37 protein-coding genes and 1 pseudogene (1 of these 38 only partly in view) are annotated in these 57671 nt (G+C 61.6%); 18 read left to right on the top strand and 20 right to left on the bottom strand.

The window, feature by feature from the left end:
• Together P3S72_RS13715 and P3S72_RS13710 are read right to left on the bottom strand one after the other, a co-directional pair.
• Positions 1-9879 carry the 5' portion of a non-ribosomal peptide synthetase gene (locus P3S72_RS13715; protein ID WP_276197739.1) on the bottom strand. The gene continues 3735 nt to the left of window position 1, outside the view, so only the first 9879 of its 13614 coding nucleotides appear in the window; the start codon lies at positions 9877-9879; the stop codon falls past the left edge of the window.
• A 3-nt stretch (positions 9880-9882) separates the two neighbouring features.
• On the bottom strand, positions 9883-20817 hold the full coding sequence (locus tag P3S72_RS13710) for a non-ribosomal peptide synthase/polyketide synthase (RefSeq protein ID WP_276197738.1): 10935 nt from the start codon (positions 20815-20817) through the stop codon (positions 9883-9885).
• 255 nt (positions 20818-21072) lie between these two features.
• Between P3S72_RS13710 and P3S72_RS13705 the strand changes: the two genes are divergently transcribed.
• Both P3S72_RS13705 and P3S72_RS13700 read left to right on the top strand, forming a co-directional pair.
• Complete coding sequence (locus P3S72_RS13705) at positions 21073-21279, top strand: type II toxin-antitoxin system HicA family toxin (RefSeq protein WP_276197737.1); 207 nt, start codon at positions 21073-21075, stop codon at positions 21277-21279.
• Positions 21276-21641 carry a type II toxin-antitoxin system HicB family antitoxin gene (locus tag P3S72_RS13700; RefSeq protein WP_276197736.1) on the top strand — a complete coding sequence of 122 codons (366 nt, stop codon included), beginning with the start codon at positions 21276-21278 and terminating at the stop codon, positions 21639-21641. Before P3S72_RS13705 ends, P3S72_RS13700 begins: the two co-directional genes overlap by 4 nt.
• On the opposite strand, the gene P3S72_RS13695 is transcribed toward P3S72_RS13700, so the two are convergent.
• From P3S72_RS13695 to urtA, 10 genes are all read right to left on the bottom strand, one after another.
• Positions 21642-22814, bottom strand: coding sequence for an MFS transporter (locus tag P3S72_RS13695; RefSeq protein WP_276197735.1), 1173 nt, complete (start codon positions 22812-22814; stop codon positions 21642-21644).
• 40 nt (positions 22815-22854) lie between these two features.
• The gene (locus tag P3S72_RS13690; RefSeq protein ID WP_276197734.1) at positions 22855-24210 is read right to left on the bottom strand and encodes an MATE family efflux transporter; all 1356 of its coding nucleotides are present in this window, start codon (positions 24208-24210) and stop codon (positions 22855-22857) included.
• 25 nt (positions 24211-24235) lie between these two features.
• On the bottom strand, positions 24236-24808 hold the full coding sequence (locus P3S72_RS13685) for a DUF2239 family protein (protein ID WP_276197733.1): 573 nt from the start codon (positions 24806-24808) through the stop codon (positions 24236-24238).
• A 143-nt stretch (positions 24809-24951) separates the two neighbouring features.
• On the bottom strand, positions 24952-25299 hold the full coding sequence (locus P3S72_RS13680; RefSeq protein WP_253396519.1) for a zinc ribbon domain-containing protein: 348 nt from the start codon (positions 25297-25299) through the stop codon (positions 24952-24954).
• 2 nt (positions 25300-25301) lie between these two features.
• Entirely contained in the window at positions 25302-26531 is a 1230-nt protein-coding gene (fmdA, locus tag P3S72_RS13675; protein WP_276197732.1) for a formamidase, read from the bottom strand.
• A 217-nt stretch (positions 26532-26748) separates the two neighbouring features.
• The gene (gene urtE, locus P3S72_RS13670) at positions 26749-27438 is read right to left on the bottom strand and encodes an urea ABC transporter ATP-binding subunit UrtE (RefSeq protein ID WP_046383753.1); all 690 of its coding nucleotides are present in this window, start codon (positions 27436-27438) and stop codon (positions 26749-26751) included.
• Between the two features lie 10 nt (positions 27439-27448).
• The gene (urtD, locus tag P3S72_RS13665) at positions 27449-28207 is read right to left on the bottom strand and encodes an urea ABC transporter ATP-binding protein UrtD (RefSeq protein WP_247399797.1); all 759 of its coding nucleotides are present in this window, start codon (positions 28205-28207) and stop codon (positions 27449-27451) included.
• Entirely contained in the window at positions 28204-29364 is a 1161-nt protein-coding gene (gene urtC / locus P3S72_RS13660) for an urea ABC transporter permease subunit UrtC (protein ID WP_276197731.1), read from the bottom strand. Before urtC ends, urtD begins: the two co-directional genes overlap by 4 nt.
• A gap of 10 nt (positions 29365-29374) precedes the next feature.
• Positions 29375-30292: an urea ABC transporter permease subunit UrtB gene (gene urtB, locus P3S72_RS13655; protein ID WP_010564283.1), complete on the bottom strand. Its 918-nt coding sequence runs from the start codon at positions 30290-30292 to the stop codon at positions 29375-29377.
• A 159-nt stretch (positions 30293-30451) separates the two neighbouring features.
• The gene (urtA, locus tag P3S72_RS13650; RefSeq protein WP_247399793.1) at positions 30452-31660 is read right to left on the bottom strand and encodes an urea ABC transporter substrate-binding protein; all 1209 of its coding nucleotides are present in this window, start codon (positions 31658-31660) and stop codon (positions 30452-30454) included.
• A gap of 312 nt (positions 31661-31972) precedes the next feature.
• On the opposite strand from urtA, the gene P3S72_RS13645 reads away from it, so the two are divergent.
• Together P3S72_RS13645 and P3S72_RS13640 are read left to right on the top strand one after the other, a co-directional pair.
• Complete coding sequence (locus P3S72_RS13645) at positions 31973-35350, top strand: ATP-binding protein (RefSeq protein ID WP_276197730.1); 3378 nt, start codon at positions 31973-31975, stop codon at positions 35348-35350.
• A complete protein-coding gene (locus P3S72_RS13640) occupies positions 35331-36029 on the top strand; it encodes a response regulator (RefSeq protein WP_276197729.1) in 699 nt (232 codons plus the stop codon). The genes P3S72_RS13645 and P3S72_RS13640 overlap by 20 nt, the downstream gene beginning before the upstream one ends.
• Here P3S72_RS13640 and P3S72_RS13635 read toward each other — a convergent pair.
• The 3 genes from P3S72_RS13635 to P3S72_RS13625 all read right to left on the bottom strand — a co-directional run bounded on the left by P3S72_RS13635 (position 36026) and on the right by P3S72_RS13625 (position 41111).
• The gene (locus tag P3S72_RS13635; protein WP_247399789.1) at positions 36026-37138 is read right to left on the bottom strand and encodes an HD domain-containing phosphohydrolase; all 1113 of its coding nucleotides are present in this window, start codon (positions 37136-37138) and stop codon (positions 36026-36028) included. The genes P3S72_RS13640 and P3S72_RS13635 overlap by 4 nt on opposite strands.
• Positions 37128-39932 carry an ATP-binding protein gene (locus tag P3S72_RS13630; protein ID WP_276197728.1) on the bottom strand — a complete coding sequence of 935 codons (2805 nt, stop codon included), beginning with the start codon at positions 39930-39932 and terminating at the stop codon, positions 37128-37130. Before P3S72_RS13630 ends, P3S72_RS13635 begins: the two co-directional genes overlap by 11 nt.
• 201 nt (positions 39933-40133) lie before the next feature.
• Complete coding sequence (locus P3S72_RS13625) at positions 40134-41111, bottom strand: IS5 family transposase (protein ID WP_250690870.1); 978 nt, start codon at positions 41109-41111, stop codon at positions 40134-40136.
• A gap of 413 nt (positions 41112-41524) precedes the next feature.
• On the opposite strand from P3S72_RS13625, the gene P3S72_RS13620 reads away from it, so the two are divergent.
• Positions 41525-42403, top strand: a complete 879-nt coding sequence (locus tag P3S72_RS13620) for a GGDEF domain-containing protein (RefSeq protein ID WP_247399785.1) — start codon at positions 41525-41527, stop codon at positions 42401-42403.
• A 103-nt stretch (positions 42404-42506) separates the two neighbouring features.
• Entirely contained in the window at positions 42507-42830 is a 324-nt protein-coding gene (locus tag P3S72_RS13615; protein WP_276197933.1) for a DCC1-like thiol-disulfide oxidoreductase family protein, read from the top strand.
• Here the strand turns inward: P3S72_RS13615 and P3S72_RS13610 are convergent.
• A complete protein-coding gene (locus P3S72_RS13610) occupies positions 42810-43640 on the bottom strand; it encodes an IclR family transcriptional regulator (RefSeq protein WP_247399775.1) in 831 nt (276 codons plus the stop codon). The two genes, P3S72_RS13615 and P3S72_RS13610, sit on opposite strands and share 21 nt — an antisense overlap.
• A 242-nt stretch (positions 43641-43882) precedes the next feature.
• On the opposite strand from P3S72_RS13610, the gene P3S72_RS13605 reads away from it, so the two are divergent.
• From P3S72_RS13605 to P3S72_RS13575, 7 genes are read left to right on the top strand one after another with little or no spacing between them, the layout of a single operon-like run.
• Positions 43883-44911 (top strand): ABC transporter ATP-binding protein, encoded by a 1029-nt coding sequence (locus P3S72_RS13605; RefSeq protein WP_276197727.1) that lies wholly within the window; start codon positions 43883-43885, stop codon positions 44909-44911.
• Positions 44908-45753 carry an ABC transporter permease gene (locus P3S72_RS13600; protein WP_276197726.1) on the top strand — a complete coding sequence of 282 codons (846 nt, stop codon included), beginning with the start codon at positions 44908-44910 and terminating at the stop codon, positions 45751-45753. Before P3S72_RS13605 ends, P3S72_RS13600 begins: the two co-directional genes overlap by 4 nt.
• Before the next feature lie 4 nt (positions 45754-45757).
• Positions 45758-46552 (top strand): ABC transporter permease, encoded by a 795-nt coding sequence (locus tag P3S72_RS13595; protein ID WP_276197725.1) that lies wholly within the window; start codon positions 45758-45760, stop codon positions 46550-46552.
• Complete coding sequence (locus P3S72_RS13590) at positions 46552-46842, top strand: (2Fe-2S)-binding protein (protein WP_046383765.1); 291 nt, start codon at positions 46552-46554, stop codon at positions 46840-46842. The genes P3S72_RS13595 and P3S72_RS13590 overlap by 1 nt, the downstream gene beginning before the upstream one ends.
• Positions 46839-48182, top strand: coding sequence for an FAD/NAD(P)-binding oxidoreductase (locus P3S72_RS13585; RefSeq protein ID WP_276197724.1), 1344 nt, complete (start codon positions 46839-46841; stop codon positions 48180-48182). The genes P3S72_RS13590 and P3S72_RS13585 overlap by 4 nt, the downstream gene beginning before the upstream one ends.
• On the top strand, positions 48179-49276 hold the full coding sequence (locus P3S72_RS13580; RefSeq protein ID WP_276197723.1) for an FAD-dependent oxidoreductase: 1098 nt from the start codon (positions 48179-48181) through the stop codon (positions 49274-49276). The genes P3S72_RS13585 and P3S72_RS13580 overlap by 4 nt, the downstream gene beginning before the upstream one ends.
• A gap of 14 nt (positions 49277-49290) precedes the next feature.
• Entirely contained in the window at positions 49291-50322 is a 1032-nt protein-coding gene (locus P3S72_RS13575; protein WP_276197722.1) for an ABC transporter substrate-binding protein, read from the top strand.
• A gap of 399 nt (positions 50323-50721) precedes the next feature.
• Here P3S72_RS13575 and P3S72_RS13570 read toward each other — a convergent pair.
• The 3 genes and pseudogenes from P3S72_RS13570 to P3S72_RS13560 form a co-directional block, all read right to left on the bottom strand.
• Positions 50722-50832 (bottom strand): annotated as a pseudogene (locus P3S72_RS13570) (NAD synthetase); the annotation flags it as partial.
• Positions 50833-50891: 59 nt separating this feature from the next.
• Positions 50892-52262 (bottom strand): heavy metal sensor histidine kinase, encoded by a 1371-nt coding sequence (locus P3S72_RS13565; RefSeq protein ID WP_276197932.1) that lies wholly within the window; start codon positions 52260-52262, stop codon positions 50892-50894.
• On the bottom strand, positions 52259-52930 hold the full coding sequence (locus P3S72_RS13560; protein ID WP_247397599.1) for a heavy metal response regulator transcription factor: 672 nt from the start codon (positions 52928-52930) through the stop codon (positions 52259-52261). The genes P3S72_RS13565 and P3S72_RS13560 overlap by 4 nt, the downstream gene beginning before the upstream one ends.
• Before the next feature lie 146 nt (positions 52931-53076).
• Here P3S72_RS13560 and P3S72_RS13555 point away from each other — a divergent pair, with 146 nt between their 5' ends.
• Both P3S72_RS13555 and uraH read left to right on the top strand, forming a co-directional pair.
• Complete coding sequence (locus tag P3S72_RS13555; RefSeq protein WP_247397597.1) at positions 53077-53580, top strand: heme-binding protein; 504 nt, start codon at positions 53077-53079, stop codon at positions 53578-53580.
• A gap of 10 nt (positions 53581-53590) precedes the next feature.
• Positions 53591-54001, top strand: coding sequence for a hydroxyisourate hydrolase (uraH, locus tag P3S72_RS13550; protein ID WP_247397592.1), 411 nt, complete (start codon positions 53591-53593; stop codon positions 53999-54001).
• A 198-nt stretch (positions 54002-54199) separates the two neighbouring features.
• Here uraH and P3S72_RS13545 read toward each other — a convergent pair whose 3' ends face one another.
• Entirely contained in the window at positions 54200-55141 is a 942-nt protein-coding gene (locus P3S72_RS13545) for an aromatic alcohol reductase (RefSeq protein ID WP_247397591.1), read from the bottom strand.
• Positions 55142-55238: 97 nt separating this feature from the next.
• Here P3S72_RS13545 and P3S72_RS13540 point away from each other — a divergent pair, with 97 nt between their 5' ends.
• The 3 genes from P3S72_RS13540 to P3S72_RS13530 all read left to right on the top strand — a co-directional run bounded on the left by P3S72_RS13540 (position 55239) and on the right by P3S72_RS13530 (position 57349).
• Positions 55239-55697 carry a helix-turn-helix domain-containing protein gene (locus P3S72_RS13540; RefSeq protein ID WP_247397588.1) on the top strand — a complete coding sequence of 153 codons (459 nt, stop codon included), beginning with the start codon at positions 55239-55241 and terminating at the stop codon, positions 55695-55697.
• Positions 55698-55986: 289 nt separating this feature from the next.
• The gene (locus tag P3S72_RS13535) at positions 55987-56283 is read left to right on the top strand and encodes a metalloregulator ArsR/SmtB family transcription factor (RefSeq protein WP_247397610.1); all 297 of its coding nucleotides are present in this window, start codon (positions 55987-55989) and stop codon (positions 56281-56283) included.
• Between the two features lie 55 nt (positions 56284-56338).
• Positions 56339-57349 carry an NAD(P)-dependent alcohol dehydrogenase gene (locus P3S72_RS13530; RefSeq protein WP_247397586.1) on the top strand — a complete coding sequence of 337 codons (1011 nt, stop codon included), beginning with the start codon at positions 56339-56341 and terminating at the stop codon, positions 57347-57349.
• Positions 57350-57671 lie beyond the last annotated feature (322 nt).

The raw sequence follows: 57671 nt of genomic DNA, 5'->3' as shown, positions 1-57671 counted from the left end.
CTGCGCGGCAATCACCTGCACCGCGCCTTCGCCGTCCTGCCGGACATGGGTGCGCAGGCTTTCATGACGGGCGACCAGGCTGTCGAAACTGCGCTGCAGGGCGACGCGGTCCAGTGGGCCTTTGAGACGCAGCGCGCCAGGAATGTGATAGGCGGCGCTGTCCGGGTCTAACTGCCACAGAAACCATTGGCGCTCCTGGGCATAGGACAGCGGCAACGGCTGCTCGCGATCCACCGCGCGCATCGGCGGCGCCAGCGGCTGCGCAGGGGTCGCCTGCGCCAGCACGCTGGCCACAAAACCTTGCAGGCGTGGCTGTTCAAACAGGCTGCGCAGCGGCACTTCGCGCCCCAGTAGATGGCGCAGGCGTGAGATCACCTGCATCGCCAGCAGCGAGTGCCCGCCCATCTCGAAGAAGTGGTCGGTCAGCCCGACGCGCTCGGCGCCGAGGATGTCGGCCCAGACGGCGGCGATTTGCTGCTCAAGCTCGGTGACCGGCGCGACCCAGGTTTGCTGTGTCAGGCTGGCATCTGGTTTGGGCAGCGCCTGGCGGTCCAGTTTGCCGTTGGGGTTGAGCGGCATGCGTTCGAGGAAGATCAGGTGCGCGGGCACCATGTAGTCCGGCAGTTGCTCGCGCAGCGCGGTTTTCAGAGTGTCAGCATCTTGCTCGGCAGAAACCAGATAGGCGATCAGTTGATTATCAGCGGCGAGCACCAGGGCTTCACGCACGCCGTCCTGGGCCAGCAACAGCGCTTCGATCTCCCCCAGTTCGATACGGAACCCACGGATTTTCACCTGATGGTCGACCCGGCCGACGTACTCGATTACACCGTCGGCGCGGTAACGTGCCAGGTCGCCCGTGCGGTACAGCCGCTCGCCGCTAGCGCCGAACGGGTCCGGCACGAAGCGCTCGGCGCTCAGCAACGGCCGGTTCAGATAAGCGCGGGCCAGGCCACATTGACTGCCGATATACAACTCACCCACCGCACCGAAGGGTGCGAGGTTCAGGTCGCGGTCGAGCACGTACAGCGCACGCCCAGGCAGCGAGCGGCCAATCGGGCTGGCAGTAGCGCCGATGGTCTCGTTGCCCGAGGTGCAATCCAACACGCTCGACACCACCGTGGCCTCGGTCGGGCCGTAGGTGTTGAGCAGCCGCACATGACCGAGGCCGGCTTTCAACCATTGCGCCGGGCCGTCCAGCGGCATGGCTTCGCCGCCGATATGCACCTGGCGCAACGCCCCGTAACTGCGCGGCCCCGCCGCCAGGCAATCGAGCAGGAACAGGTGCCAGTAGGCGGTCGGCAAGTCGGCCAGGGTGATGCGTTGGCGGATGATTTCGGCGTACAGGCGGCCGCTGTCCCACAATTCGGCACCGCGCAGGACCACCGTGGCGCCGTGGGTCAAGGCCGGGTAAAGCTGCTCGACGAAGCCGTCGAAGTTCAGGGTGGCGAATTGCAGGACGCGGTCTTCGGCGGTCAGTTGCGAATAGCTGGCGGCGATGCTGGAAAACTCGGTCAGCGCCGCGTGGTTGATCGCCACGCCTTTGGGTTTGCCGGTGGAGCCTGAGGTGTAGATCACATAGGCGAGGTTAAGCGGATCGACCGCCACCTGTGGGTTATGCCGGGCGCACTGCGCCAACGGGCCCGCCACAGAATCAATCGCCAGGCTTTGCACGCCTTCGGGCAGCGGCATGAGCACATGGGATTGGCTCAACACCAGGCGTACACCGCTGTCCTCAAGCATATGCAGCAAGCGCTCGCGCGGGTATTGCGGGTCAAGCGGCACATACGCGCCACCGGCCTTGAGGATCGCCAACAGGCTGACGACCATGGCGAACGAGCGCTGCACCGCGACGCCGACCAAGACCTCCGGGCCCACGCCCAGGCCGATCAGGTAATGGGCCAATTGGTTGGCCTGGCGATTCAATTCGGCATAGGTCAACGCCTGCTCGTCGAGGCACAGCGCAATCGCCTCGGGACGTCGCTGCGCCTGAGCTTCAAACAGCCCATGCACGCCGAGCGGGTGTTCGAAGGCGGCAGCACCGACGTTCCATTGTTGCAGCAGGCGCGCCTGCTCGGTGCCGCTCAGCAACGGCAACTCGCACAGGCGCTGCTGGGCATCGACGGCCACGGCCTGCAGCAGGTGACGCCAGTGCTGCGCCAGGCGCTCGATGGTCGCTTCGCTGAACAGGTCGGTTGCGTAGGTCAGCGTCGCCCACAGGCCATCGGCCGAGGCTTGGGTGTCCAGGCTCAAGTCAAAATGAGCAGGATGACTGTCGGACTCCAACCCTTCCAGTCGCAGGCCAGGCAGTTGTTCGCCACGCTGTACGCGAGCGTCGGATTGATGGTTGAACATCACCTGGAACAGCGGGTTATGGCTCAGGCTGCGCTCGGGCTGCAAGGCTTCCACCAGTTGCTCGAACGGCAAATCCTGGTGCGCCTGGGCTTCCAGGGCGCGGTGCCTGGTCTGTTGCAGCAATTGGGCAAACGTCATCTGCCCGTCGATATCGGCCTTGAGCACCTGGGTGTTGACGAAAAAGCCGATCAAGCGCTCGGTCTCGACCCGGTTGCGGTTGGCAATCGGCACGCCGACGCGGATATCCGCCTGGCCGCTGTAGCGATGCAACAAGGTCTGGAACGCGGCCAGCAACAGCATGAACAGGGTCACGCCTTCGCGTTGCGCCAAGGCCTTGAGCCCGGCGACCAGCCCGGCATCGAGGGCGACCTCCAGGCGCGCGCCCCGGTAGCTCTGCACCGCCGGGCGCGGGTGATCCAGCGGCAGTTCCAGCACGGGCTGCTCGGCGCCCAGCAACTCGCACCAATAGCGCAGCTGGCGTTGCTTTTCACCCGCCTCCATCCAGTCGCGCTGCCACAGGGCGTAGTCGGCGTACTGGATCGGCAACGGCGCCAGTTGGCATTCATTGCCCTGGCTATAGGCGGCATAGAGCTGCATCAGCTCTTGCACCATGACGCCCATCGACCAGCCGTCCGAGACGATATGGTGCTGCACCAGCACCAGCACATGCTCCTGTTCGCTCAGTTGCAACAACGTGACGCGCAGCAGCGGGCCCTGGCGCAAATCGAACGGCCGGGCGATTTCTGCTTCGACCCGCGCGTGTACCTGAGCGGCGTCCGCGCTGTCGAGCACACAGGTGTCGATGGGCAGCGCGGCCGGCGCCAGCACCTGCTGCAAGGTGCGATCAGCGTCGCTGACAAACACCGTGCGCAAGGTTTCATGGCGCGCCAGCAGGCTATCGAAGCTGCGCTGCAAGGCGTCGCGGTCCAGGTGGCCGCTCAGGCGCAAGGCGTTGGGCACGTGATAGGCCGCGCTGTGCGGCTCCAGTTGCCAGAGGAACCACTGGCGCTCCTGGGCGTAGGACAGCGCCGACGGTTGATCGCGCTCGACCGCCACCAGCGGCGGCGCCAGCGGCACATCGCTGACGTCTAGCGCCTGTACCGCGAGGACAAAGCCTTCGAGCTGTGGCTGTTCGAACAACACGCGCAGGGCGACGTCGCGGTCCAGCAGTTGGCGCACGCGTGAGATCACCTGCATGGCCAGCAGGGAATGCCCGCCGAGTTCAAAGAAATGATCGCTCAGGCCAATGCGCTCGACCCCCAGCACATCGGCCCAGATCGCGGCCACTTGCTGTTGCAAAGGGCTGACCGGCGCGACCCACACACCTTGCAGCATTTCCGGCGCGGGCAAGCCCTTGCGGTCGAGCTTGCCGTTGGGGGTCAGTGGCATCTGCGCCAGGCACATGAAGTGCGCCGGCACCATGTAATCCGGCAGGCCGGTTTTCAGGGCACGCCGCAAGGTTTCGCGGAACGCCACCTGCGCCGGGCCGGCCTCGGCCAGCGCCGGATCGGCGGGCACCACGTAGGCCACCAGTTGTTTGCCAGTGGGGCCGTCCTGGGCCACCACCGCGGTTTCGCCGACGCTGTCCTGTTCGCGCAGCCGCGCTTCGATTTCGCCCAGTTCGATGCGAAAGCCACGGATTTTCACTTGATGATCGACGCGTCCGAGGTAGTCGACCACGCCATCCGCACGGCCACGCGTCAGGTCGCCGCTGCGGTACACGCGGCTGCCGGGCTTGCCGAACGGGTCCGGCACAAAACGCTCAGCCGTTAACCCAGGACGGTCGAGATAACCACGAGCAACGCCCTCGCCGCCCAGGTACAACTCACCGGCCACGCCGATCGGTTGCAGGTTGAGTTGCGCGTCCAATACGTAGCCGCTGCGGTTGCCCAGCAGTGTGCCGATGGGCGCGTAAACCGCGCCGCACGGATCGCCTCGGCGGGCCTTCCACAGCAGTGGCGTGACCACGGTTTCGGTCGGGCCGTAGCCGTTGAACAGATAAGTCGGTTTCAGCGCACGCCAAGCCAGGTCGTAGCTAGCCTGCGCCACCGCATCACCGCCGAAGCAATACACGCGCACGGCCGGTGGATTGCCGTCGCGTTCGGCATGTTCGGCCAGTTGTTGCAGGTACACCGGCGGGAACACCGCCATCGTCACGTTGTGGCGATGCATCTGCGCGTAGGTGTACTCCGGCAACCAGAGGCTGTCGTCGCGGATCAGCACGCTGGCGCCGTTGATCAACGGGTGCATCCAGCCTTCGTGGGAACCGTCGAAGGCGAACGACATGAAGTGCAATTCGCAATCGGCCGGGGTGGTTTCGTAGCGTTCGCCGGTGGCGATGATGTGCGCCACCAACGGACCGTGGGCGACGGCCACGCCTTTGGGTAGGCCGGTGGAGCCGGAGGTGTAGATCACGTAGGCGAGGTTATCGCCGTGCAGCGCGACCTCGGGGGCTGAATCACTGTAATCGGCCCATACGTCAGTGCGGTCGATTGCCAGGCTGTCCAGGCCTTCAACCAGCGGCAGTTGCGGCATGACTCGGCTGTGCGTCAACAGCAACTTCGCACGGCTGTCCTGCATCATGTACAGCAGGCGATCACGCGGGTATTCCACATCCAGCGGCACGTACACGCCACCCGCTTTGAGCACGGCAAGGAACGCCACCAAGCTCTCGGCACTGCGCGGCAGGGCAATCGCCACACGCATTTCCGGGCCAATGCCACGGGCGATCAGGGCATGGGCCAGGCGGTTGGCCTGGCGATCCAGCTCGCCATAGGTCAAGTGCTGCGCATCGAACTTCACCGCCACCGCATCAGGGGTTTCCCGTGCACGGTCGGCGACCAATTCGTGCACCAGACGCTGGGCCGAGAAGCCCGAATCGGTGCGATCCCACAGCTGCAAAATGTGCTGCTGCTCATCGCTGTCCAACAGGTTCAACTGGCCGATGCTTTGTTGCTGATCAGCAACCATCGCCTGCAACAGGTTCTGCCAGTGTCGCGCCATGCGTTCGATGGTGGAGGCGTCAAACAGGTCGGTGCTGTACCCCAGGGAAGCCCAGAGACCGTCACGACTATCGTGGGTGTCCAGATCCAGGTCGAAGTGCGCGGTCCGGCGCTCCCAGGCCAGGTTTTCGATACGCAGTTGCGAGAGTGCCGGTGCGGCGACGTTGGGGGCATCAGTCTGGTAGTTGAACATCACCTGGAACAGCGGATTGAGACTCAGGCTGCGCTCCGGCTGCAGGGCTTCGACCAACTGTTCGAACGGCAGGTCCTGGTGCGCCTGGGCTTCCAACGCACGCTGTTTGACCTGGGCCAACAGTTGCTGGACGGTGGTATGCCCGTCGATCTCGGCCTTGAGCACCTGGGTGTTGACGAAGAAGCCAATCAGGCGTTCCGTCTCGACCCGGTTACGGTTGGCAATCGGCACGCCGACGCGGATGTCCTGCTGGCCGCTGTAACGGTGCAACAGGGTCTGGAACGAGGCCAACAGCAACATGAACATCGTCACGCCCTGGGCCTGGGCCAGAGCTTTTAGAGCGGCCGTCAGCGGCGCTGGCAACGGCACGTCCAAACGCGCACCGCGATGGCTCTGCTGGGCCGGGCGCGGGTGATCGAACGGCAGCTCCAATACCGGCTGTTCCCCGCCCAACAGGTCGCGCCAGTAAGCCAACTGCCGGTGTTTTTCGCCGGCTTCCATCCAGTCGCGTTGCCACAGCGCATAGTCGGCGTACTGGATCGACATGGCCGGCAGTTGCACGGTGCGACCCTGGGTGTAACCGGTATACAGCTGCACCAGTTCATCGACCATCACCTGCATCGAGCCGCCGTCGGAGACGATATGGTGCTGCACCAGCACCAGCACATGTTCTTCTGCCGCGAGGCGCAGCAGACTCACGCGCAACAACGGGCCCTGTTGCAGATTGAACGGGCACGCGATGTCGGCAGCAACCCGCGCCTGCAGATCGGCCTCATCGATCTCGGCAAACATCATCGGCAACGGGGCCGGCGCTCGAATGACTTGCACGGCGCCCTCGCCTGCCGGCTGCACATGGGTGCGCAGGCTTTCATGGCGCGCCACCAGGCTGTCGAAACTGCGCTGCAAGGCGTCGCGGTCCAGCGGGCCGTTGAGACGCAAGGCGCTGGGGATATGGTAAGCGGCGCTGTCGGGGTCCAACTGCCAGAGGAACCATTGGCGCTCCTGGGCGTAAGACAGCAGCAACGGTTGAAGACGGCTGAGCGCGACCAGCGGCGGAGCCTGCTCAAGGAGTTGCGCCTCCAGCGCTTGCAAAGCGGCGGCGAAAGCGTCGAGGCGTGGCTGTTCAAACACCAGCTTCAACGGCACTTCACGCGCCAGGGTGTGACGCAGGCGCGAGACCACCTGCATCGCCAGCAGCGAGTGCCCGCCCATCTCGAAGAAGTGGTCGGTCAGCCCGACGCGCTCGGCGCCGAGGATGTCGGCCCAGACGGCGGCGATTTGCTGCTCAAGCTCGGTGACTGGCGCGATCCACGCCTGCTGCGTCAGGCTGGCATCCGGTTTGGGCAGCGCCTGGCGGTCCAGTTTGCCGTTGGGGTTGAGCGGCATGCGTTCGAGGAAGATCAGGTGCGCGGGCACCATGTAGTCCGGCAGTTGCTCGCGCAGCGCGGTTTTCAGAGTTTCAGCATCTTGCTCGGCAGAAACCAGGTAGGCGATCAGTTGATTATCAGCGGCGAGCACCAGGGCTTCACGCACGCCGTCCTGGGCCAGCAACAGCGCTTCGATCTCCCCCAGTTCGATACGGAACCCACGGATTTTCACCTGATGGTCGACCCGGCCGACGTACTCGATTACACCGTCGGCGCGGTAACGTGCCAGGTCGCCCGTGCGATACAGCCGCTCGCCGCTGGCACCGAACGGGTCCGGCACGAAGCGCTCGGCGCTCAGCAACGGCCGGTTCAGGTAGGCGCGGGCCAGGCCGCATTGGCTGCCGATATACAACTCGCCCACCGCACCGAAGGGTGCGAGGTTCAGGTCGCGGTCGAGCACGTACAGCGCACGCCCCGGCAGCGAGCGGCCAATCGGGCTGGCGGTGGCGCCGATGGTTTCTTCGCCCGAGGTGCAATCCAACACGCTCGACACCACCGTGGCCTCGGTCGGGCCGTAGGTGTTGAGCAGCCGCACATGACCGAGGCCGGCTTTCAACCATTGCGCCGGGCCGTCCAACGGCATGGCTTCGCCGCCGATATGCACCTGGCGCAACGCCCCATAACTGCGCGGCCCCGCCGCCAGGCAATCGAGCAGGAACAGGTGCCAGTAGGCGGTCGGCAAGTCGGCCAGGGTGATGCGTTGGCGGATGATTTCGGCGTACAGGCGGCCGCTGTCCCACAGTTCGGCGCCGCGCAGCACCACCGTGGCGCCGTGGGTCAAGGCCGGGTAAAGCTGCTCGACGAAGCCGTCGAAGTTCAGGGTGGCGAATTGCAGGACGCGGTCTTCGGCGGTCAGTTGCGAATAGCTGGCGGCGATGCTGGAAAACTCGGTCAGCGCCGCGTGATTGATCGCCACGCCTTTGGGTTTGCCGGTGGAGCCGGAGGTGTAGATCACATAGGCGAGGTTAAGCGGATCAACCGCCACCTGCGGGTTGTGCTGGGCGCAACCCCGCAACGCTTGATCAGCGCGGTCGATGTCCAGCCGCATGACATCGGCGGGCAACGGCAATGGCTGCGGCGATTGGCACAGCACCAGGCGCACGTGACTGTCTTCGAGCATATGCAGCAAGCGCTCGCGCGGGTATTGCGGGTCCAGCGGCACATACGCGCCACCGGCCTTGAGGATCGCCAACAGGCTAACGACCATGGCGAACGAGCGCTGCACCGCGACGCCGACCATCACTTCCGGCCCGACACCCTGGCCGATCAGGTAATGGGCCAACTGGTTGGCCTGGCGATTCAACTCAGCGTAGGTCAGCACCTGCTCGTCAAGGCACAGCGCGATGGCGTCCGGCCGTTGTTGCGCTTGCGCTTCGAACAGAGCGTGAACCCCGCTCGGGCTGCCGAAGGCGGCGGCGCCGTGGTTCCAGTCGTTGAGCAAATGGCCCTGCTCATCTGCGGCCAGCATCGCCAGTTGCGCAATACCCGTGGCGGCGCCACTGACCACGCTGCGCAGCACGGTGTGCCAATGCTGCGCCATGCGCTCAACGGTGGCGGCTTCGAACAGGTCGGTGGCGTAGGTCCACGAGGCCCATAGCCCCTGCGGGCTTTCCTCGGTATCCAGGCTCAAGTCGAACTGCGCAGTCTGGCCTTGCCACTCCAGCGTTTCCACGTCCAGGCCGGGTAACTGCTGCTCGCCATGGGGCGTGAGCGCTTGCGCCTGATGATTGAACATCACTTGGAACAACGGGTTGTGACTCAGGCTGCGTTCCGGCTGCAGCGCCTCCACCAACTGTTCGAACGGCAGGTCCTGATGACTCTGGGCTTGCAGGGTGCGCTGTTTGACCTGGGCCAGCAGTTGGCTGAAGGTCATCTGGCCGTCAATGTCAGCCTTGAGTACCTGGGTATTGACGAAAAAACCGATCAGGCGTTCGGTCTCGGCGCGGTTGCGGTTGGCGACCGGTACACCGACGCGGATATCCGACTGGCCGCTATAGCGATACAACAGGGTCTGGAACGCGGCCAGCAGCAACATGAACAGGGTCACGCCTTCACGTTGCGCCAAGGCTTTAAGGCCAGCGACCAACGCCGGTTCCAACAGCCCACCCTGGCGCGCGCCACGGTAGGTTTGCCGGGCCGGGCGCGGGTGGTCCAAGGGCAACTCCAGCACCGGCTGAGCGCCGCCGAGGTGTTCGCGCCAATAGCCAAGCTGGCGCTCCTTCTCCCCGGCTTCCATCCATCTGCGCTGCCACAGGGCGTAGTCGGCGTACTGGATCGGCAACGGCGCCAGTTGGCATTCATTGCCCTGGCTATAGGCGGCATATAGCTGCATCAGCTCTTGCACCATGACGCCCATCGACCAGCCGTCCGAGACGATATGGTGCTGCACCAGCACCAACACATGCTCGTCTTCGCTCAGGTTCAGCAGGCATACCCGCAACAAGGCGCCGTGCTGCAAATCGAACGGCTGGGCGATTTCCGCCTGTATGCGCGCCTGCACCTGTTCTTGCGTCACCGCGCTTTCGGTCATGTCGATCGAGGCGTGGGCCAGCACCACCTGCGAGCGGTTTTCGCCCTCCAGGTGCAGGCGTGTGCGCAGGCTTTCGTGGCGGGCCAGCAGGCTGTCAAAGCTGCGCTGCAACGCGCTTTTGTCCAGGCGCCCACGCAGGCGTAAGGCGCTCGGGATGTGGTAGGCGGCACTGTCCGGCTCCAGTTGCCAGAGGAACCATTGGCGCTCCTGGGCGTAAGACAGCGGCAGGCTCTCGCCGTCCTGGCGCGCCGGGGCAATCGGCAATTGGCCGAAGCTCATGCCCCGGCTTTGCAGGCGTTGGTAAAACTGCTGGCGTTGTTCCAGAGGCAGGCGAAGAAAGCGCGACACCAGGTCGATATTGGGGTTGGAAAGCATGGTTCAAATCGCCTCTAGTTCGCTCAAAAAGTCACGAAGGTCATCAAAATCTTGCGCGGTACCGGCGCGGAACGTCGCCGCTGCCTGGGCATAGGCGCGCAATGATTCGGTCTGGAACACGTCCACCAACGGCACCTCCAGGCCCAACTCGGCCTGGACCCGCGAGGTGATCTGGATCGCCAGCAGCGAATGGCCGCCGACTTCGAAGAAGTTGTCGTTGAGACCCACTTGCGGCAGGCGCAGCACATCGGCCCAGATCGCGGCGATCTGCTGCTCCAACTCGGTTTCGGGGGCCACATAGTGCTGCTGCAACTGGCTCGCGTCCGGCGTGGGCAGGCCCTTGCGGTCGAGCTTGCCGTTGGGGGTCAGCGGCATCTGCGCCATGCACATGAAATACGTGGGCAGCATGTAATCCGGCAGACGGGTCTTGAGTGCGCGGCGCAGGGCGTCGCGGAACTCGACTTCGTTGATCAAAGCGGGATCGGCCGGTACGACATAGGCCACCAACTGCTTGCCGGTCGGACCGTCCTGGGCCACCACCACGCTTTCGCTGACGCTGTCCTGTTCGCGCAGCCGCGCTTCGATTTCGCCCAGTTCGATGCGAAAGCCACGGATTTTCACTTGATGGTCGACGCGGCCGAGGTAGTCGACCACGCCATCCGCACGGCCACGGGTCAGGTCGCCGCTGCGGTAGACGCGGCTGCCGGCTTTGCCGAACGGGTCCGGCACAAAGCGCTCAGCCGTTAACGCAGGACGGTCGAGATAACCACGAGCAACGCCCTCGCCGCCCAGGTACAGCTCGCCGGCCACGCCGATCGGTTGCAGGTTGAGTTGCGCGTCCAATACGTAGCCGCTGCGGTTGCCCAGCAGTGTGCCGATGGGCGCGTAAACCGCGCCGCACGGGTCGCCTCGGCGGGCCTTCCACAGCAGTGGCGTGACCACGGTTTCGGTCGGGCCGTAGCCATTGAACAAGTACGTCGGTTTAAGCGCACGCCAAGCCAGGTCGTAGCTAGCCTGCGCCACCGCATCACCGCCGAAGCAATACACGCGCACGGCCGGTGGATTGCCGTCGCGTTCGGCATGTTCGGCCAGTTGTTGCAGGTACACCGGCGGGAACACCGCCATCGTCACGTTGTGGCGATGCATCTGCGCGTAGGTGTGCTCCGGCAACCAGAGGCTGTCGTCGCGGATCAGCACGCTGGCGCCGTTGATCAACGGGTGCATCCAGCCTTCGTGGGAACCGTCGAAGGCGAACGACATGAAGTGCAATTCGCAATCGGCCGGCGTGGTTTCGTAGCGTTCGCCGGTGGCGATGATGTGCGCCACCAACGGGCCGTGGGCGACGGCCACGCCTTTGGGCAGGCCGGTGGAGCCGGAGGTGTAGATCACGTAGGCGAGGTTGTCGCCGTGCAGCGTGACCTCTGGTGCGGTGTCGCTGTAATCGGCCCACGCCTCGCGATTATCAATCGCCAGGGTGTCCAGGCCCTCGGCCAGCGGCAGTTGCTGCATGACTCGGCTGTGCGTCAACAGCAACTTCGCATTGCTGTCCTGCATCATGTAGAGCAGGCGATCACGCGGGTATTCGACATCCAGCGGCACGTACACGCCACCCGCTTTGAGCACGGCAAGGAACGCCACCAAGCTCTCGGCACTGCGCGGCAGGGCAATCGCCACACGCACTTCCGGAGCAATGCCACGGGCGATCAGGGCATGGGCCAGGCGGTTGGCCTGGCGATCCAGCTCGCCATAGGTCAAGTGCTGCGCATCGAACTTCACCGCCACCGCACCGGGGGTTTCCCGTGCACGGTCGGCGACCAATTCGTGTACCAGACGCTGGGCCGAGAAGCCCGAATCGGTGCGATCCCACAGCTGCAAAATGTGCTGCTGCTCATCACTGTCCAACAGGTTCAACTGGGCGATGCTTTGTTGCTGGTCGGCAACCATCGCCTGCAACAGGTTCTGCCAGTGTCGCGCCATGCGCTCGATGGTGGAGGCTTCGAACAGATCGGTGGCGTAACTCAGCGATGCGCCCAGTTGCTCGTCGGACTCCTCGATATCCAGGGTCAAGTCGAATTGCGCGACCGTTTCGTCCCAGCTCACCGGGCTCATGTCCAACTGCGCCAGGCGTTGTAAATGCCGGCCGGACCGGCTGACATGGTGGTTGAACGCAACCTGGAACAATGGGCTCAAACTAAGGCTGCGCTCCGGCTGCAAAGCCTCGACCAGCTGTTCGAACGGCAGGTCCTGGTGCGCCTGCGCCTCCAGCGCACGCTGTTTGACCTGGGCCAACAGTTGGCGGACGGTGGTGTGCCCATCGATCTCGGCCTTGAGCACCTGGGTGTTGACGAAGAAGCCGAGCAGGCGCTCGGTTTCCACGCGGTTGCGGTTGGCGATCGGCACGCCGACGCGGATATCCTGCTGGCCGCTGTAGCGGTGCAACAAGACTTGATACGACGCCAGCAACAGCATGAACAGCGTCACGCCTTCGCCTTGGGCCAGGGTCTTGAGAGCGTCAAGCAACGGCGCCGCCAGCGCGATATTCAAGCGCGCACCGCGATGGGTCGGCACGGCCGGGCGTTGGTGATCGAACGGCAGTTCCAGCACGGGCTGCTCGCCACCGAGCACTGCACGCCAGTACGCGAGTTGGCGGGCCTTCTCCCCGGCGTCCATCCAACGGCGTTGCCACAGCGCATAGTCGACGTATTGGATCGGCAACGCCGGCAATTGCAGGGCCTGGCCCTGGCTATAGGCGGCGTAGAGCTGCACCAGCTCGTCGACCATTACCTGCATCGACCAGCCATCGGAGATGATGTGGTGCTGCACCAGCACCAAGACATGCTCATCCGCGGCCAGGCGCAGCAGGCTGACGCGCATCAGCGGGCCCTGGCGCAGGTCGAATGGCTGGGTAACGCAGGCCTGCACCCGCGCTTTGAGGGCGGTTGCGTCAATGTCGACCAAGGCCAGTTCGATCCGCGCCGACGGGCGGATCACCTGCACGGTGTGCTCGGCCTCTTGTTGCACGTGGGTGCGCAGGCTTTCGTGGCGCGCCACCAGGCTGTCGAAGGCCCGCTGCAAAGCCGCGTGGTCAAGCCGGCCCTTGAGGCGCAAGGCCCGTGGCACATGGTAGGCGGCGCTGTGCGGGTCCAGTTGCCAGAGAAACCACTGACGCTCCTGCGCATAGGACAAGGCCAGCGGTTGGTCGCGTTCAACCCGCTCGATGCGGCTGGTTTCAAGACATGCCGGCGCCAAGGTGCGGATAAAATCGCCCAGCGCCGGTTGATCGAACAGCGCCTTCAAGCCCACATCGAGGCCCAGGCCATGGCGCAAGCGTGACACCACTTGCGTGGCCAGCAGGGAATGCCCGCCCAGTTCAAAGAAGTTGTCGTTCAGACCGACGCGTTCCAGCTCCAGCACCTCGGCCCAGATCGCGGCGATCTGCTGCTCGCGCTCGCTGTGCGGTGCGCGGTACTCGCGGTTGGCGGCCTGCGGTTTGGGCAGCGCCTTGCGGTCGAGTTTGCCGTTGGGGCTAAGGGGCATGCGTGCCAGCAATTGCCATTGCGCCGGGACCATGTAGTCCGGTAGATGGCAGGCCAAATGCGCGCTGACTGCATCGCGCCAATCATCGCCAGCGTCTTGCAGCACCAGGTAACCCACCAGGTATTGGCCGTCGACCGCCAGCACTGCGGCTTCACGCACACGGTCGTGTTCCAGCAGGCGCGCTTCGATCTCGCCCAGTTCAATGCGCAAGCCGCGCAGCTTGACTTGATGATCGATGCGACCGGCGTATTCGATTACGCCGTCATCGCGATAACGCGCCAGGTCGCCGGTGCGATACAGACGTTCGCCGTTGACGAAGGGATGCGCGATGAAGCGTTCGGCAGTCAATGCAGGACGGCGATGGTAACCCCGGGCCAGGCCGACGCCGCCCAGGTACAACTCACCCAAGACACCGACCGGGGCCGGTTCGAGGTGATTGTCGAGGATGTAGCCACCCAGGTTGGCAATCGGACGGCCAATCGGTACCGCATCGCGACCTTCATCGACGCACGTCCAGTGGGTCACGTCGATCGCCGCTTCGGTCGGGCCGTACAGGTTGTAGAGCCGGGCCTGCGGTAACTTGGCGAAGACTTGCTGCTGCGCGTCCACCGCCAGCGCCTCGCCGCTGCACACGATGCGCCGCAAGCTGTGGCAGGTAGCGACCGCCGGCTCTTGCAGGAACGCCTGCAACATCGACGGCACGAAGTGCAGCGTGGTGATGCGTTCGGCATTGATCAGGTCGATCAACCTGGCCGGCTCGCGATGGTCACCCGGCGCGGCGACCACCAGGCGTGAGCCGGTCATCAACGGCCAGAAGAACTCCCACACCGACACGTCGAAGCTGAATGGGGTCTTTTGCAGCACCGCGTCGCCGAGGTCGAGGGCGTAGGCTTCCTGCATCCACAGCAAGCGGTTGGTCAGGGCCGCATGCCGGTTGCCGGCGCCTTTGGGCTGGCCGGTGGAGCCGGAGGTGTAGATCACATAGGCGAGGTTTTCGCCGTGCAGGGCAACGTCTGGGTTGTGCTCGCGGTAGCCTTCAAAGGTTGACTCGCCCAACAGCAGAGTTTGCAAGCCTTGGGGAATCGGCAGCTGTTCCAGCAAGTGCGCCTGGGTCAGCAGCAACTTCACGCCACTGTCTTCGAGCATATAAGCCAGGCGTTCACGCGGGTAGTCCGGGTCCAGCGGCACGTAAGCGCCACCGGCCTTGAGCACCGCCAACAGGCCGACGACCATGTCGATGGAACGTTCCAGCGCCAGCCCGACCAGCACATCGGGGCCCACGCCGGCGTCCATCAAGCGATGGGCCAAGCGGTTGGCGCGGCGGTTCAGCTCGGCATAATCCAGGCGCTGTTGGCCGAACACCAAGGCGGGTGCGTGCGGCGTGCGCGCCACCTGCGCTTCGATCAACTGATGCACGCAACGCTGCAGCGGGTAATCGCGCGCCGTGGCGTTCCAGTCGTACAGCACCTGCCGGCGTGCTGCGTCCGTCAGCGACGGCAAATCCCCCAACCGCTGCGGCGTTGCACTGGCCAAGCCGTGCAGGAGGTACTGGAAGTGTTCGGCCAACTGCCGAATCTGCGCCTCACTGAACAACTGCACATCAAAGCTGAACTCGAACGCCAACGCAGCCCCTGCCCCCAGCAGCACCGTCAGCGGGTAATGGGTTTGTTCGAGGTTCTGCACGTTGCTGAAGGCCAGCCCGGCCGGCGCACCGGCGGCCAGCGCGGTGGACACCGGGTAGTTTTCAAACACCAACAGCGTGTCGAACAATGCGGCACCGCTGGCCCCGGCCCATCGCTGGATGTCGAACAGCGGCGTGTGCTCGTGTTCACGCAGGCTCAGGTTCTGTTGCTGGAGCTGCTGCAACCAGTCAGCGACCCACAGCGTCGGGCTCGGCGTGGTGATCACCGGCAACGTGTTGATGAACAGCCCGACCTGCTGCTCCACGCCCGCCAAGCCGGCGGGCCGCCCGGAAACCGTCGCGCCGAACACCACGCTGTCCTGGCCGGTGTGGCGTTGCAGCAATAACGCCCAGGCGCCTTGCACGAGGGTGTTCAGGGTGACTTTGTGTGCCTGGGCGAAAGCCTTGAGTTGCGCGGTCTGCTCGGTGCTAAGCGCCAGCTCGTAGCTGCCCTTGGCCGACGGGTGACCCGACGGCGTGCCACGCGCCAGGCGCGTCGGTTCCTGCAACGCCGTCAGTTGGCTTTTCCAGAACGCCTCGCTGGCCGCCGCGTCCTGGGCCTGCAGCCAACCGATGTAGTCGCGGTAATGCCCTTGCAGTGCGGCCAACGGCCGCCCGGCATAGTGCTGCAAGACCTCGCCGAATAGCTGCGCGCGGCTCCAGCCATCCAGCAGAATGTGGTGATTGGTGTAGATCAGGTGAAAGCGATCGACACCGGTACGCACCAGTTTCAGGCTCAGCAGCGGCGCGTGTTCCAACACAAAACCTTGCGCCCGGGTCGATTCGCCCAAGGCATCCAGTGCTGCCTGCTGATCTGGCCGGGCCTGCCAGTCATATTCGGCGAACGGCAAACCGAGCGTGTGATACACCGCCTGCAGCGGCTGCGCCTGGGCATCCTGCCAGACAAACCCGGTGCGCAGCATGGCGTGCCGCGCCAGTGCGTGCTCCCAGGCGCGCCGGAAACGCGGCACGTCGAGGCCGTGGATGTCGGCGCGCAGTTGGCTGACGTAGATGTCGTCCTGGCCCTGTTGGTACAGGCTGTGGAACAGCATGCCCTGTTGCATCGGCGACAGCGGGTACAGGTCCTGCACCTCTCTGGGCGACAGCGCCAGGTCATCCAGTTGCTGCTGGGTGAGGCGCGCCAGGTCGACATCGACGGGGGTGAAACCGCCGTGTTGCGGGTCGACGCAGTGTTCGATCAGGGCCAGCAGTTCGCGCCGGTAATCGTCCACCAGGCCTTGAATGGTCGAAGCCTCGAACATCTCGCGGCTGAAGCCCCATCGCAGCGCAAGCTCGCCGCCGTACACCTGCCCTTCCACCGTCAGCCAGTTGGCCAACGCTGCTTCGGGGTCCTGGGCCTGGCCACTGCCCTGGTTGGCCGGCACCCACAGCGCCGACTCATTGAACTGGCGGTCGAACTGGCCCAGGTAGTTGAAGGTGATGCGCGGTGCGCCAAGGCCTGCGAGGGATTCGCGCGCCTCGGGCGTACCGAGGTAGCGCAACACACCGTAGCCCAGGCCTTTGTCGGGCACGGCGCGCAGTTGTTGCTTGACCGATTTGATCGCGCTCGACAGCTCGCCGTCGCCTTGCAGGCGCACCGGGAACAGGCTGGTGAACCAACCGACCGTGCGCGTCAGGTCGAGCGCATCGAACAGGTCTTCGCGGCCATGCCCTTCCAACTGGATCAGCGCAGCGGGCTGGCCGCTCCAACGACTGATCACCCGCGCCAAGGCCGTCAGCAGCAGGTCGTTGACCTGGGTGCGGTACGCCGCCGGGGCGTCGTGCAGCAGTTGGCGGGTCTGTTCGGCGTTAAGGCGCATTTCGAGCGTGGTGCCCAGGCGGTTTTGCAGGCCGCCCTGGGGGTTGTCGCACGGCAGATCGGCGTCCAAGGACTGTGCCTGCCAGTAAGGCAATTGCGCGTTGAGCGTTGCCGCGTAGGCCTGCAGTTGCTGGGCCCAATGCTGGTAGGCGCTGGTTTTGCTCGGCAGCGTTTGCGCGCGGTACGCCTGTTGCAGGTCTTCGAGCAGGATGCGCCAGGACACGCCATCGACCACCAGGTGATGCACCACCAGCAACACGCGCTGGCTGCCATCGGCCAAGCTCACCAATGCCGCGCGCAGCAGCGGCCCTTGTTCGAGATCGAGGCTGCGTTGGGCTTCATCGCACAGCGCCGCCAGTTCGGCGTCGCTCGCGGCGTAGGATTGCCACAACACGGACGCCGCAACTGGGGCCGCGTGAGCTTGCCGCCAGCCACCGGCCTGCTGGGTAAAACGCAGGCGCAGGGCATCGTGATGGTTGATCAACTGCGTTAAGGCCGCGTCCAGCCGTGCAGGCTCCAGCGCCTCACGCGGGGTCAGCAACAGCGACTGGTTCCAATGTTCACGCGCCGGGATCGCCTGGGCGAAGAAGCCCTGCTGCACCGGCGTCAGGATTACTTCACCGCTGACCGGGCCTTGGTCAATCGTGATAGCAGACTCCAGGCTCGCCACCAACGCCAGGCTGCGCACGCTCTGGTACTGGAACAGGTCGCGTGGGCTCAGGCGAATCCCCGCCTGACGGGCGCGGCTGACCACCTGGATGGAGATGATTGAATCACCGCCCAGTTCGAAAAAGTTGTCGTCCAGGCCGACCTGCGAAATGCCAAGCACATCGCTCCAGATCGCAGCCAGGGTTTGTTGTACGGGCGTTTCCGGGGCGCTATAGGTCTGCTGCGCGGCGGCGTCCGGCAATGGCAGGGCCTTGCGATCCAGCTTGCCGTTGGCGGTCACCGGCAACTGCGCCAGGGCGATCAGATGCGTCGGCACCATGTATTCCGGCAGCCTGCCGAGCAGCCAGGCCTTGAGGTCAGTCGGCGCTTGGCCTTCCAGTACCAAATAGGCCACCAGTTGTTTGCCGCCATGCACCAGCACCACCGCTTCGCGCACGCCGGGGTGTTGCAGCAGGCGCGTTTCGATTTCGCCGAGCTCAATGCGCAGGCCACGCAGCTTGACCTGATGGTCGAGGCGGCCGAGGTATTCAATCACCCCATCGGTGCGTTGGCGCACGCGGTCGCCGCTGCGATACAGGCGTTCGCCAGCAATGAACGGACTCGGCACAAAACGCTCGGCGGTCAGCGCCGGGCGACGCTGATAACTGCGCGCCAGGCCCGTGCCGCCGAGGTACAGCTCGCCGCTAACGCCGGCCGGCACCGGGTTGAGTTGCGCGTCGAGCGCGTAGGTGGCGAGGTTGGCGATCGGCCGGCCGATGGGCACGCTGGCCGCGCCTTCGTCGACGCAGGTCCAGTGAGTCACGTCGATAGCGGCTTCGGTCGGGCCATAGAGGTTGTACAACGCCGCGTTCGGCAGTTTGGCGAACACCTGGTTTTGCGCGTCCACGGGCAAGGCTTCACCGCTGCACACGATGCGCGTGAGGCGCCTGCAACGTTGCACGCCGGGCTCATGGATGAAGGCCTGGAGCATCGACGGCACGAAGTGCACGGTCGTGATCGCCTGCGCGTCGAGGGTTTCGATCAGTCGCGCCGGCTCGCGGTGTTCGCCAGGCGCTGCGACCACCAGGCGTGCGCCGGTCATCAGCGGCCAGAAGAACTCCCATACCGACACGTCAAAGCTGAACGGGGTTTTCTGCAAGACCGCATCGCTGGCATCCAGGCCATACGCCTGTTGCATCCAGCACAAGCGGTTGACCAGCGCACGATGGCTGTTACCGGCGCCCTTGGGTTGGCCGGTGGAGCCGGAGGTGTAGATCACATAGGCGAGGTTCAGCGCGTGGATCGGCACCGCTGGCGCCGCGCGGCTGTAACCGTCGAGCCACTGCGCCGCCTGGTCGAGGGCAATCACCTGCAGGCCTTCGACGGGCAGCAACGGCAACAGGCTCTGCTGGCTGAGCAGTAGGCGCACGCCACTGTCTTCGATCATGTAGGCCAGGCGCTCACGCGGATATTCCGGGTCCAGCGGCACGTAGGCGCCGCCGGCCTTGAGGATCGCCAGCAGGCCGACCACCATCTCGACCGAGCGCTCGACACAGACACCGACCAGCACATCGGGGCCGACCTGCTGCTCGCGCAAGGCATGGGCCAGTTGGTTGGCGCGGGCCTCGAGTTGGGCATAGGTCAAGGTGGTGTGGCCAAACACCAGCGCCGGCGCATCCGGCGTGCGCTGTACTTGGTCTTCGATCAAATGGTGAATGGCGCGCTCGGTCGGGTACGCCTCGGCGGTCTGGTTCCAGGCATGCACCCCCACGTGTTGTTCGTCGGCGGCCAGCATCGGCAACTCGCCAATGCGCTGTTCGCCGTCGGCGACCATCGCCTGCAACAGGCTGATCCAGTGCCGCGCCATGCGTGCGATGGAGGGCGCGTCGAACAGGTCGTTGGCATAGGTCAGCGCGGCCTGCAGGGTGCCGGCTTGTTCATAGGTGTCCAGGGTCAAATCGAACTGAGTGGTGCGGCCTTGCCCCTCGACCAGGGCCAGTTCCAGGCCGGAAGCGGTACGGACCGAGGCCATGTCCGCCACCACCGGCTGGTGGTTGTACATCACCTGGAACAGCGGCGTATGGCTCAGGCTGCGTTCGACCTTCAGCGCTTCGACCAGGCGTTCGAACGGCAAATCCTGGTGAGCCTGGGCGCCCAGGGCGTGCTCCCGGATGTCCTGCAGCAGCTCGGCGACACGGGTCTGCCCGGTGAGCTCGGTGCGCAGCACCTGGGTGTTGACGAAAAAGCCGATCAACCCTTCGACTTCACTGCGGTTACGGTTGGCGATCGGCACGCCGATGCGGATGTCGCCCTGGCCGGTATAGCGATGCAGCAATACGTTGAACCCGCCGAGCAGCAGCATGAACAGGGTGACGTTGTGTTGTTGCGCACAGCGGCGCAGTTGCGCGGCCAGGGCTGGCTCAATCGCGAAGGAATGGCGCGTGCCCAGGTAGCTGGGCATGGCCGGGCGCGGACGATCGGTCGGCAACTCCAGTACCGGATGCTCGTCGCCCAGGCGCGCTTGCCAGTATTCGAGCTGACGGGCCTGCTCCCCCGCTTCCAGCCAACGGCGCTGCCACAGGGCGTAGTCGCTGTATTGGATCGGCAATGGCGGCAGTTGCGGTGCCTTGTTGCGCTCATGGGCGTCGTAGCAGCGGATGAACTCGTCGATCAGCACGTTCATCGACCAGCCATCGGAGACGATGTGGTGCAAGGTCAGCAGCAAGACGTGCTCCTGCGCGTCCAGCTTGAGCAATTGCACGCGCAGCAGCGGGCCGTGCTCCAGGTCGAACGGCAGCAGCGATTGACCGATGAGCGCGTCGTTGACCGCCTGCTCGCGCTCGGCGGGGGCCAGCGCGCTCAGATCGAGCGGCTCGACCGCCAACGACGGCTCGACCGCGACTTGCGCCAGGCGCTCATCAGCCTGGCGCTGGAACACCGTGCGCAAGGTTTCATGGCGCGCCACCAGACTAGAGAACGCCTGCCGCATAGCGCTCAGACTCAGTGCGCCCTTGAGCCGCACCGCCCCCGGCAGGTTGTAGGCGCCGCTGGCCGGGTCGAGTTGCCAAAGGAACCACATGCGCTGCTGCGCGTAGGACAACGCCTGGCGATCCGCCGCCTCCACCCCTGCCGGAATCGGGAACCGGGAAAAATCCACCCCTTCCTTCTGCAGCGCCTGCAGGAACAGTTGGCGTTTTTCCAGGGGCAACCCGATAAACCGGCGAGCGAGTTTCAAGGAGTCTTCAGCATTCATTTCTTGGAGTCCGGAGCAATAGGCGGGAAGCACAAAGGCACGTCGTCCCTATAAAACGAACCGGGCAGGCAAAAATTAGCGGGGGATGGCGGGCGTCGAGCGACGCGTCATCAGGGGTTACATCAATCTCGGGAAAGGCGCACGAAGTCGGGCTAGCATTGACGCACACCACATCGTGCAACTAAATTTAGTTACACGCGGTGAACGCCGTGTCCAAAAAAAGAGAAGCTGCTAGCCAAATTGCTCAACGAGCACATGGCATTTACCTGGCCCGAGCGCGTCACGCTGTTGCGTCGCCTTGGCTACACGCAGATCGAAGGCGCTGGAAGCCGCGTCAAGTTCGACATCGGTGACCCGAGTGCAATGATCACGTTGCACAAGCCGCACCCCGGCAACGAACTGAAGCACTACATTCGGCGCCAGATCATCGAACAATTGAAATCAGGAGAACTGATTCAGTGAACAACCCACTCAAACACAAAGGCTACATCGGCTCTATCGAAGCCAGCCTCGACGACAACTGCCTGTTCGGCAAAATCCTGTTCATCAAGGCGTTGGTGAGCTACGAAGGGAAAACCGTCGCAGAGCTGGACGCGGCCTTTCGCGAGGCCGTGGATGACTACATCAAGACCTGCCAGGCCCTGGGGCAAACGCCGGAGAAGCCGTGCAAAGGCTCGTTCAATGTGCGCGTCGGCCATGACCTGCACCTGGCGGCCGCGCTGGCGGCGAGCCGTAAAAAAGTCACGCTCAACGACCTGACGCGCCAGGCGCTGAATGAGTTTTTGCTACATCACTGCGCCGAACCGGCCCCGGCGATTGGCTGACTAGCCCAACCGCCGACTGCCCAACACGGCCGCGCCGAGCACCACCGCTCCCGCCGCCAGCGCCACCCAGAAGCCGCTGGCCGCGCCGAAGTGGTCGATCATCCAGCCGGAGCTGGCGGCACCGATGGCTACGCCGATGCTCAGGCCGGTGATCAGCCAGGTCATGCCTTCGGTCAGGCGGCTCGGCGGCACGATCCGCTCCACCAGGGCCATGGACACGATCAGGGTTGGGGCAAAGAACAGCCCGGAGATGAAGATTGCCACCGCAAGGCCGGGGATATTGGTCACCAGCAACAACGGCAAGGTCGTCAACGCCGTGGCCACCCCGCAGAACAGGAACTGGCGAGGCAACGCGGCTTTGAGCTTGAGGGTGCCAAAGGCCAGACCGGCCAGACACGAGCCGATGGCATACACCGACAGCACAATACTTGCCGCCGCCGGTTGGCCCTGGTGCTGGGCAAAAGCGACGCTGACCACGTCCACCACACCGACAATCACCCCCATGGCCAGCAACAGGATCATCAGGATCAACACCGAAGGCGAAGCGATCAGCCAGCGGTCGTGATGATCATGGCGTTCATGCACGGGCGGCTCGCTCTGGCGTTGCATCACGAACGCAGTGACGCCGACTGCCAACAGCAACGCCGCCACCAAAGGCCCGGCCTCCGGAAACAGCACCACGCTCAACCCCACCGAAATCGGCGGGCCGATGATAAAGCACACCTCGTCGAGCACCGACTCCAGGGCAAACGCGGTCTGCAGCTTGGGCTGGCCCCGGTACAACTCGGTCCAGCGTGCCCGCACCATCGCCGACATGTTGGGCATGCAACCGGCCAGCGCGGCGAACACAAACAACACCCAGTTCGGCGCCTGCAAACGCGTACTCAGCAACAGCAACAACAATGCCCCACCGCCGAGCAGCGCAGCGATCGGCAACACCCTGCCCTGGCTGTAGCGGTCGACCAGCCGTGACACCTGCGGCGCACAAAATGCCGTGGCCAGGGCGAACACCGCCGCCACCGAGCCCGCCAGGCCATAGCCGCCATGCACCTGCGAGAGCATGGTAATCACGCCGATACCGGTCATGGAGATGGGCATGCGCGCGAGCATGCCGGCCAGTACGAAAGCCCGGGCGCCGGGCGCCTGGAACAATTCGGCGTAGGGATTTGCCATGACTGAAACGCCTTCTTTCCTTGATTTGCGCAACCTTTTATCACACCAACCGGGTGATCTGTTTATGCCGCCACACCAGCCGGTAATACGCGGTCTGCAAACCGAGCATCGCCAGGTACGTCAGCGGAAACGCCATCCACACCCCTTCCAGGCCGAACTGCGCATTGAGCAGGTAGGCCACCGGCAATTCCACGCCGAGCACACAGAAGATCGAAATCGCCACCGGCATCAGCACGACGCCGCTGGCGCGCATGATCCCGCCTATCACGGCCTGGAAGCCGAACACCAGAATGCTCCACAGCATGATATGCAGCAGGTGTTCGGCCTTGATCCGCGCGGCGTCGTCGGTGATGAACAGGCCGATCAACCAGTGCGACAGCAGGTAGCCGAGCAGGATCAGGCCGCCGGTCAGGCAGGTATTGATCAGCAACCCGGTGCGCAGGATCGGCCCGATACGTTCCAGGCGCCCGGCACCAATCGCCTGGGCACCGAGGATCGACGCAGTAATGGCAATCGACAGCGCCGGAAACTGCACATAGTTGACGATCTGCGTCACCGCGCCATAGGCCGCCGTGGCCTGGGAGCCGTGGCTGTTGACCAGGGCCAGGATGACCAGCTCCGACAGCGACAGCACCACCATCTGGAGTCCGGTGGGCAGCCCAATGCGCAAGACTTTGCCGAGAATCAGGCGGTCCAACCGCAAGGCCGCGAGCAATTCGCGGTCCGGCGCCATCACATGGTTTTTATGCCGCAGGCGCAGGATCAGATACAGCATGGCCGCTGCGTTCCCCACCAGGCCGGCATACACCGCGCTCTGGATTCCCATGGGCGGCAGGCCGATCCAGCCGCGGATCAGCGCTGGCGTCAGCAGCAGGCCGACGAACGTCGAGACCATCAACGCCAGCAACGGCGAAACCGTGTCACTGACACCGCGCAGCAACTGGGTGTAGAGAATAAACACCAGCAGCAGCGGCATGATCAGCATCATCACCTGGGCATAGCCTACCGCGTCGTCCAGCACGTCCCCCGGCGTGCCCAGCGCCTGGAGTGCCGGACGCGCAAACAGACTGCCGAGCACCGCCGCAACCAAGCCCACCAGCGCGCCCAGGGTCAGGGTGGCGCCGGTGATTGCCTTGACCATATGGATTTCCTTGGCCCCCCATGCCTGGCCGATCAACACCGAGGCCCCGGCTCCCAGGCCGATCACCAGGGCGATAAAGAAAAACACGATGGGGAACATCCCCGACACCGCCGCCAGCGCCTGGGTACCGAGCATTTGCCCGACATAGATGCCATTGAGCGTGCCGGAAAAGCTCTGCAGAAAGTTGGACAGCACCATCGGTGCGAGGAAGATCAGGTAGATCTGCCACAGTGGGCGTTGTTGGGTGACTTCCATGGTAGTTCGGGTCCCTGGATGATAATCAGGCAGTAAAAGCGTTGCGCGACAGCCAGGCCAGGTACGTCTGCACGTCCACCGGCCAGAGCGCGATCTTATTGGAAAAGTCTGCGGCGTCCTGGGCAAACAGCGCCCGCGAGGCCTCTTCGAAACCCGGCAGGTCACCGCCGATGGCGCTCATGAAACGATAGCTGGCCTCCTTGGCCTGGCGCATTTGATCACGGCAGGCATGGGCATTGCGCGCTTCATCCACCAACCGCCGCAACGCGGCCGACGCACCGCCACGCTGCTGGCCCAACCACTCCCAGTGGCGCGGCAGCAAAGTGACTTCGCGGGCGACCACGCCCAGCTTGGGGCGCCCGACCGTAGGGGCCGCGGGCGGCTCATCTTGCGCCTCTGCGGGCGCGGGTAACGCGGGTGCATAACCTAAGGGCCAAGGGTAATCGACCTGGGTGCCGCTGGCATCGTCGAAGACCAGAAAGCTGCCGGAGGGCAGGTCAAGGCCCGCCAACGCCTGGGCAACGTGGGCATAGGGGCCGTCCACCACACGTTGGTGGTGAACGAAAGCGGTGCAACGAGGGGGGGTTTGCGAATCCATGTTTTATACCCGGGTAGTATTTGTTTTACCCGGGTTATATTAGTCAAAAATATTCAGACTGCAAGCCTATTGCACAGAAACCAGCCACCGGTCATCCGGCTGTCGCCATCGCCCAAGGCATGACGCATTGCAACGCTCCTGGTCTAGTGACTGATCATCCACGGCCGTGGCCCGGTTTTGGTCTTGAGGCCCAGCGGGTTGGCCTTGCTCGGTTCAACCTTTTTACTGGCGCCGCAGCAGCCGCATCCGGCTGGGTGTCGGCGGTTTTCCTGGTACTCGCCGAGCGTTTGCGGCGCGTGGGCGCTGCGCTCGTTGCCGGCGATGGCCTTGCGCTGGTTGGCCGACAGCGTTTGCAAGGCCGGGGCCGATACCCGCAACTGCCCCCCCGGCCCTGCGCAGTACGGGCACTGGCTGGGTTCGTTGCGCTGGGCGATCGGCCGCAACATCGTGAACGTACCGCACGCCTCGCAGGCGTATTCGTAGGTCGGCATGGCTACAGGTCCGGGGCGATGGGCAGGTCGACGCTGCCGTCGAGGAACCGGGTCGGGCCGTTGGCGTTGGGGTTGATATCGAACTCGAAGATTTCCGTAGGCAGCCACAAGGTCGCGCATGCATTCGGAATATCCACCACGCCGCTGATATGCCCCTGCACCGGTGCCGAGCCGAGCAACGCATAACCCTGGGCCGGTGAGTAGCCGAACTTGGTCAGGTAGTTGATCGCATTCAGGCACGCCTGGCGGTAGGCGACGTTGACGTCCAGGTAATGCTGCTGGCCCTGTTCGTCCACCGAGATGCCCTCGAAGATCAGGTAATTCTGGTAGTTCGGGGTGATCGGGCTCGGCTTGAACACCGGGTTCTTGATCCCGTACTTGGCCATGCCGCCCTTGATCAGCTCGACCTTCATGTGCACCCAGCCGGCCATTTCGATGGCGCCGCAAAAGGTGATTTCGCCGTCGCCCTGGCTGAAGTGCAAGTCGCCCACCGACAGCCCGGCGCCGTTGACGTAGACCGGGAAGAAGATCTTCGAGCCGCGTGACAAGTCCTTGATATCGCAGTTACCACCATGCTCACGCGGCGGCACGGTGCGCGCGCCCGTGGCGGCGGCATCGTCGCGGGCCTGGCCCTTGAGCTTGCCCATGTGCGCGGTGGCGGCCAGCGGCGCGTTGGCCAGCGGCGGTACGCGGGTGGGGTTGGTGTCGATCAGTTCCTGTTCGCGGCGGTTCCAGTCGGCGAGCATCACCGGGTCCGGCAGGCAGCCGATCAGCCCAGGGTGGATCAGGCCGGCGAAGTTCACGCCTGGAATGTGCCGCGAGCGGGTGAACATGCCCTTGAAATCCCAGATCGCTTTTTGCGCACTGGGGAAGTGATCGGTGAGAAAGCCCCCGCCGTTCTGCCGCGAGAAGAAGCCGTTGAAGCCCCACTGGGAGTCGGCCTTGGCGCCAATGTCGAGCAAGTCCACCACCAGCAAGTCGCCGGGCTCGGCGCCGTGCACACCCACCGGGCCGGACAGGTAATGCACGGTGGACAGGTCCACATCGCGCACGTCGCTGGCGTCGTCGTTGTTCTTGATCGCGCCGGCGGTCCAGTCGTAGGTTTCGAGGATGAAGTCATCGCCCGGCTTGACCCAGCAGGCCATCGGGATGTCCGGGTGCCAACGGTTGTGGATCTGCTCGTTTTCGGTGACGGGTTGGTTGAGGTCGACTTTGATCAGCGTTTCGGTCATGGACTGGCTCCTGGACGGATGGCTTGTGGCGTTGAAACCAGTCTCGGGGAGCGGGGTAAAACGGGGAATACGTTGGATGACGTATAAAAAGGTTGCTTGGAATACGCAAAAAATGTGGGAGCGGGCTTGCTCGCGATGGCGGTCTATCAGTCACAGTTTGATTGACTGATAGACCGCCATCGCGAGCAAGCCCGCTCCCACAGTTGACCTGTGTGGTTTAGACGGACAGGTAGCGGCTGATCGTCGCCTCGTCGACCCGGTCCCGCGTCTCTTCGATCACGAAGCGGCCCTTTTCGATCACCAAAAAGCGGTCGGCGATTTCCAGGGTGAACGACAGCACCTGCTCCGAGACCACGATAGTCAGATCGCGCAGGTTGCGAATCTCCTTCAGCGTGCGTGCAATGTCCTTGATGATCGACGGCTGAATGCCCTCCGTCGGTTCATCCAGCAGCAACACCTTGGGGTTGGTCGCCAGCGCCCGCGCAATCGCCAGCTGTTGCTGTTGCCCGCCGGACAGGTTGCCGCCTTTGCGCGATTGCATGTCGTACAGCACCGGGAACAGCGCGTACAAATCCTCCGGCACCTTGCCCCGCGCGGAGGCCGGCAGGCCGGTCTGGATATTTTCCAGCACCGTCATGCTCGGAAAAATCATGCGGCCCTGGGGGACATAGGCAATCCCGCGCTCGACCCGTTCATGGGTTTCCAGCGCCGACACGTCGTGTCCGTCCACGCTGACCTGGCCTTTCCACTGCGGCAGGATGCCCATCAAGCTCTTGAACAACGTGGTCTTGCCCATGCCATTGCGGCCCATCACCGCGACGATCTCGCGCTTGGCCACGTTCAGGTCCAGGTCGTGGAGGATCTGGCTCTGCCCGTAGCCGCATGACAGCTGGTCGATCTTGAACATGCCGGACTCCTCAGTGGCCCAAATACACTTCGATGACTTTCGGATTGCTTTGCACCGACTCCATGCTGCCCTCGGCGAGCACCTTGCCCTGGTGCAGCACCGTGACTTTGTGCGCGATGCTTTTGACAAACTCCATGTCGTGCTCGATCACCAGCACCGAGCGGCCCTGGCTGATGCGCTTGAGCAGTTCCGCCGTTTGCGCGCGCTCGTTGACGCTCATGCCGGCCACGGGCTCGTCGAGCATCAGCAGCTCGGGGTCCTGCATCAGCAGCATGCCGATCTCCAGCCATTGCTTTTGCCCGTGGGACAGCAAGTCCGCCTGTTGTTGCAGCAACTCGCCAAGGAAGATCTCCCGCGCCACCTCTTCCACCCGTGCGATCACCTGGGCATTGCGCTTGAAAAACAGCGCGCCCCAGACCTTGCGACCCGCCGGGTAGGACATCTCGAGGTTCTCGAACACCGTGAGGTTTTCGTAGATCGACGGGTTCTGGAACTTGCGCCCGACCCCGGCGCGCACGATGTTGTACTCGCGCATTTTGGTCAGTTCCTGGCCGTCGAACTGGATGCTGCCGCTGGTGGCGCGGGTCTTGCCGCAGATCAGGTCGAGCACCGTGGTCTTGCCGGCACCGTTGGGGCCGATGACCACACGCACTTCGTTGCGGTCGATATACAGGTTGAGGTTGTCGACGGCCTTGAAGCCGTCGAATGACACGGTCAGGCCTTCGATGGCCAACACCGGTTTGTTCATTTCAAAGCCGACGGCGGTCATGGCTGGGTCTCCAGGATTTTGCTTTCAGTCTTGGGCTTGACCACCGGCGCCACGGCTTTCATCGGCGGTTGACGGCGCAACAGTCGGGCCAATGCCTGCCGACCGTGGCTGTCCCACAACCCGGCCAGGCCATTGGGGAAGTACATGACCACGGCGATAAACAGCCCGCCCATCAGGTACAGCCACAGCTCGGGAAAGGACTCGGAAAAGTAGGTCTTGCCATAGTTCACCAACAGCGCGCCATACACCGCGCCGAGCAGTGACATGCGCCCGCCCACGGCGGCAAAGATCACCATCTCGATCGACGGCACGATGCCGACGAACGACGGCGACATAAAGCCCACCTGCAAGGCGAACATGGCGCCGCCAATCGCCGAAAACGCCGCAGCCACGCAGAACACGAAGATCTTGAAACTGGCCACGTCATACCCGGAAAAGCGCACGCGCTCTTCCTTGTCGCGCATGGCCATCAGCAGGCGGCCGAGTTTGGACGCGAGAATGAAGCGACCGATAAAGATGCAGCCAAACAGCAAGCCGGCGTTGATGAAGTACAGGATCAGCTTCGCGCTGTCGGTGCGCAGGTCCCAACCGAGCAAGGTCTTGAGGTCGGTGATGCCGTTGACGCCGCCGGTCAGCCCTTGCTGGCCGACGATCAGTACCGTGAGGATCAGCGCAATCGCCTGGGTCACGATGGAAAAATACACATCGCCCACGCGCCGTTTGAACAGCGCCGTGCCGATGATAAAAGCCAGCAGCACCGGCACGGCGACCACCGCGACGACGGTAAAGCCAAAGCTGTGAAACGGCTGCCACAGCCAGGGCAACTCGGTGATCTGGTTCCAGTCCATGAAGTCCGGAATGCCCGGTGTGGACTGGATCTTGGTGCTCTGCGGGTCCGACGCCTCCAGCTTGAGGAACATCGCCATGCAGTAGCCGCCCACCCCAAAGAACACGCCCTGCCCCAGGCTGAGAATGCCGCCATAGCCCCAGCACAGCACCAGCCCCACCGCGACAAACGCGTAGGTCAGGTACTTGCCGACCATGTTCAGCCGGAACGCATCCAGGGTCAGGGGGAACACCACGAGAATCAGCAACGCCAGCAGCACGATGCCGATCAGGTTTTGCTGGCCGCCCAGCAGCTTGTCTAAAGCCTTCATCTGCTCGCCTCTACTTGCGCACTTTGATGGAGAACAACCCTTGCGGGCGCAGCATCAGGATCAGAATCACCGAGGACAAGGTCAGCACCTTGGCCATCGAGCCACTCAGGAAAAACTCCGACAGCGATTGCGTCTGCGCGATCACGAACGCCGAGGCGATGGTGCCAAACAGGCTTTGCGCGCCGCCGAACACCACGACCAGAAAGGTGTCGACGATGTACTGCGAGCCCGCCGTCGGCCCGGTTGACCCGATGGTGGTGAACGCCGCACCGGCCACCCCGGCCACGCCGCAACCGAGGGCGAAGGTCATGCGGTCGACCTTGCGCGTATTGATCCCGACCGCGCGGCTCATCAGGCGGTTCTGCACCGTGGCGCGCACCTGCAAGCCCCAACGCGAGCGGTACAACATCAGGAAGATCGCCGCCGTCAGCAGCACGGTCAGGGCCATCATGAACAGGCCGTTGCGCGGGATTTCAATCGCATCGGTGAAGTTCACCGAGCCCATCAACCAGGCCGGTGGCTCGGCACTGACTTCGCGGGCGCCGAACACCGAGCGGAAGGTTTGCTGCATGACCAAAGACAGGCCCCAGGTCGCCAGCAGCGTGTCCAGCGGCCGCTTGTACAAGCGACTGATCATCGCCCATTCGACCAACCAGCCGACGGCGCCGGCAACGAGGAACGACAAGGCAATGGCGAAGAAGAAGTAATAGGGTTGAAAGCTGGGCGCAAAGTGCGCGGTGAGGCTGGAACACACGTAGGTGGTGTAGGCGCCGATGGTCAGGAATTCACCGTGGGCCATGTTGATCACGCCCATCTGGCCGAAGATGATTGCCAGTCCCAACGCCATCAGCAACAGCACGCAGAACACGGACAAACCGTTGAACCCCTGCATCGCCGCGATGGCTCCAAATTCCGATAGCCATTCCATGATGATGGTCTCCTACAGAGAGATGAAATGCAGTCTGCTGTTGCTCTGTGTGGGAGGGGGCTTGCCCCCGATGGCGGTGTATCAGTAGCCAATCAGTTGACTGAACCACCGCTATCGGGGGCAAGCCCCCTCCCACATTTGAATCGGTGTGCCTGAGGGTTATTGGTAACCTTTTGGAAACGGATTCGGTTCGATCAGATCCGACTCGTAGATCACCTTGAACTGGCCGTTGGGCAGCACTTCGCCGATGCGCGACTTGCTCCACAGGTGGTGGTTCTCGTGGACCTTCACATAACCTTCTGGCGCGGTTTTCAGCTCGATGCCCGGTGAGGCGGCGACGACTTTATCCACGTCGAAACTGCCGGCCTTCTCCACCGCCGCTTTCCACAGCCACGGGCCGAGGTAGGCCGCCTGGGTCACGTCGCCGATCACTGCGTCCTTGCCGTACTTGGCCTTGAAGGCTTCGACGAAGGCTTTGTTGTTCGGGTTGTCCAGGCTCTGGAAGTACTTCATCGAGGCGTAGAAGCCGGCCATGTTTTCGCCGCCGATGCCGAGCAGTTCGTCTTCGGTGACCGACAGGGTCAGCAGGGTTTGCTTGGACGCGTTCACGCCTGCCGCGTTGAGTTGTTTGTAGAACGCCACGTTGGAACCGCCCACCACGGCGGCGAACACCACGTCAGGTTTTTTCAGCTTGACCTTGTTGATCAGCGAGCCGAACTGGGTGTTGCCGAGTGGGTAGTAGTCTTCGCCGACCACGCTGCCGTGCAGTACGTTTTCAATGTGCTTGCGGGCGATCTTCATCGACGTGCGCGGCCAGATGTAATCGGAGCCGACCAGGTAGAAGGTCTTGGCGCCTTTGGTCTTGGCGATCCAATCCAGGCTGGCGAGGATCTGCTGCGTGGCTTCCTGCCCGGTGTAGATCACATTTTTCGACTGTTCCAGGCCTTCGTAGAAGGTCGGGTAGTAGAGCAGGCCGTTTTCTTTCTCGAAGATCGGCAGCACGGCTTTGCGCGAGGCCGAGGTCCAACAACCGAACACGGCGGCGACTTTGTCGTTGACCAGCAGCTTCTTGGCCTTTTCGGCGAAGGTCGGCCAGTCGGAGGCGCCGTCCTCCTGAATCACTTTGATCTGGCGTCCCAGGATCCCGCCCGAAGCGTTGATTTGCTCGATAGCCAGGCGTTCGGCCTGGATCGAGCCGGTCTCGGAAATCGCCATGGTGCCGGTGGCCGAGTGCAACTGGCCGACGGTGACTTCGGTGGGCGTCACGGCCAAGCCTTCGTTATCGGCCAGCACGCCCTGGCTGAACAGGCTGGCCGCCAGCAGCGACAGGGCCAACAGCGGTGTGGAGCGGATCAATCGTGGTTCCATGGGGCGACTCCTGTGCAATGAGGGCTCCAGCATGGCGGCGGCAGGCAATCGCGGGTATACGCAGCCTGACGTAACGCAGTACGTCATTTGACGTATGCCGTTGCGCACCAATGCAGGGCAGGATCGCGTCCGCCCAGCCACTGCGATCCCCTGTGGGAGGGGGCTTGCTCCCGATGGCGGTGGGTCAGTTGCGCATCCGTTGACTGACACACCGCCATCGGGAGCAAGCCCCCTCCCACATTTGGATCTCAGCGCACTCGAGGGCATGGAACTTGCTCATTTAACCTGGCCCTCTTTCCGGAGCACCCCACCGTGCACCCCACCTCTGGCACCCAGCGCATCGTCAAGATCCGCCGCGACTACAACTCCTGGGTCGCCGACGAGACCATGGAAGACTACGCCCTGCGCTACACCCCAAAATCCTTTCGCAAATGGTCGGAGCTGCGCATCGCCAACACGGCCCTGGGTGCGGTGTCGTTCCTGGCGCTGGAGGCGATTGGCGGCGTGTTGGTGCTCAGTTACGGCTTCACCAATACCTTTTGGGCGATCCTGGCCATCAGCCTGGTGATCTTTCTTACCGGCCTGCCCATCAGCTATTACGCCGCCCGCTATGGCGTGGACATGGACTTGCTGACCCGCGGCGCCGGCTTTGGCTATATCGGCTCGACCATCACTTCGCTGATCTACGCCAGCTTCACCTTCCTGTTCTTCGCCCTGGAAGCGGCGATCATGGCGTTGGCGCTGGAGTTGTATTTCCATATCCCGCTGGCTTTCGCCTATGTGATCTGCTCACTGTTGGTGATTCCGCTGGTGGCCTACGGCGTCACGCTGATCAGTCGCCTGCAACTGTGGACCCAACCGCTGTGGCTGCTGTTGCTGGTGCTGCCCTATGGTTTTGTGTGGTGGAAAAACCCTGACGCCTTCAGCGACTGGACCAGCTTCGTCGGACGCAGCGGCGACGGCGGCGGTTTCAACCTGCTGGCGTTCTGCGCCGCCTGTACCGTGGCGCTGTCGCTGGTGACACAGATCGGCGAGCAAGTGGACTACCTGCGCTTTCTCCCGGAAAAGACCGCCGCCAACCGCAAGCGCTGGTGGGCCGCCCTGCTCTGCTCCGGCCCGGGCTGGATTATCCCCGGCGCGTTGAAGATGTTTGGCGGCGCGTTCCTGGCGTTCCTTGCCCTGCAACATGAAATCCCCATGGAGCGCGCCGCCGAACCGACCCAGATGTACCTGGTCGCCTTCCACTATGTGTTCAGCTCGCCGGAATGGGCCCTCGGCGCCATGGTGCTGTTTGTGTTCATCTCACAGATGAAAATCAACCTGACCAACGCCTATGCCGGCTCCCTGGCCTGGTCGAACTTCTTCGCCCGCGTCACCCATAGCCACCCCGGGCGCGTGGTGTGGCTGGTATTCAACGTGGCCATTGCGTTGATGCTGATGGAGCTGGGCGTGTTCGATGTGATCGACCAGGTGCTGGGGCTGTACGCCAATATTGCGATTGCCTGGATTGGCACGTTGGTGGCCGACCTGGTGATCAACAAGCCCCTGGGCCTGTCGCCCAAACACATCGAGTTCAAACGCGCGCACCTCTACGACATCAATCCGGTGGGCGTCGGCTCGATGCTGATTGCGTCGTTGCTGTCGATCCTCGCCCACTTCGGCCTGTTTGGCGCCCTGGCCCAGGCCGCGCCGCCCTTTGTCGCGCTCGGCACGGCGCTGGTGATGGCGCCGCTGCTGGCCTGGCTGACCCAGGGCAAGTACTACATCGCGCGCACCAGCGACGCACAACTGATTCACCCGGTGGCACCCGCCACCCATGCGGTCTGCGGGCTGTGCAGCAACCCGTTCGAGACGGCGGACATGGCGTTCTGCCCAGCCTACAGCACGCCCATTTGCTCGTTGTGTTGTTCGTTGGATGCGCGTTGCGGCGACCGTTGCAAACCCCATGCGCGGCTGGTCAGCCAGTTCGAAGGCGTACTGCGCCGGTTGCTGCCCCACAGCCTGATGCCACGCCTGCATACGCGGCTGGCCCATTACCTGGGGCTGTTACTGGTCCTGGTGCTGCTGCTCGCCGGCGCCCTGGCCCTGATCTACGTACAGGCGGCCCAGGGTTTGCCGCATTCGCAAACCCTGTACCAAGCGTTCTTCAAAGCCTTCCTCACCCTGTCGGTGCTGGCCGCCGTGCTCGCCTGGTGGGTGGTGCTGACGCGTGAAAGCCGCCGCGTGGCCCAGCAAGAATCCGACCGCCAGACTCTGCTGTTGATGCAGGAAATCGACGCCCACAGCCTCACGGACCAGGCCCTGCAACAGGCCAAGGAAGCCTCCGAAGCCGCCAACGCCGCCAAGAGCCGCTACGTCACCGGGCTGTCCCATGAACTGCGCACACCGCTGAACAGCATCCTCGGTTTCACCCAGATTCTGCAGCGCGACAGCGCCATGCCCGAGCAGCACCAGGACGCGCTGGCGACCATCCTGCGCAGCGGCTCGCACCTGCTGTCGCTGATCGACGGCCTGCTCGACGTGGCCAAGATCGAGGCCGGCAAGTTGCGCCTGGAACTCACCGAAATCCCCTTCCCCGAACTGATCCACGACCTGGAGCAGATGTTCACGCCCCAGGCCCAGGACAAGGGCCTGCGCTTTCGCCTGGATTGCGTCGGCAAGATCCCGGCGGTGGTGCGCGGTGATGAAAAACGCGTGCGCCAGATCCTGATCAACCTGCTCGGCAACGCGGTGAACTTCACCGACAGCGGCGAGGTGTGCTTGCGGGTCAGCTACATGCGCGAGACCGCCAACTTTGAAATCATCGACACCGGCATCGGCATCGACCCCGGGCAGATCGAGCGAATCTTCCAGCCCTTCGAGCGCGGCGACCTGATGCGCCAGGACAAGGGCGTCGGCCTGGGACTGACCATCACGCGCATGCTCACCTCGCTGATGGGCGGCGAGTTGCGCGTCACCAGCGAGCTGGACAAGGGCACCTGCTTCCAGGTGCGCTTGTTCCTGTCCCAGGTGCGCGCGCCGCAGGCGGTGGTGCATGTGGAACACGACATCATCGGCTACCAGGGCGCACGCCGACGGATTCTGGTGGTGGACGACCATGTGGACCACCGCAAGGTGCTCAGCGGCATGCTCACGCCGTTGGGCTTTGAGGTGATCCAGGCGAGTAATGGCCAGGATGCGATTCGCCAGGTCGCACTGCTGGCGCCGGACCTGATCCTGATGGACCTGTCGATGCCGACCCTGGATGGCCTGGAAACCAGCCGGTTGATCCGGCGCAATGCGCTGTCCACTGCGCCGATCATCGTGATCTCGGCCAACGCCTTTACCGACGACCGCGAACGCAGCATCGCCGCCGCCTGCAACGACTACCTGGCCAAGCCGGTGCGCACCCCGGAACTGCTCGGACGCCTGCAACAACACCTCGGCCTGCAATGGCTGCGGCGCACCAAAACCTTCGTCGCGCCACCACCGCCCAGCGTGCTGCCGAGCGCCGATGACCTCGCCGCGCTCGCCGGACTCAGCGCAATCGGCTATGTGCGGGGCCTGCACGAAAAGCTCGACACGATCCTCGAACACCGCCCGGACGCCGCACCGTTCATCACCAAAGTGCGCGGATTGCTCAAGGGTTTTCGCCTGGATGAACTAAACCGAACCCTCAAGGAGGCCGAAGATGAATGTACTCACCCGTAGCACCGAACCCGGCGTGGTACTGATCGTCGACGATACCCCGGACAACCTGGCCATGCTCTCCGACGCCCTCGACGATGCTGGCTACATGGTGCTGGTGGCCCTCGACGGGCTCAGCGCGCTGAACCGCGTGCAACGCCGGCGCCCGGACCTGATCCTGCTGGACGCAATGATGCCGGGCCTGGACGGTTTCGAAACCTGCCGCCGGCTCAAGGCGCTACCGGCCAGTGCGGATATCCCGGTGGTGTTCATGACCGGGCTGACCGACACCAAGCATGTGGTGCGCGGTTTCGAGGTGGGCGGCAGCGACTATGTGACCAAGCCGATCCAGACCGATGAAGTCTTGGCGCGGGTGGCGGCGCATTTGCGCACCTCGCGCATCCTGCTGTCCGCGCGGGCGGCGACGCAGCCGAGTGTGTTGACCCTGGAGGATGAGCCGGCGCACAAGCTGTTGTCGGCGCGGTTTCAGTTGACCGAGCGCGAGGTCGAGGTGCTGCGCTGGGTAGCGTGCGGCAAGACCAATCGGGATATCGGCGATATCTTGGGGTTGAGCCCAAGGACGGTGAACAAGCACCTGGAACATGTGTACGTGAAGCTGGGAGTGGAGACGCGCACGGCGGCGACGTCGGTGGCATTGGCGGCGATGAGCCCGAGCCGGGCGCCCATGCTGGCGACCCTTTAATCTGGGGGCTGGCCCGCGCCCGCTTTGGAGGGTCGTTGCGTGTGCGCGCCAGCCTGTTCGGCATCATCCTCAATGAGTTTTTCCACCTGGCCAAAACAACGGCACATCACCGTCACCAGTTCCGGATCAAAATGCATGCCCGACTGTTCAAGAATATAGGCCTGCGCCCGTTCAGGGCTCCAGGCACGCTTGTAGGGCCGCTCCATACGTAACGCATCATAGACATCACACAGCGCAACAATCCTTGCCGAAAGCGGAATGTCCTTACCGGCAAGCCCTTGCGGATAGCCGCTGCCGTCCCATTTTTCATGGTGACCATAGGCAATGTCCGCAGCCATATCGCTCAGCTCCGTGGCGTGAGCGTCCTGCAGAATTGCATGCCCTATGCGCGGATGGTCCATCATCTGCTGGCGTTCCTGCGCCGTTAATGGGCCGTCCTTATGCAAGATCCGATCAGGAATGCCAATTTTGCCCAAGTCATGCATCGGCGCCGCCAAGCGAATAAGGTCGCACCACGGCTGCGGCATACCGATTGCCTTGGCCATCACGGCGGCGGTTTCGCCAATGCGCAATACATGGGCGCCCGTTTCGTCATCGCGGTAGCAGGCCGCGCGACTCAATGCCCTGAGCATTGCGCAATAGCTGTCCTCTAACTGAAAGGTGCGCTCGTGCACTCTTTGCTCCAGCGCGTGGTTCAGGTCTTGCAGTTGGCGGGTTGCGTGAGACAAACGCAGGGCGTTGCGTATGCGTAATAGCAGCTCGGGCAAATCCAAGGGTTTGAGCAGATAATCGTTGGCCCCCAGTTCAAGGCCGAGACGGCGGTTCTGCGGCTCGCTCAATGCCGTCAAGATAATCACCGGAGACCTTGAACGATCGCGCTCGCTGAGTTGGCGCAAAATCTCAAACCCATCAGGTGCCGGCATATCCAGATCCAATAGCAGCAAATCCCAGGGTTGCTCCTTGAGCCAAACCAGACCGCTGGCCGAGTCGGCAAAACTCACAACGTGGCGCAAACCGAAGGCTTTCAAGCTGGAGTGCAGCAAGCGCAGGTTCGCAGCCACATCATCGATAATCACGATGCGGGTATCGGCAGGGATATCACTGAACATTCGGTGTCTCCACTTGCATCATCGCGTGTATGAGTTCGCGTAGTTCATTGGGCTCCAGCGGTTGTTTTAGCACTGCTTGAAATTCGCACCCCAGCGTCGCGAGCATGCGGGGTGATGTACACAGCAAAATAAGCGGGATTTGATCGCCGCCTGGCAAACGTCGTAACCGAGACAACGCATCGATCAAGTCATCTCCCAGTAAGTCACAGTCAATCAGCATGACGTCCGGCGCCGTGTCGTGCCGTACCTGCTCCAGGCATTCCGAAAGCATACCGTGGCGCAGTTCCACTATGCCCCTCAACGTGTCGTCAAGACAGCGCAGCGTCTCGTCGTCCTGCCCCACGAAACACAGCGACGGCAAACGCTTGCGGACCTTGGGTGCCGTAACGCCTTGGGGCAGATCGACCCAAAAGCGACTGCCAACGCCGGTTTCGCTGACGAGCCCCATGCTGCCATTCATCAACGTAGCGAGTTCTCGGCACAACGCAAGGCCGATACCGGCGCCTTGGATCGCGGTATTTTCCTGGCCCAAACGCTGGAACGGTTCGAACAGCGCGCCTTGCAAGGCCGGGGAAATACCGGCGCCGCCGTCTTCGACAAACACCCTCACGCGCCCATTGTGGAGTTCAGCCCCCACGAACAAACGACCGTGAGGGCGGTTGTACTTGATGGCGTTGGACAGCAGATTCAGCAGGATCTGGCGCAGGCGCCTCGCATCGGCCAGGACACTCAGCGTCGGGTTCGTCGACTGCAACTCAAGGTCAAGACCCGCAGCCTTGGCCTGGGAACGGACCATTTCGGCACATTCGCGCATCAGTCCGTTGACCTCCAGGACACGCATCTGCACGCGAGGCGCTTTAGCCTGCAGGCTCGACCAATCGAGCAAATCGTCGACCAGGTGGGCCAGGTGTTGGCTGGCGCCCAGGATCTCATCAAGGGATTTGGCCTCCTCCTGCCCATCGGCCACTTGCAGGCGCAATAACTGGGCAAATCCATGAATCGAATTCAGCGGTGTGCGTAACTCGTGGCTCATGCTGGAGATAAAACGCGACTTCGCCTTGCTCGCCCCTTGCGCTTCAAGGGTGCGCCGGCGCAAATCCTCTTCAACCTGTTTAAGCGTGTCGATATCGACGAACGTACCCGCGGACAAACGCATGCGCGTGTCGGGGGACTCGATCAGGCGGCCACGACACAGAAACCAGATCGGCGAGCCATCGGGCCGCAATAAACGTAACTCCAGGTCGATCACCGACGCCGTGCCTGCCCGCAACGCGCTAAGTGCCCGATCAAGGGCCTGCACATCCTCGGCGTCAACGTGATCGTAAAAACGGACGCGCTCCAGTTGAGACGCCGGTACGCCAAAACGCTTGCAGAACGCTTCGCTCAACGACAGGCAGTCAGTATCCAGGCGGTATTCCCAGAGCCCGGCGGTGATGCTTTCAACGACCAGGTTGAGGCGATTCTGAGCCGCGTTGCGCCGTGCTTCACTGGATGACAGTTGAGCGCCCATTGAAAGCACGTTGCCCGCCATCTCATCCAGCTCGCGAATGGTCGATCGTGCACGCTGAGGGAGCAACTGGCCGTTACCAATTTGCTGCAGCATGTCTCTGATATCGCGGATCGGCCGCCGCAGGCTATGGCTCAATTTACGCGCACGAATCCACATGTAACTGAAGAACGCGAGGTAAAACATCACCAGGCCGGCAATCATCAAATAGCCGATGTTGCGGTAATGACGCGCCAGGCTGTTCGTGGCCGCCATGACGTTCTCTTCATCAACGACCGCCAGCAATCGCCAACCCGCGGGTTTTACTTCGGCCCACGCAACAAAGTGCGTGCGCCCGTTGAGCACGACTTCGGCGTTGCCACGGCCATGCAGGGCGACAGCGGCGAGCAACTCCCGGGGGTTCACTGCGTCGGTTAAATCTTGACCCGTAGGGTTAAACTCAGCCTCATTCGAGGCGTTCGATCCCCAACGCCCCCAATCGTTTTTATCAAAATCATGTTCAGCTTCGGGCGGTAACACCATGATCTTCATATCCGCGCCGACGAGCATCAAGTACCCGCCCCACGGCACCTTAAGCGTGGAAATTTCTTTGAGCAACTGGCCCACGGTGATATCCAGCCCGACCACGCCTTCGAGAAAGTTGCGTTCATAAACAGGCGCGATGGCAGACATCATCAAGCCATGACCTGCCGGATCGAGGTAGACGTCAGTCCAGCGAACCCCGCGCTGCGGGTTATGTTCGGCATCGGCCAGATAATAAAAGTTATAACTGGGTATCTGCATATCATGCGGATATTGTTCATCTGCACGAATCCACGGATAAATCCGGTTATAACTGTCCCATGCATTGAAATAAACACTGGCCACCATCGACTCATGATCGTTTATCGCACGCATCAATGGGTCGAGACTGGATAACTTCTGCACTTTACTCAGGTTCTGTTGCGCAACCGGTGTGACCGCCGAGTAGAACGACGCGGCCCCTCCCAGGTCTTTTCCACTGAACAGAGCCCCATCAACCGAGGTACTTAATGTTTCACTCAAGGGTGTTGAGGCGGCACGAAGTGCGTTAGCCGTCATATCCGCAAATAGCTGAGTGACATCAGCGATGTGGGTTAATTGATCCTGAATGATTCTGGTGTGCTGGTCGACGGTTGCGCCGAGGCTTTCAATTGCACTGCGTTCCAAATAATCGATCTGGGATACACGGATCGCCTGATTGGTCAGCAAGTAACAAGTAATCAGAATCGTCTCCACCAAGACCAACGGGATTAATGCACTGTGCATAAATGCCCGCCAAATCCAATGGCGCAAGCCTATTTGAGAAGCCCTTTCATTCACTAAGGAAGGTCTGAAGTAAGCAGCCGTTTTTAACGGCCTCGCTGTTTTAGGTTCAAAAAACGCCGACTTGCTCGGAAATCAGGCCTTTCCTCCTCTCAGTTCGCGTTTTTTTGCGAGATAGCACCTTTTCAAGGCTCATTGTCCGCATCACAGGCGCACCTCGCCTGCATTCAACAGCCGTTTTCGCATCATCCACAGGTTCGACAAGGCAAACAGTGTGGTCTGCTGCGCAGTGTTTTTAACCAAGCCTCGGAAGCGGACTTTCGTATAACCAAACTGGCGCTTGATTACCCGGAATGGATGCTCAACCTTGGCTCGTACTTGTGCTTTCGCGTATTCGATTTTGCGGCGCACACGACCGATCAGGCTCTTTTTTGCATGCTTCTTATAGCTGCTTGGGCGCGCGGCAATCGACCAGATCATCTCGCGATCCTGATGCTCGGGACGCTTTTCTACACCGGTGTAACCGGCATCGCCAGAGACGTAAGTTTCCTCGCCATGCAGCAACTGGTCGACCTGGGTCACGTCCGCCACATTCGCCGCCGTGCCCACTACGCTATGCACCAAACCGGATTCCGCATCGACACCGATGTGCGATTTCATCCCAAAAAAGTACTGATTTCCTTTCTTGGTCTGGTGCATTTCAGGGTCGCGTTTACCGTCCTCGTTCTTGGTCGAACTGGGTGCATGAATGATCGTCGCATCGACCACTGTACCTTGGCGCAGCAGCAAACCACGATCACACAAATAGCCGTTGATGACCTGCAAAATACCACCGGCCAGCTCATGCTTTTCCAACAGCCGGCGGAAGTTGAGGATCGTGGTTTCATCCGGAATCCGATCCAAATGCAGCCCGGCAAACTGGCGCAGAATCGTGGTTTCGTAGAGGGACTCTTCCATCGCCGGGTCGCTGTAGCCGAACCAGTTTTGCATCAGATGAACCCGAAGCATGGCCATCAACGGATACGCCGGACGACCGCCTTCGCCCTTCGGATAGTACGGCTCGATCAACGCAATCAGACCTTTCCAGGGCACAACCTGATCCATCTCAATCAGGAAACGCTCGCGGCGGGTCTGCTTACGTTTGCCTGCGTACTCGGCATCAGCGAAAGACATTTGCTTCATCGGGGCTCAACCGTTCAGTTCGTGGGACAGGCGTATTTCACCAGAGTTGGAAGTCTTTTTCAGAGTTTCCCTAAGAGCACTCCTGCAAATGGCATCAGCCTTTATTTGAATAGTGGCAATACGATATCAACAAAAACGATAGCTCATCCGGTGAACCGTTTCCATGCTTTTTATGTGGGGAATTTTCAAAATGACGTTTGTCCTAGCGCAAACCCTTGTTATAGGGCGCTGGAAGACTGCCCGACGGGCCTACCCGACTAAAGTGTGTGAAAAATGACTTGCCAAAATATGGCGGCCGGCAGGCTCACCTGGCATACGCGTTCCCATGCCTACCTAATGCCTGCAAGATTACTCGCCGCCCGGCCTCTCGATCGAGATATGATCGAGCTCAATGAATCAGATCCCCACGACTTATGGCCGTTGATCTACAAGCGCTCTACCCCAAACTTATCCATCTGATGCTGGATACGGTATTTGTGGTTGATAGAAACGACCACATCGTTTTTGTGAGCGATGCCTGTGAGGCACTACTGGGTTACCGTTCTGACGAGCTGAACGGCACCCCTATCAGTCGCTATATGCATCCCGAAGACCTGACGGCCACACGGGCCTCGATTACCCGCGTCATGAATGGTCAATCTCACTTCGATTTTCGCAACCGTTACATCCGTAAGGATGGAGGAGTCGTGTACATCCTGTGGGCTGCATTCTGGTCGGAAGAGGTGGGTGCAAGGATTGGAGTCGCGCGCAACGTGACGGCGTTAGCTAAAGCCGAGGAGGAATTACGTTTCCTCGCCCATCATGATCCGCTGACAAAATTAACCAACCGGTCGATTTTCAGTGACCGACTGAAATCTGCCCTGCACGTGGCGCACCGTCACAATAGTCAGTTGGCTTTGCTATTTCTGGATATCAATGACTTCAAGAGTATCAATGATGTTCATGGCCACGCAGTGGGGGATCGTATTCTCTGCATGATTGCCCGACGTTTAGAAAACTGCACGCGTGCGACGGACACCGTGGCCCGAATGGGCGGCGATGAATTTACAGTGCTGTTGACAGATATCCATTCGAGAGACGCCATTACCAAGAAGTTAGAACAGATTCACACCGTCATGGCCGCGCCACTACCGCCTGAATTCGGCACACTCAAGATGCCGTCGTGCAGTATCGGCGCGGCCTATTATCCCGAGGACGGGAAGGATGCAGACACACTGCTTACCTACTCGGACAATGAAATGTACCAGATGAAAAGGCAGCGTTTTTTAGACAATAAAGCGCCCGGCACATAAGTAAAACGTAAGAAGTGTATGCGTCCGGCCAAGTCATCTAGCGAACTCCGCAACACCAAAACATGCCATTCACTTAAGTGCTCACCCGACAATCAGATGAGCAATCGTTGATGCGTTCGACGCAGAATCGCTGGGATTCACGCTTGAGCAGATGGAGTCATCACTCCACGCCAGGTTCGACGATGGAACATGGGTAAAGGGGCTGGACGCTACGCTCTGGAGTTGGCGCGCAGTGGGTCTCGGTATCTGGGCCGCACCGCTATCCTGGCGGTTAGCCAGGCCGCTGCTTAACATTGGCTATCGCCTTTTTTGTCGCTGGCGCCCCTATCTGGCATGGCTGCCGCATCCTGATGGCAGCCGTCGCTGCCGTGACGACAGCTGTACAACGTCGCAAACCAACCATGACCTACCCACCAAAGGTCTGTGAGGGCCGGCGCAGCGTCGGATCAAACGGATTGATCCGCGGCCCAATCGCCGCCGCTTCGCGCTTGAGCAACTCCACCACCATCGGCAAGCGACTCGGTCCCAACCGGTCGCTGATGGTCGCCACGCTCAATGCTGCCACCGCATGGCCGTCGCGGTTCAGGATCGGCACCGCCAATCCCGCCATGCCTTCCAGCACGCCGGTATTGCGCGCCGCATAGCCCAGATGGCGCACGTTCTCCACTTCCGAACGCAACAGCACCTCGTCATACAGGTGAAAATCCTTGAGCCTGGGCAAGTTGTAGCGGATCACCGTCTCGCGCTCTTCCTCCGGCAAAAAGGCCAGGATCGCCAGGCTGCCCTGCCCCACGCCCAATGCCACGCGCCCGCCGATATCACCGGTAAAAGTACGAATCGGGTACGGGCCTTCGCTGCGGTCCAGGCAGATCGCGTCAAAGCCGCTGCGCGCCAGCAAAAACAATGAATCGCCCAGTGACGCACTGAGGCGAAGCATGCTCGGCCTGACCAGGTCGCGCAGGTTGCCGGTCTTGCCCGCGTTCGCCGCCAGGGCGAAGAACTCCAGGCTCAGGCGATAGCGTTTGCTGCGCGCGTCCTGCTCGACCATGCCTTCGTCGATCAGGCTGCGCAGCAGGCGGTGGGTGGTGGGTTGGGACAGGCCGACCTGTTGTGCGAGCTGGGTCACGCGTTCGCCACCGTCGGGCACGCCCCCCAAGGTACGCAGCAATGCGAACAGGCGAGACACGCCGCCCGCGCCCACCTCCTTGGTATTTTCATTCCGCTCAGTGGAATTCATAACGAGCAATCTCATTAATAATTCTTGTCAGTGAATAAAACTGAAAAAACTACTCCATTCAGTGAAATTCTGTCTTCCGTCCATCCTAGTCTTCGTCCTAATCTGCGTCCACAGGGGCGAAATGAACAACAACCGGCAGCCGACTCAAGATCGAGCGCCAACGCACCCGCAACACCCTTTTCGCATCTGCCCAAAACAAAAAAGCGCGTTTCGACGCGACTCAAAAAAGGTGGAACGCAGACATGGCATTTCTCCAACTCAACGCCTTGAGCAAACGCTACGGCGCCGTCGACGCGGTGGTCGCCACTGACCTTGCGGTGGAAAAAGGCGAGTTCGTTTCCCTGCTCGGCCCCTCGGGCTGTGGCAAGACCACCACCCTGCAAATGATCGCCGGCTTCGTCGACGTGAGCGCTGGGCAAATCCTCCTCGACGGTCGCGATATCACCCACGCCAAGCCCGCCAGCCGTGGCCTGGGGGTGGTGTTCCAAAGCTATGCGCTGTTCCCGCACATGAGCGTGCGCGACAACGTCGCCTTCGGCCTGAAGATGCGCAAAGTACCGGCCGCCGAGATCGCCGCCAAGGTCAAGACCGTGCTGGAGCTGGTGCGCCTGGCTCCCCACGCCGACCGTTACCCCCGCGAGTTGTCTGGTGGCCAGCGCCAACGCGTGGCCCTGGCGCGCGCGCTGGTGATCGAGCCGCCGGTGTTGCTGCTGGATGAACCGCTGTCCAACCTCGACGCCAACCTGCGCGAAGAGATGCAGTTTGAAATCCGTCGCATCCAGTGCGCGGTGGGCATCACCACCCTGATGGTCACTCACGACCAGGCCGAGGCGCTGTCCATCAGCGACCGTGTGGTGGTGATGCAGGCCGGGCGCGTGACCCAGATCGACGTGCCGTACACGCTGTATGAACACCCACGGACGCGCTTTGTATCGGACTTCGTCGGCAAGGCTAACCTGCTGGCCGGCGACTATGACGCACTCGGTATCCCGCAAGTGCGCCACGCCGGCGGCGACGGCGAGCTGGTCTTGAGCCTGCGCCCGGAAAAAATCCAACTGGTGGACGCCAGCGAAGGTCGCCTGCGGGGCCAGGTGCTCGACCGCTACTTCTTCGGCAGCCAGTGGCTGTACCGGGTCCATACCGCGTTGGGCGAAATCACCGTGGTGCGCAGCAACGACGGCAGCGCGCCGCTGGGTCGCGGTGCGGCAGTGGGCCTGGACTGGCAAGCCGACTTGCTGCGGGTGCTGACGGCGGATGAGGTGCACCCATGAGTCGCGGTTATTTACTCTCGCTGCCGGCGTTGCTGCTATTCGCCGGGCTGCTGATTCTGCCGCTGAGCCTGACCCTGGTGCTGTCGTTCAACGTGTTCGATTACCAAGTGGGGGTTAAGGCCGATGAGTGGACCTTCGCTCATTATCTGTCGTTGTTCAGCGATGCGTACTTCTACGAAATCTTCTGGCGCACCTTCTGGATCAGCGCGTTGGTGACGCTGCTCTGCGTCGCGATCGGCGTGCCCGAGGCCTATATCCTCAGCCGCATGGGCACGCCGTGGCGCTCGATTTTCCTGATCCTGATCCTCACGCCGCTGTTGATTTCGGTGGTGGTGCGAGCGTTCGGCTGGAGCCTGTTGCTCGGCGCCGACGGGCTGGTCAACCAGGTGATCCAGGCACTGGGCGGGCGCCCGGTGAAGCTGTTGTACACGCCGTTCGCGGTGATCATTGCGCTGGTGCACGTGATGCTGCCGTTCATGATCATTCCGGTGTGGACCTCCCTGCAAAAGCTCGACCCATCGGCCGAACAGGCGGCTTTGTCGCTGGGCGCGAGCCAGGCCACGGTGATGCGCAAGATCGTGTTGCCCCAGGTGATGCCGGGCGTGCTGTCCGGCACCCTGATCGTGTTCGGCCTGGCCGCCAGCTCCTTTGCGATCCCCGGCCTGCTCGGCGGGCGGCGCCTGAAAATGGTCGCCACCGTGGTGTACGACCAGTACCTCTCGGAACTCAACTGGCCCATGGGCGCGACCATCGCGGTGGTGCTGCTGTTGGTCAATCTGCTGATCATGCTGAGCTGGAACCGCATGGTCGAAGGCCGCTACAAAAAGTCCCTGGGGGTTTAAGCGCATGTCCAGAAACGGTCCTTTGGCCCTTGGCTTCCACGGCCTGGTGGTGGTGTTCATGATGGCGCCGCTGGTGGTGGTGTGCCTGGTGGCCTTCACCCCGGAAAACACCTTGAGCCTGCCCACTTCAGGCTTCTCCCTGCGCTGGTTTCGTGCGGTGTTCGAGCGTGCCGACTTTATCCAGGCGTTCTATAACAGCCTGATCCTGGCATTCACCGCCGCGACCCTGGCGACGCTGATTGCAGTGCCGGCGGCGCTGGCGATCAGCCGTTATGCGTTCCCTGGGCGCAACTTCTTCAGTGCGTTGTTCCTGTCGCCGATCATCATCCCGCACCTGGTGTTGGGAGTGGCGATGCTGCGGTTGTTCGCCTTGATGGGCGTCAACGGCAGCTTCACCTGGCTGATGCTGGCGCACGTGGTGATCATCACGCCCTATGTGCTGCGCCTGGTATTGGCGGCAGCGATCGGGGTTGATCGCAGCGCCGAGCAGGCAGCCGAATCCCTCGGCGCCGGACGCTTCACGCTGTTTCGTCTGGTGACGTTGCCGATGATCCTGCCCGGCGTGGCCGGCGGCTGGTTGTTGGCCTTCATCAACAGTTTCGACGAAGTGACCTTGTCGATCTTCGTCAGCTCGCCGGCCACGCAAACCTTGCCGGTGCGCATGTACGTGTACGCCACCGAATCCATCGACCCGATGATGGCGGCAGTGTCGGCACTGGTGATTGCCCTCACGGCGGCGGCCATGATTGTGCTCGACCGGGTCTACGGCCTGGATCGTGTGCTGGTGGGGAAACACTGATGGCCTTGTTCAAACGATTGACCGAAACCGCACGCCCGGCCCTGGCGTTTACCCTCGACGGGCAACCGGCCACAGGCTTGCTCGGCGACACCCTGCTGACCGCGGTACTGACGTGCGCCGAGCACCTGCGCGGCAGCGATTTCAGTGCCGAACGCCGCGCCGGGTTTTGCTTGATGGGCGCCTGCCAGGACTGCTGGGTGCGCCTGGCGGACGGACAACGCGTGCGCGCCTGTTCGACCCTGCTGGAAGAAGGCCAGGCGATCAGCCGCGACCCGGGGCGCCAGTTATGAAGCCGGTGGTGATTGTGGGCGCAGGCCCGGCGGGGATCAGTGCGGCGCGCACCCTGCTCGACCACGGCGTAACGCCTTGCCTGGTGGACGAAAGCCTGCGCGGCGGCGGGCAGATCTATCGCCGCCAACCCCCGGGCTTCCAACGGACCGCCAAGCAGATATACGGATTTGAGGCGAACAAGGCCGAGGCCGTGCATCGCACCCTGGATGAACTGGCGCGCCTGATCGACTACCGGCCCGAAACCCTGGTGTGGAATGCCGAGGACGGGCGCCTGGACCTGTTGAACAACGGTCACGCAGCAAGCGTCGAGTATTCGCGGATCATCGTCGCCACGGGCGCCACCGACCGTATCCTGCCGGTGCCGGGCTGGACCTTGCCCGGTGTCTACAGCCTAGGCGCGGCGCAAATCGCCTTGAAGTACCAAGGTTGCGCCATCGGCGAACGCGTGGCGTTTTGTGGCAGCGGGCCGTTGCTGTACCTGGTGGCGTATCAATACGCCAAGGCCGGCGCCAAGGTGGTCGCCGTGCTCGACAGCGCGCCGTTAAGCGCCCAATGCCGCGCCTTGCCGGCGCTGCTCGGGCAACCGGCGACCTTGGCCAAGGGCTTGTATTACCGCGCATGGCTCACCGCCCATGGCGTTCCCGTGCATCAGGGCGTGACGCTGCAGCAGATCGACGGTGAACAACGGGTCAGCGGCCTACGTTGGCGCAAGCACACCCTGGCCTGCGACGCCGTGGCCTTCGCCCATGCGCTGCGCAGCGAGACGCAGTTGGCGGACCTGCTCGGTTGTGAATTTGCCTGGAATGCCTTGAACCGTGCGTGGCTGCCGCAACGGGACCGCGCCGGGCGCAGCAGCGTCGACGGTGTGTACCTGGCGGGCGACGGTGCAGGGATCATGGGGGCCGATGCCGCGCAGATGGCCGGTGAGCGGGCGGCGCTGGCGGTGCTGGAGGATGCGGGGGTCGCGATCGATCATCGGCGCCCCGCCCTGCTTGAGCGGCAATTGGCGCGTATCCAGCGCTTTCGCCAGGGCTTGGAGACTGCGTTTCCCTTCCCGCAAGACTGGGCGGCGCAGGCGCCGGACGACTTGATGCTGTGTCGCTGTGAAGAAGTCAGGGTGGGCGATATACGCACCGTGGTGGATGAAGGGCATTGGGAAATCAATCGGGTCAAGGCCCATTGCCGGGTCGGCATGGGCCGCTGCCAGGGCCGCATGTGCGGGTTGGCGGCGGCAGAAATCGTCGCCGAGCGCAGTGGTCGCGCGATTGAAAACGTCGGGCGTTTGCGCGGCCAGGCCCCGATCAAGCCGCTGCCGTTTGGCGTGCAGGTGCAGCCATGATCGACGTCATCGTCCTGGGCGGCGGGATTGTCGGTGCGTCGGCGGCCTTGATGCTGGCGCACAAAGGTCAGCGTGTGGCCTTGGTGGAACGGGACTTCTGCGGCTCGCACTCGAGTGGCGTGAACTATGGCGGCGTGCGGCGCCAGGGACGCCCGTTGCATCAGTTGCCGTTGTCGCAGCGCGCCCATCAGTTATGGGACGACCTGCCCGGTTTGATCGGTATCGACGGCGAATACGTGCGCTCCGGGCATTTGAAACTGGCGCGCAGTCATGCGGATTTTGCCGCGTTGCAGGCGTATGCCGAACACACGCGGGGCTTTGGCCTGGGCTTGCAGTTGCTCGATCACGCCGAACTGCGCGCACGTTTTCCGTGGGTCGGGGATATCGCAGTGGGTGCTTCGTTATGCCCCGAAGACGGCCATGCCAACCCGCGCCTGGTATCCCCCGCCTTCGCCCGTGCCGCGCAACGCCTTGGCGCGAGTGTCTACGAACAAGCCGAGGTGATCCGCATCGAACATGACAGCCAGCGGTTCCAGGTGGACTGCGCCAACGGCCTGCACCTGCAGGCGCCATGGCTGCTGAACTGCGCCGGCGCCTGGGCAGGGACAGTCGCTGCGCAATTCGGCGAGCCCGTCCCCATGACGTCTGCGCACCCGGCAATGCTGGTCACCGAGCCGCTGCCCATAGTGATGAACGTCAGCACCGGCGTCGAAGGCGGCGGAATTTATGCGCGCCAGGTGGCCCGGGGCAATTGCATCCTCGGCGGCGGTCGCGGTTTTGCCCTTGGCCCCCGGCAGGCGCGGCCCGGGCACGCGGCGGTGCTGGAGATCCTGCGCAATGCCGGTGAGCTGTACCCGTTTCTCAAGGGGGCCCAGGCGATTCGCACCTGGAGCGGCACCGAAGGTTACCTACCCGATCATGAACCGGTGATCGGCCCCAGCAGCACCCAACCTGGCCTGCTCCACGGTTTCGGCTTTGCCGGCGCCGGGTTCCAGCTCGGTCCCGCGGTCGGCGAAGCCCTGGCAGAGATCGTCTGCACAGGGGCCAGCCGGCAACCCATCGAAGCGTTTTCCATCCGTCGTTTCCAAGCCTGAGAGGAAAAACATCCATGAATACTCGTATTGCGCTGTCCTGCTTGTCCCTCGCTCTGCTCGCCTCCACCGCCCAGGCGGCGCCGACGCTGTACCTGGGCATGAACGGCGGCACCATGGAACGGGTCTACGCCGACAAGGTGCTGCCCGCGTTCGAGAAGGCCAATAACGTCAAGGTGGTGATCGTGCCCGGCACTTCGTCGGACATCCTCGCCAAGGTCCAGGCCAACAAAGACAACCCGCAGATGCACGTGATGTTCCTCGACGACGGCATCATGTACCGCGCCATCTCCATGGGCCTGTGCGAAAAACTGGCGCCCAGCCCGCCCCTGGAGCAGATCCCGGCCAAGGCGAAAATCAAGGACGAAGCCGTGGCCGTGACCCTCGGCGTCACCGGCCTGGGCTACAACGCCAGGATGTTCAAAGAGAAAGGCTGGGCCGCACCGACCTCGTGGATGGACCTGGCCGACCCGCGCTTCAAGGACAAAGTGGTATTCCAGTCCCTGGCCTCCTCCACCTTCGGCCTGCACGGTTTCCTGATGTTCAACCGTATCCAGGGCGGCTCTGAGACCAACGTAGACCCAGGCTTCAAGGCCTGGCCAAAAACCGTCGGCCCCAACGTACTGGAATACATCGCCAGCTCGGCGAAAATTTCCGAGATGGTGCAAACCGACGAAGCCGCGATCTTCCCCCTCACCCCGACCCAGGTCGCCACGCAGAAACTGCTCGGCGTGCCGATGGAATACGCGCAACCCAAGGAAGGCGCCGTGGTGTTGAACGTCGCCGAATGCGTGATCGCGCGTAACGATCAACCGGAACTGGCGCAGAAACTCGCGGCCTTCCTGCTCACCGCCGAAGCCCAGGCGCCGGCGCTGGAGGAAGGTGACCAGATCCCGTCGAACCCGACCACGCCGACCAGCGACAAGACCCGCGCGCGGGTGGAGGCGATGCAGGGTTATTTGCAGACGGCGATTTCGATTGATTGGGACCAGGTGAACCAGGCGCGGCCGGAGTGGAATGCGCGGTGGAGTCGGTCGATTGAGCGGTAGGCAGCGATAACGGCTCGCGCCCACGCGTTTGCGTGGGTGCGATTACTACCTTGCCCTGCAAGCATTGAGTTTGCGTTACTTTGAGTGTTTTTCGTAGAACGCGACCACGACCGCCCTCTGGGCTCGAATCTCGCTAAGCTACTGCCGCATCTCTCGATGGCGGGGAGTATTGAACAGAAGCAACCCCAGGAGCGGAAACGCGATACCCCGCGCATAAGCCAACGTATGGGGACTGAATGGAATCGTCGGGATCACCAGCATCAGGCAAAAAAGCGAAATAGCCCACCATAAATCCAGCGGCCCATCGAGGGCCACGCGCAATCATGAAGCTTCCAAACACTAGAAAAGCTGTCAACGAAAGCAGGCCCCAACCAGACACTTCGGTTTGCAGCGGTCAGCCCCCAAGACATCCTTTAACTGAGTCAAGTTGGCATGACGGATTGGGTGGGCACTATAGCTTTTAGGCAATGCCCCTGCTCGCTGCCACAATTTGAGTAATTTTGCAGTCAGTCAGTGCGTGAGGGCGGATTAGATTGGGTAAGCCGGCGCAGTCATTTAAGGAAAACTATTCAAACGTTTCGAATAGGAAACTCCAAGCGAAAGCTAGTTCCTAATTGACTGCTATCTACGGTCACTCGACCGCCATGCAGCTGCAGAATTGAGCGAACGATTGCTAACCCCAGGCCACCGGAATCATCCGGCTGATTGCGTGAGGGGTCGCAACGGTAGAAGCGATCAAACAGTCGAGGAAGGTGTTCCGCTGAAATCGGCTGGCCTTGGTTGTGCACAGTAACTTCAATACTGTCCGCCAACACCACACTGCTAATAGTCACTGCCGTAGCGGGAGCCCCATAACGCAGTGCGTTGGCGAGCAGGTTAGCCAATGCTCGACGGATCAAGGCCGGATCAGCACGCAACTGATCATGGGCTTGATTGATTAGCGTGACATCGCGTTCTTGCGCCACGCCTTCAAAATACTCACACAGTTGCTCTACTAGATCGTGCAGGTTGATGAGCTCATCACTTACAGATGCATGCGACTGCTCGGTACGCGCGAGGAACAGCATGCTGTCGATCATTCGCGCTAGACGCTCATATTCTTCCTGATTGGAAACCAGCAGGTTCTGATAGTCCTCGATTGAACGACCATGCCTCAGGGATTGCTGGGTATGCCCCATCAGGTTAGTGAGCGGGGTACGCATCTCATGGGCGAGATCCTCTGAGAATCGTGATAGCTGGGCGAACCCCTCTTCAAGGCGTGCAAGCATGTTATTTAGCGCCTGGCTGAGCGCTTGTAGTTCACTCAGATCGTTGAACTCATCCAGCCGCAGATGCAGATGGTGTACATCAATTGCGGCAGCGCGCTTCGCCAGCAGGCGCACAGGTCGTAAGCCTCGCTGACTGACCCACCAGCCGAGCACAAAAGCCAGCAGGGCGCCGACTGACATCGCGAGCCAGAGCTTGAGTCGGTAAGCCCTGAGCATCTGCTCGCGCTCACTCAACAACTTGCCAGCAATCAGGGTCAAGCCGCGATCACCCTGCATGACATGCTGCCAAGCAAGCCGCACTGACACTGAAGAGTGGCCGTCACCGAGCTGAGCCTGGGCTGCGGCAGGTAACTGGGGCAAGCGCATGCTTACGGGGTTGATTTCGATCAGCACCTGGCCAGTGTCATCGACAATCCACAGCAGGTTGTCGCGATTGCCCAGCATGTTTTCGTAAAGTTTGGGCCGATTTCGTAGTTGCTCGATGCTGTCACTGTCGTTGATCAACGCCTGCATGCGATCCAGGCGCCCGAGTAGGGCCTGGTCATCGCGCCACGCGATTTCTCGCTGTAACGACTGATAAAGATAAAAACCAATGGAGCCCAGCAGCAGCGCACTGACCAGCGCGAACATAACCGCCAGGCGCAAGCTCAGGGCACGCGGAAACAGTTTCAGGATTGCACCTCAAGCATGTAGCCGATGCCACGTACTGTGTGTATCAACTTTAGTGGGTAAGGATCGTCAACCTTGGCGCGCAGTCGCCGAATGGCGACATCGACCACATTGGTATCACTGTCAAAGTTCATCTGCCAGATCTGCGAAGCAATCGAGGAGCGCGACAGCACCTCCCCTTCCCGACTGACTAACAGGTGCAACAGGGCAAACTCCTTGTTGGTCAGGGTCAGGCGTTCACCCTGACGCGTGACCTTACGCCGCAACAGATCCACGCTCAGGTCTGCAACCAAGAACTGCTCGACCTCACGGGGAGGCCCCCTGCGCAGCAGGGTACGTACACGGGCCAACAACTCGGCATAGGAAAAAGGTTTGACCAGGTAATCATCGGCCCCTGACTCAAGCCCTTTGACCCGATCCTCCACAGAGTCCCTGGCGGTAAGAAAAAGCACCGGCGTTTGCCACTTGCGCCGAATAATCTGAAGCAATTGCCATCCGTCCAGGCCCGGCAGCATGACGTCCAGAATGATCAAGTCGAACTCACTTTCCTGCGCCAGGTACTGGCCCTCCAGGCCATCCAAGGCAACCTCAACCACGTAGCCCGATTCAGTCAGGGCTTTGTGGAGGTAATCCGCTGTTTTCGTTTCATCTTCGACGACCAGGATACGCATCTTTTCCTCCAAAACTGGAGCATAGGCTAGCGCGCCTGACCGTTTTGGCACATTACATCTTGGTAATCATGAGGCAATCATTCTGACGGAGTGCACCGGTCATCATGTGTGGCTATGACTCAGCCAGACAAAATAAAGGAAAAAGCATGCGTATAAGCCTACCGACTTCATTGCTGACGTCACTCGCAATGAGCTCCGCGCTCGCCGTCGCATCACCGGATCAAGTTGTGCAGCGCAACGACGTGTCATTGGCAATGGCCAATGACTTGCTAAATGCCGCGCGGGCAGCGTGTCATGCCGATGGCCGTACAAGTGTTGCTGCAATTGTCGACCGTGGAGGCAATTTAGTCGCCCTGCAGCGCGACGATAACGTTGGCCCACACAACACATTAGCAGCCCAACGTAAGGCCTATACCGCCCTATCGACCAAGACGCCAACACGACTATTGGCAGAGCGTGCTCGCAGTACACCCGATGCTGAAAACCTCAACACCCTGAATGAGCTATTGCTGCTGGGCGGCGGAGTGCCGCTGTTGTTTGAAGGCCAAGTCATTGGCGCTATCGGAGTGGCCGGTGCAGGTGGGGCAGCATTCGATGAAGGGTGCGCATTAGTCGCTATCAACAAAATTTTACCTGCCGTTAAAAACTAAGGACATCATCATGACTGTATTAAAAGCTCTCTTCGCTGGCGTTGTATTGAGTGTCGTATCGTCACTGGCATTAGCGGCAGGAAACCCGCTCAGTGTGCATGTACTCAACTTACAAGATGGTTTGCCGTCTCCGGGTGTCAATGTCACGTTGGAAAAACAGGACGGCAAGAGCTGGAACATGCTCAACAGCGCAGCGACAAACGAGCAAGGTCGTATTCCCGGGCTGTACCCCAATGGTCAAGCCCTGGAAAAAGGCACCTACCGTGTCACCTTCAAAACCGGTGAGTGGTTCAACGCTCACAAAATCTCAAGTTTCTTTCCGGAGGTACCGGTCATTTTTGAGGTAGACGGCACCCTTGCGCACTACCACATCCCATTACTGCTCAGCCCCTACGGTTTCTCTACCTACAGAGGGAATTGAGCGTCTACCAGACAAAGAGACAAGGCCGCCCCTCATCGCATGGGCGGCATTTTTGTGCACGCCCCACTTTGCTGAGAATAACCGGTTGGGGACTCCCCCCGAACGTTAACGCCTTCGCATAGCACCCACTATCGGGCCAAGGTGCTTCTGAGCAGGTAAATCATGGGCGCGAGAACGTTCGGCTACCTGCTTTTGCGTTCAATTGTCTGTAAGGTATTTCCGAGCCCACTGCTCAGCGGTGGTGACTTGAATCGACTGCTGCTCGTTGAAAGTGACAGCTTTAGGCCACGCCACGCCTCGACCTTGTGCGAACACAGCGCGGTACTTTTTGATGTGATGAGTCGGGTCTTTCTCCAATTCCTGGATTAGGTACGGAACAGTCCACACGTTACGTTTGAATGGGCGTCCCAGAACACGTTCAAGGATGCTCGCAACCTGCCCATACGTCACAGTGTCGCCAGAAAGGTAGACGATTTGATTGCGGAATCGAGGTTCAAAGAAAACGACTTCCGCTGTCAGAGTACCGATGTCGTCTGGTGTCGTGAGCGTCACGCTGTTTTCAAGACTGCCTAGGGCGTTCACTGCGTCGTTTTCGAAGTCCACTACCTCAAATACAGGCTCGAAAAGGAAACTGGTGAACATACCCGTCGAGATGATTACCCATTCAGTTTTGTTTTGGGCACGAAGCAACTCGCGCACATCGAGCTGAGCATCGAATAGATCCTGGGGACTGCCCCGACCGATCACCTCAAAATCGACGCCAAACTGCCATGGGAAGTAGCGCTTCACGCCGGACTTGAGAGCTGCTGTCGCCAACTTCATCGGGGTTTCTCGACCCGCGACCATGCCTGCGCAGCCTATTACCGTATCGAACCGTGCGAACACTTCAGCAAGCTGATCGATTGAATCATTCACTAGGTCTGCGGCGACCATTTGAATGCCCAGACTACGGAGCTCATCGATTTCTACCTTTTTCTCAGGCACCTGAGTGTTGATGGTCGAATCCCTGAGCAGGACGCTGATTGTGGAGCCGGGTATACGCTTTGCCACCTGCGCAAGATTGCGTAAAACCGGAAGGCCAAGTTCACCGGCGCCTAGAACGAGAATTGATTGTGGGGAAAGCGGGGTCACTTTGGTCATGATTTCTCCTGAGACCGGTTGCCTGTAAGATAAGCGAATGCTTGCACGATTCAGCAGCGCTCGTAAGAAGGCACACGTGTGATACCAGGGGGGAGAAATGACCGATCATGAAACTCTTAGCCAAGCAGAAGCTATCTGCCAAACGCTTAGAGAAGATGATGATGGAGTCAGGCGGGAAGTCCTCGCTCACGCAGGCAGCCGCTGGTCATTGGGCATCCTGCATGCCTTGGGTGTGTACGGTAAGATGCGCCATGCCGAGATAAAAAGGCAGATGGCTGGTGTGACTCAGCGAATGTTGACGAAGACGCTACGCTCCATGGAGCGTGATGGCCTACTGATTCGGCGGGAATTCGGTGAAATTCCGCCCCGCGTCGAGTACGAACTGACGCCGCTGGGCATGGGGCTGTTGATCCGTATGTCCCCTATCTGGACGTGGGTAGTCGAAAATGCCGAGGATTTCCGCAAGGCACGTCGCATTTTCGACAGTCAGGATGGCAAAAAACCTTCATGGCAAATCCCCTCGTCGATTCCAGTAGATCCAGAAGCGCTTGAGTAATCTTTAGCGTTGCAAGTAACGTCCTTAGGCTAAATCGGGCTAAGCGTCCGTCCAACTCAGTAACTCGACGTGTATCAGGCAGAGCCTATAAAGTCGCTCGCGATCCGGAGCGCCTGCTCATTGAGAAGCGCGCCGAGGTACTTTCAGCGGCAGTCTATCCGCTGACAGATGATGATTGGGCTATGTACGTCGACCAAAGACTGCTGGAGGCGAGCTACTCAGCAGTAAATCCGCTGGCCATATAGATTATTTATTGAACATTTTGCAAAAACCCGTAACATCGCCCACCATGATACTCGAACAGCTCAAAGCCTTGGGCAATGACACTCGCATGCAAATGATGGAGTGGCTCAAAGACCCACTCAGTAATTTCCCACCTCAGGATCATGACGATCCTGCAATAGGAGTGTGCGTAACCCATTTGCAGCACAAGGCCGGCCTTTCACCTTCGACCGCGTCTGCACACTTAGCTATCTTGCAACGTGCAGGCTTCGTGCTAACCACCCGCATCGGAAAATGGACTTACTATCGGCGCAACGAGCAGGCGATTGCTGATTTTGCGGCTAGACTGACAATCGAACTATAATTTCTAACATTTCATTTCGTTATTTCGCGTAATTAGAAAACGCAAGGAATCCCCTATGAGCACTAAAACTATCTTCGTCCAACCCGGTGGCGGTTATGAAAAGGTTGTGGTTGGCAGTAGCGAAGTCCGGGCCGCAGCGCGCGGCGAAATCACCGTGCGCCTTCACGCCAACTCGCTCAACTACCACGACTTCGCGGTGGTCAGCGGTATGTGGGGGCCTAGCGAAAAACGCATCCCCATGGCCGATGGTGCAGGTGAAGTCATTGCTGTCGGCGAAGATGTCACTGAATTTAAGGTGGGTGACTCGGTTGTTAGCACATTCTTCCCTGAGTGGATCAACGGTGCGCCACTGGTTGAGGGCTTTGTTAGCGTGCCAGGTGATGGCATTGACGGCTACGCTCGTGAGCAAGTGACGGCCAAAGCCACATCGTTCACCCTCGCGCCTACCGGATACAGCCATGCTGAAGCGTCGACGCTCACCACTGCAGGCCTTACTGCATGGCGCGCCCTGATGGCCGATGACTCACTCAAGCCGGGCGACACTGTGCTCGTCCAAGGCACTGGTGGCGTTTCAATTTTCGCTCTGCAGTTCGCTAAAATGGCGGGTGCTACCGTCATTGCTACTTCTTCAAGCGACGAAAAACTTGAACGTCTGAAAGGGCTAGGCGCTGATCATGTGATCAATTACCGCAAAGACCTTAACTGGGGTGAAACTGCACGCGCTCTAACGGGCGGCCGTGGTGTTGATCACATCATAGAAGTCGGCGGCCCTGCGACTCTTGAGCAATCGATGATTGCAACTCGGGTTGCTGGTCACATCTCCATCATCGGGATACTGAGTGGAGTAAGCGGTGCAATGAATTTTGTACCCGCACTGATCAAGCAAGTGCGTCTGCAGGGTGTACTGGTGGGCAGCCGCAGCCAGCAGCAAGACATGATCCGAGCCATCAATGCTAATGGTATGCGTCCGATTATTGACCGTCATTTCCCTTTGAGCGAGATTGTCGAAGCGTTCAAGTATCAGGAAACCAACAAGCATTTCGGCAAAATTTGTCTGGATATCTAAGCGCGCATTACTGAGCATGAGAAGACCTTAAGGTTCGCCATGTGATTAGCTCTTCACGGCTTGCAAGGTTCGTCATTCAGACCTCAATGTAGGAAAAACCCATCCACAATAGTTGCCTCTCACTGTTCATGACGGCGTATGCGACCTCTGTAACCGTCCTGTCTTGAAAGCAATGCGCTAACCGGACTTTCTCCTGATCGCGGCAGATGTCAAAACCACCTAGAGAGGCTTCAGGGTGGAGCGTAGTGATTGATCGGTAGGATTGCATGCTGACTTGCATAGGTCGGCCACCACCCTTGTACTCAATCGAGCACCTTGTATA

The organism is Pseudomonas sp. D3 (assembly GCF_029320995.1).
Lineage (GTDB): Bacteria > Pseudomonadota > Gammaproteobacteria > Pseudomonadales > Pseudomonadaceae > Aquipseudomonas > Aquipseudomonas paraveronii.
The sequence above is the reverse complement of the archived record's forward strand: the minus strand, read 5'-3'. Positions and strand labels throughout refer to the sequence as shown.

Coding starts and splice junctions, on each gene's coding strand:
- P3S72_RS13710 (WP_276197738.1), bottom strand. CDS start 20,817: ATGAATGCTGAAGACTCCTTGAAACTCGCTCGCCGGTTTATCGGGTTG.
- P3S72_RS13705 (WP_276197737.1), top strand. CDS start 21,073: ATGGCATTTACCTGGCCCGAGCGCGTCACGCTGTTGCGTCGCCTTGGC.
- P3S72_RS13695 (WP_276197735.1), bottom strand. CDS start 22,814: ATGGCAAATCCCTACGCCGAATTGTTCCAGGCGCCCGGCGCCCGGGCT.
- P3S72_RS13690 (WP_276197734.1), bottom strand. CDS start 24,210: ATGGAAGTCACCCAACAACGCCCACTGTGGCAGATCTACCTGATCTTC.
- P3S72_RS13685 (WP_276197733.1), bottom strand. CDS start 24,808: ATGGATTCGCAAACCCCCCCTCGTTGCACCGCTTTCGTTCACCACCAA.
- P3S72_RS13680 (WP_253396519.1), bottom strand. CDS start 25,299: ATGCCGACCTACGAATACGCCTGCGAGGCGTGCGGTACGTTCACGATG.
- fmdA (WP_276197732.1), bottom strand. CDS start 26,531: ATGACCGAAACGCTGATCAAAGTCGACCTCAACCAACCCGTCACCGAA.
- urtE (WP_046383753.1), bottom strand. CDS start 27,438: ATGTTCAAGATCGACCAGCTGTCATGCGGCTACGGGCAGAGCCAGATC.
- urtD (WP_247399797.1), bottom strand. CDS start 28,207: ATGACCGCCGTCGGCTTTGAAATGAACAAACCGGTGTTGGCCATCGAA.
- urtC (WP_276197731.1), bottom strand. CDS start 29,364: ATGAAGGCTTTAGACAAGCTGCTGGGCGGCCAGCAAAACCTGATCGGC.
- urtB (WP_010564283.1), bottom strand. CDS start 30,292: ATGGAATGGCTATCGGAATTTGGAGCCATCGCGGCGATGCAGGGGTTC.
- urtA (WP_247399793.1), bottom strand. CDS start 31,660: ATGGAACCACGATTGATCCGCTCCACACCGCTGTTGGCCCTGTCGCTG.
- P3S72_RS13640 (WP_276197729.1), top strand. CDS start 35,331: ATGAATGTACTCACCCGTAGCACCGAACCCGGCGTGGTACTGATCGTC.
- P3S72_RS13635 (WP_247399789.1), bottom strand. CDS start 37,138: ATGTTCAGTGATATCCCTGCCGATACCCGCATCGTGATTATCGATGAT.
- P3S72_RS13630 (WP_276197728.1), bottom strand. CDS start 39,932: ATGCACAGTGCATTAATCCCGTTGGTCTTGGTGGAGACGATTCTGATT.
- P3S72_RS13625 (WP_250690870.1), bottom strand. CDS start 41,111: ATGAAGCAAATGTCTTTCGCTGATGCCGAGTACGCAGGCAAACGTAAG.
- P3S72_RS13620 (WP_247399785.1), top strand. CDS start 41,525: ATGGCCGTTGATCTACAAGCGCTCTACCCCAAACTTATCCATCTGATG.
- P3S72_RS13610 (WP_247399775.1), bottom strand. CDS start 43,640: ATGAATTCCACTGAGCGGAATGAAAATACCAAGGAGGTGGGCGCGGGC.
- P3S72_RS13605 (WP_276197727.1), top strand. CDS start 43,883: ATGGCATTTCTCCAACTCAACGCCTTGAGCAAACGCTACGGCGCCGTC.
- P3S72_RS13600 (WP_276197726.1), top strand. CDS start 44,908: ATGAGTCGCGGTTATTTACTCTCGCTGCCGGCGTTGCTGCTATTCGCC.
- P3S72_RS13595 (WP_276197725.1), top strand. CDS start 45,758: ATGTCCAGAAACGGTCCTTTGGCCCTTGGCTTCCACGGCCTGGTGGTG.
- P3S72_RS13590 (WP_046383765.1), top strand. CDS start 46,552: ATGGCCTTGTTCAAACGATTGACCGAAACCGCACGCCCGGCCCTGGCG.
- P3S72_RS13585 (WP_276197724.1), top strand. CDS start 46,839: ATGAAGCCGGTGGTGATTGTGGGCGCAGGCCCGGCGGGGATCAGTGCG.
- P3S72_RS13580 (WP_276197723.1), top strand. CDS start 48,179: ATGATCGACGTCATCGTCCTGGGCGGCGGGATTGTCGGTGCGTCGGCG.
- P3S72_RS13575 (WP_276197722.1), top strand. CDS start 49,291: ATGAATACTCGTATTGCGCTGTCCTGCTTGTCCCTCGCTCTGCTCGCC.
- P3S72_RS13560 (WP_247397599.1), bottom strand. CDS start 52,930: ATGCGTATCCTGGTCGTCGAAGATGAAACGAAAACAGCGGATTACCTC.
- P3S72_RS13555 (WP_247397597.1), top strand. CDS start 53,077: ATGCGTATAAGCCTACCGACTTCATTGCTGACGTCACTCGCAATGAGC.
- uraH (WP_247397592.1), top strand. CDS start 53,591: ATGACTGTATTAAAAGCTCTCTTCGCTGGCGTTGTATTGAGTGTCGTA.
- P3S72_RS13545 (WP_247397591.1), bottom strand. CDS start 55,141: ATGACCAAAGTGACCCCGCTTTCCCCACAATCAATTCTCGTTCTAGGC.
- P3S72_RS13540 (WP_247397588.1), top strand. CDS start 55,239: ATGACCGATCATGAAACTCTTAGCCAAGCAGAAGCTATCTGCCAAACG.
- P3S72_RS13535 (WP_247397610.1), top strand. CDS start 55,987: ATGATACTCGAACAGCTCAAAGCCTTGGGCAATGACACTCGCATGCAA.
- P3S72_RS13530 (WP_247397586.1), top strand. CDS start 56,339: ATGAGCACTAAAACTATCTTCGTCCAACCCGGTGGCGGTTATGAAAAG.